Raw genomic sequence first — 55,172 nt, 5'->3', positions numbered from 1 at the left:
CGACGATCCGCAGGATCCGAACTACCCGCGCTGCCAGGCCGCGATGAAAGTCCTGCAAAGCAGCACTGACGCCAAGGGTCGCCCGTTCACGGTGCACAAAATGCCGATTCCGGGGCCGCTCTATGCGACCGAAGAAGAGTGTGCCGGGGTCGATCCGGTGGACGGCACGCAGGAGCGCAATCCGTCTGTGCGCCTGGCCGGTTCCTACGTGAACTTCCTGATCGTCAACGGCGGCATCATCGCGCCGAGCTTCGACGATCCGATGGATGCCCCGGCGAAAGAGATTCTGCAGAAGCTGTTCCCGCAGCACGAAGTGGTGATGGTGCCGGGCCGCGAACTGTTACTGGGTGGCGGCAATATTCACTGCCTTACCCAGCAGCAACCCGCGCCGCACAAAGAGTGAGTTGAGTCGTAACACCTTGAGTTGATTAATAAATCGGCCGGGTAATGATTAGCTCGCTACGCATCAACTGAGGCCCGCAGCCCGACAGGACGGCGGGCTTCTTTGTATCCGCTTGTCGACAACTGAGAAACATTGGCATAGCTCTTGTATTCATCACCCGTGCGCTAGGGAGGGAGGAGAACTTCAACAGTTCTGTCATAAACCTTGGATAACGTAGCCGCTCACGAACGGGGAGAGAGCGCTGAAATGAACGCCGAAGTGAACGTAGTCAGCGAGCGGACGTCGCATCCCATGGCCGTTAACGGCGAAGCGCTCCAGATTGTCGCGCACTGGTTAAAGTCCAATGGAACGCGTCAGATCAGGGAACCTGATCCGCGCCGGATGATGATCGAGCGTTACCCCGCTGACCTGTTCAGCGAGGCCGAACTGGACGCGTTGTGGGCTGTGATGGAAGGATAAGTAGAACAACAGGGATTGGTAAAAGCGCTGCCGGGATGGCGGCGCTTTTTTATGCACGATTATTTTGTACACACCCATTCAATGTGGGAGCGAGCCTGCTCGCGAATGCGGTGGATCAGGTTACGACGATGTCGACTGACCCGACGCTTTCGCGAGCAGGCTCGCTCCCACAAGGATGTGTGTGAAATCAGAAGCTGTAGGTGCCGGTCATTACGACGCTACGTGGCGCACCCGGTTGAATCTGATACTGGCTGGTCGCCGACGCGTAATACTCGCGATCGGTGATGTTGTTCAGTGCCGCGCGCAAATCCCAATCCTTGAAGCGGTAACCGACCAGTGCATCCCAACGACCGTAACCTGGCAGCACGGTGGTGTTGGCGTTATCGGCATAACGTTGGCCGACCAGGGTCAGACCGGTTTCACCGTACCAGCCCATCTCCGGTTTCCAGGTCAGGAACAGACTGCCGTTGTGCTTGGCAACGTTGTTGATGCGTTTGCCTTCCAGGCCGTTGTTGTCCTTCTCGATCTTCGCGTCCTGCATACCAACGCCACCGCGCATGTACCAGTTGCCGACGAGGTTACCTGTGGCCGTCAACTCAATCCCGCGCGAACGTTGCAAACCGGACATCACCGTCAGGGTCGGGTCGTTTGGATCGGTGGTGCGGCGGTTGTAGAGTTCCAGGTCATAGATCGCCAGCGTGGTGCTCAAACGGTCATCGAACCAGTCACTCTTCACGCCGATTTCTTTCTGCTTGGTCAGCTCGGGACTGAGATCGTTGGTGTTACCGGCCGCTCCCGGGGTGATGCCGATCAAGCCGCCGCCCACTGGTGAAAACGTCTTCGACCACGAGGCGTAGAACGAATGGTTCTGCAACGGCGTCCAGACCAGGCCGACGCGCGGGCTGGTGCTGTGGCTGTCGCGGTCTTCGGAGATGTTGCGCAGCTTGTTGGTCGACTCGATATCGAAGGTGTCGTACCGCAGACCGGCGAGCACTTGCCATTGGTCGTTCAGGCGCAGTTGATCTTGTACGTACACTGCGCGACTTTCGACTTCGGTGTGGCTGCTGCTGGAGAGCTGCATGCTGCCGGTGTGGCGCAGATCGCGGTTCGGGTTATAGAGATCGAGCGATGGCACCGGCTGCGCGCCCGGGGTTCTGCCGGTGGCGGCGTTATACAGTGTCGGATCGCGGCGCTGGCTGCCGATCTCGATGCCGGTCAGCAGGCGATGTTCAAGGCCGAAGGTATCGAATCCACCCTCGAGTTCAACGTTGTTATAGACGTTGCGGGTGGTCAGGTCCTGCTGCCAGTGCTGGCGCGTGACCTTGTTGGTCGTCGGCGTGTAACCGGTGAGGTAGGTGTTGTCGAAATCGCTGTCGAGCTTGAACACGCCAAGGGTCTGGCGCAGTTGCCAGTTGTCGTTGATTTCGTAAGTGAGTTTCGAACGCAGCGATTGCGACTTGTCGTCGATGAAATCGTGATCGTTGCCGTAGGTGGTGTCACGACCGACATCCGCCGGGCGCCCGTTGACGCCGGGGATGCCGCGATCCGGGGTGCGGTTGTAGCGGCTGTATTCGTACTGCACCAGCCAGTTCAGATCCGGCGTCAGTTGCCAGCTCATCGACGGAGCGAACAATTGGCGATTGCCGCTGACACCGTCGCGGAAGCTGTTTTCATCCATGTTGCCCATGTTCAGGCGCAGGCTGATGTTTTCGCTCGGGTCGGTGCTGAGGTCAGCGTAAAGACTGCGCAAATCTTCGCTGCCAGCCTGAGCTTCGATGGTCGAGCGCCGGCCGAACTCGGGCATTTTGCTTACGCGGTTGATGATCCCGCCCTGACTACCACGGCCGTAAAGCACAGCGGCTGGGCCTTTGAGCACTTCGACGCGTTCGATGTTGTGCAGGTCGCGCTTGTACTGGCTGTCGTCGCGGATGCCGTCCAGATAGAAATCATTGCTCGCGTCGAAGCCACGGATGCGCAAGCTGTCGAAGCGGGTGTCGGCGCTGCTGCTGACGTTGGGCATGCCGCTCAAGGCGTCGCCGATATCATTGGTGCCGTAGTTGGCGACGTTTGAGGTCTTGATCGAATCGATCGCCTGGGGCACATAACGTACGGGCGTCGAGGTACGAGTCGCGGTGCTGCTCAGCTTCACGCGCGGGTCATCGGCTTGCGCTTCGGCGCTGATCGCGGTGGCGGGGAGCTCGGTCGCGGCGTAGGCAAAACCGCTGGACAGAAAAGCAGAAAGCCCAAGGGTGACGGGCGTAAGACGGAACGGGGCAGGCATTGAAAAGCGCATCCGAAAGGGTGGAAGAATTCGATCGCGCGAATGGTAATGCTTTGCATTTACTTCCGTTAATTATTCCTTATAAGTTCCTTTGTCTGATTGTTTCAATTTGTGTCCTCTTCTACACAAACCGAATGAACGCCCATTCGACCGATTCACGAAACAGACTGAGAGCCATTCCGGCGTTTTTTCGCAAGGGTGCGAGGACTAATCTGCCGCCATCGATTTTCCTGACTTTCTGCCGGAGCGGTTCCCATGATTCTTCATTACATCTACGACCCGTTGTGCGGCTGGTGTTATGGCGCCAAGCCGCTGGTGGAAGCGGCGCAGGCAGTGTTGCAAGTGATCGCCCATGCAGGGGGAATGATGAGTGGCGCCAATCGCCAACGTGTTTCTCCGCAACTGCGCAATTACGTCATGCCCCACGACCGACGCATTGCCGAGTACACCGGCCAGCCTTTTGGCGAGGCTTATTTCGAAGGTTTGCTGCGTGATCACTCAGCGGTGTTCGATTCAACGCCACCGATTGCTGCGGTCATGGCGGCTGAAGCTATCGACGGCGGCGGTCTGCGCCTGCTGGGGCGGTTGCAGACGGCGCACTATGTAGAAGGGCGACGCATTGCCGATTCAGCCGTGCTGTTGGCATTGGCGATGGAGATGGGTTATGCGCAGGACGATTTCCACATTGCGCTGGAGTCGGTTGATAGCGAGGGGCATATAAAAGCCAGTCGCCAGTTTCTGGGCCAATTGGGCGGCCAGGGTTTTCCGACTCTGGCTCTGGAGCAGAACGGGACATTCCAGTTGGTCGACATCAGTCCGTGGCTGGGCAAGCCGCAGGCATTTGCCGATTGGTTGAAACAGGCAATCGTCCTCGATGAGCCAGGCGCAGTCTCTGCACTGTGTGCGATTGACGGCTGTGCGTGATACGCACTGGATTCACTGGCTGCAGGCATTTAACAGCAAGGAGTCAGCGCAAAAATTACGTTTCTTAGACGTTTTTTGCCTATTTAAAGACGATTCTTGAAATTGACACATCGTTCAGGGCGCGGCTACGATTCGGCCCAACGCCTGTGGCCAACCGCCATGACTCAAAATAAGGAGCAGGCCCGCCATGACATTGTCGTGGGCGGGTCTTTTTGTTTCGGGGTGAATAAAAGAGTGCAAAAGCGCCGTTTCCGCCGTTCGACACAGCGCGTTTCAACCCGTAATAAGGAAAACAAAATGTTGAACAAGCGAATCAGTCTGATCGCACTGGGGATGTTGAGCGCCACTCAGGCCATGGCTAACGACCAGGCCGAGTCCAAGGGTTTTGTTGAAGACAGCAGCCTCAAAGTGCTGCTGCGCAATGCCTACATCAATCGTGATTACAAAGACGGCAACAAAGACAAGGCCGAGTGGGGCCAGGCGGCCATCGGTACGTTCTCGTCCGGCTTCACCCAAGGCACCGTGGGTGTCGGCGTCGACGCTTTCGGTCTGTACGCACTGCGTCTGGACGGCGGCAAGGGCCGCAGCGGCGCCGGTGGTATCGATTTCTTCAAGCAAGAAAATGACGGTCGCGCGAACCATGACATAGCGAAGGGCGGTGCAGCGGTGAAGTTCCGCTTCTCCAACACCGTGTTGACCTACGGCGACCAGATGCCGGCCCTGCCGGTGCTGAGCTACGACAACTCCCGCCTGCTGCCGGAAAGTTACACCGGTACTTTGATTACTTCCCGTGAGATCAAAGGCCTGGAACTGAACGCCGGTCGTTTCACCGCCGAATCGCGCAAGAGCGACGAAGGCCGTGACAGCGGTGGTCTGAAGTCGATCAACGTGTTGGGCGGTAGCTACCAGTTCACCGAGAACTTCAAAGGCGCGCTGTACGCTTCCGACGTCGAAGACGTATTGAAGAAACAATACGTGAACGCCAACTACGTGTTGCCGTTCAACAAGGATCAGTCGCTGACCCTGGACTTCAACGGCTATCGCACCAAGCTGGACAACTCTTATGTCCGCGAAAACGGTGTAACCGGCGACGACAACAAGATCTGGAGTCTGGCCGCAACCTTCGCTACCGGTCCGCACTCGTTCACCGTGGCGCACCAGCGTTCCACCGGCGACAGCAACCTCGGTTACGCCTACGGCGGTTACCAGAAAGATCAAGGTCGCGTCGGTGACGGCGGTAACTCCATCTACCTGGCCAACTCCTACTGGTCCGACTTCAACGCTGAAGACGAGCGCAGCTGGCAGTTGGGCTACGGCCTCGACTTCGGTGCATTTGGCGTACCGGGCCTGAGCTACAACTTCGCTTACGTGCGTGGCGACAACATCACCACTTCCACCAGCGAAGGCGGTACCGAGCGCGAGATCTTCAACCAGTTCAAATACGTCGTGCAGTCTGGCCCGGCCAAAGACCTGAGCGTGAAACTGCGCAGCTCGATTCTGCGTGTTTCGCAGAAGTCCAGCGAGTACAACGTCAGCGGTAACGAACTGCGCGTGTTCGTGGATTACCCGATCAACATCTTCTGATGCCTGATCAAGTGTAAGAAACATGAGAAAAACCCCGACTGGTTCGGGGTTTTTTTTCGACGGTTTTTCGATGAAAACCGCAATAAACCCGTGTTTTTGTCATGTAAAAGTTGTTTTTGAGTGACTGCAAACGCCGTTTCAAGCAGGGCTTTAAATGCCTGAAATTCTTTCTCATGGACGCAAATTCTCCACCTAATAGATTAGGCCGCTCAACGCAGCGGAGAATTTGGTAATGATCGTTTTGAACAGAGAAGTGGGCGAATCGCTACGGCGCGACAAATATGTCAACGTCCAGGGTGGTGACTTCAATCTCTACGGTCATTTTGCCGACTTCGTCAGACTGACCAAAAGTTGGGAAAACATGGAGCCTGACAGTTACTACGGTCAGGCCGAAGCCGGCATGCGTTACCGTCGTTACAGCGACTTTGAGTACAACCCGAAAACCCGCGAGCTCAAGCAACTCGAGCATCGCGCCTACGTACAGTCGAAAGAGAACAACGCCTATGTTGGTGGCCTGGTACGACACTTTCAGGACTTCTCCGATGAAGTGATTACTTCGCCGGTGGTGCGCAGCCTGATCGACACCGATTTCGAAGTGTACAAAAGCGTACTGCCGGAGGAGCTGCACGATGAAGTCTGGCAGTGCCAGATCCATCAGATCCGCATCGAGATCAAGCCCGGCAAGCAACTTGAAATAACCCCTGAAGGCATTCACTGCGACGGTTACCCGTTCAGCGGTGTGCACTTCTGGGGCCGCAACAACGTCGAGGGTGCGGAGAGTCGTCTGTACGACATCCACGAGCATCAACTGGCGTCGACCACTTACCAGGAAATTCTCGACACCACTTACTTCCTCGATCGCGATATGCGCCACTACGTGACCCCGGCCCGCAACACGCACACCCATGCGATGGCGTACCGGCAGATTTTGGCGATCTCTTTCTCGCGGCCCGGGACCGCTTTCGACATTGTTCGCTAATCAGATCACCCCAATCGACGGCGTCGAGTGCTCGACGCCGGTGGTGCTGCGACGCGCCACCGCCAAGGACGCGCAGCGCATGGAGCGCTTCTTCCGCCAGTTCGACGAAGTGTCGTTCTGCGAGTGGCAGGACGCCAAGTGCCTGCGCGGCGTGCTGATCCAGAAAACCACCACGGCCTATCTGGCCTTCGACGTCGAAGGCGAAATCGTTGGCGCGGTGCTCGGCGGCATGCTCGGCAGCCGCGGCACGATCAATCATCTGGCGGTCAGCCCGCGCTATCGCAGCCAGGGCGTCGGTCAACGACTGGTTGAAGCGGCGTCGTCCGATATGAAACGGGTCGGCGTGTTGCGGATGTTTCTGTTCGTCGACGATGCTAACCTCGCGGGCAAGCGATTCTGGACTGCCCAGGGTTTTTGCGAACCCCACGGCGAGCGGACATTTGAGAGGGATCTATGAATGAAACGTCCGGCAGTGCGCCGCTGATGGCTACCCATCAACCGTCGCGCACGTTTGCCGAAGCCAGCCCGGTAGTCGCTGGCTACTTCACGGTGTCATTCGTCTTCGGTCTGATGGCCGTCAATGCCGGGCTGCCGATGTGGCTGCCAGTGGCAATGTGCTTGTTCGTCTACGCCGGCGCTTCGCAATTCGCCGCGCTGGCGCTGATCTCCAGCGGCGCGTCGCTGACCACCATTGTGCTGACCACGTTCCTGATCAACGCGCGCCACATGCTGATGTCGGTTTACATGGCCAAGGCCCTGCGGGCGCTGGGGCTCAGCCGCATGGAGCGCTGGGCTTATGCCGGTGGCCTGACGGACGAATCCTTCGCGTTCCACAGCGTCAAACTCGGCACCGGCGCGCCGGTCAACGTGCGCTACCTGATCGGTTTCAACCTGTTCTGCCACACCTCGTGGGTGCTCGGTGGTTTGCTCGGCGCGGTCTGCGCGCAGTACGCGGCGCACCTGATCAAATATCAGCTCGACTATGCCCTGACGGCAATGATGCTCTACGTGCTGGTGTCGCTCTGCAACACCCGCAACAAACTCATCGCCGCTGCAGCCGCTGTGCTGTGCATGGGCGCACTGAGCCTGGTCGGCAGTTCGCCGTTTAATGTGTTTATCGCCACGTTTGTGGGCTGCGGAGTGGGTGTATGCCTGACCAAACGTTCCTGATTCTGGTGGTCGCGCTGATGATGGCCGTGACTTTCCTGCCACGCGCGCTGCCACTGCAAGTCAACACCGAGCACTGGCCGCCGTTTGTTGCGCGGGCGCTGGAATACCTGCCGGTGGCGATCGTCGCTGCGATCAGCCTGACACCCTTGTTGATCAAGGATCAGCACATACAGCTCGATCGCCCGGAATTCTATGCCGCGATTCCGACGTTGTTATGTGCGTATTTCAGCAAAAACCTCTTTCTCAGTGTGGCGGTTGGGACGGCTGCGTACATTGCGCTCGGCTCGTTCATGTAGCGACAAGTCGACGACATCGTTGAGTGCCTGGTTCGACAACTCCGGATTGTTCACCGCCAGACGCACTTCGAGAAAATCCTCGAACCCGGGGAAAATCGTCAGGCCGTTCTTCTGCGCGGCTTCACGCGAGACCATGCCGACTGCGTCCATCTGCGTGATCAACGACAAGGTCAGGGTTTCGCTGCAGGAATAGACCATGCGCTGACCGTTCTCGTGATTGCCCAGCCCCGCGTCGAGAAAACGCAAAAAGCTGTGGGAATACGGACAATCTTCCGCAGGACGTACCTGAAACTTGTTGCCCAGCAACGTCAGTGGATCGTTTTCCTGCCCGCAATGGGCACCGACCACCTGCACCTGTACATCCGGCAGGACGATACTCGGCATGCCCGGCCGTTGCGGGCCGATCAGCACCGCGAGGTCGAAGTCCTCATTCCTCAGCTTGCTGAGGTTTTCCATCGACTCGGCGTAACTGAATTCCATCTGATAATCGGGAAACACCTCGATCAGACGGCCGATCATTCGCCGGTTGAAGTCAGCCGACAACGTGTTGTTCAACGCAACCTTCAACGTGCGCTGGCCCGGCACTTTCAGTGCCTCGACCTTCTCTTCCATCTGTCGCGTAGCAATCAGCACTTTGTCCATGTAAGGAGTGAGCTCAGTGCCCTGCGGCGTCAGCGTCAGCCCCTTGTTGGAACGTCGAAACAAGCGGAAACCGAACTGCTCTTCGACCTTGTTCAACTGCGCGGCCAAGGCCTGCACAGTCAGGCACGAATGCTCGGCTGCGGCCGACAACGAGCCGGTCTGCACGATGCGCATGAGGTTGCGTAAGGTTCTGCTATCCATGGGTAATGCCCTCTAAAGTGGGCTGGGTATTGTTGTTTACGAGACTGCCGGTCAGGCGCCATATGCTGGCTATATTCCTGTACCTGAGCATAGTTGTCGCGGGTTTAGTAGCGAATTGATGTCCTCGCCGATGGCTGGAGGCTGACACAGGATCGGGGTTTTTGGTGAGGTGGGGGTGATGAAGGTCAAAAAAAGTGCCCGGATTGAAGGATCCGGGTACTTTTTTTCGTTTGGAATCTAGGAGCTATGGCGATTTTTCCCACCCTCGTTCGGCAGCAATCCTTCCCGATACCAGAAGCGTCCGATTGCAAACGAGGATGTAGCTGATTTACCCCACCGCCAAAAAACGGCGAAATATGGACTTGTTACTTCGAGGGTTTTGTTAAGGCCGAATCCATTGGAATTAAGCATATTTCCGCCTAGCCAAGGCGCGACTGGGTGGGCACCAATGAATTTGCCAGGAAAGCGCGCTACTCCCAATCAAACCAATTGGAGAGCCCTTGGCTTACCGGACATACGCGATATCGAAGTGAGGTTATTGGATTCGAATGCTCGAGAAATTCCTGGTGCTACAAGTTTGGAATTGGCTTGGGAGCAGGTTGCGTTGGGGTTTGGGTTGTCGGAAGGCAAGAGTTATTCCGTTATACAAACGCCTTACGTCGCAGTCACTGTCAGACGCGAATATCTATTACATATCGTGGAAAAAAGGCCCAATGCGCGAGAGCGATTCACTGAGTTTGCGTTGGATACCGTTCAGAATCCGTTGGAAATCTGGCAAATTTCCTACGATGACGGTTCGATACGACTGGCATTTATCGGCGCGTACAACACGAAATATCAGATGCTTGTGGTGATCCACGCTGACTATGGACACGCTCTCTGGAATTTCATGAACTGCGACAAGAAAGCCTTGAATAAGCATCGCCACGGGATGCTGGTGTATCAGCGTTTCCAAAGCGCTAAACAAAAAAAGCAGCCTGAAGAGGCTGCTTTTTCTGAGGTAGGCGCTTGATATTGTGCTCCCTCAAGCAGGGGAGAAGAGGTCTCACCCGAGCGCTGATATTCAGGTCATCAACGGGGTTCCTAACGCCGACTATTGCCACCTGAAGGCAGTCGGTTTCGCGCTCTTGGGGCCGATTCTCTGTCAGGCGTATTGGCAAGTCAAACGGAAAATAGCTAGTAGGTGTCCGCATATGAAGAACTTTATTGGCTTGGTTCATATGTGTACTAATCTTGATGTATCACATAACGAGTTGGTAACGATCTGATGCCTACTTCACCTCCAGCCCTCACCCCACGCGAACAACTCGACGCGCCCGAAGCTGGCCGCGTCGCGCTGAAGTTCTTCTTCAACCTCATGGAGCGCTGGGGCTGCAGCGCCGAGCAGCAACGCACATTACTTGGCGGCGTCGGCAACACAACTTTCTATAAATACAAACATTTGCCGAACATACGTCTGCCAAACGACACCCTTGAGCGCATCTCGTACCTGATGGGTATTCACAAGGCGCTGAGCATCCTCTTCAGCAATAGTCGCGAGCGCGCCTATAAGTGGGTCAGCAGCCCGAACACGGCGGCGCCGTTCAATGGCCAAACGGCGTTGGATTACATGCTTGTCGGGCGCGTGGTCGACATCGCCGACGTGCGCCGCTACCTCGATGGGGTGCGCGGTTGAAGGTGCCCGGGCTGGTTGAAGTGCAATGGCCGCGAGCCTATCGGATCGTCAACAGCAGCTTCCCGCCGATTGCGTTGTTCGAAGACGTGCTCGATCCCGAAGACCTGGAAGTTGCCTACGCGCTGGAAGCGCTGACCAACGATCGCCTGATCGAACAGGCCGGCGTACTCGCTCGCGTGCGCCCCGAAGACCGACTCTCCGGCCCTGGTTCAACCCCGGTGATGGCAGCGTTTACCCACATCGGCAAAAGCAGCCGCTTCACTGATGGCACCTTCGGCGTCTACTACGCTGCGAGCAGCCAGGCCGCCGCCATCGCCGAAACCTGTTATCACCAGGAACGTTTCCTCGCAGCCACCAACGAAGCGGATCTTGAGTTGACCATGCGTACCTACGTCAATCGCGTGGTTAAACCGCTGCACGACGTTCGTCATGACTTCCCCGACTTACATCAACCCGATCCAGACGCCTATGGCCCGTCCCAAGCGTTTGCCCGACAACTGCGCGAGTCTGAATCCTGGGGGCTGCTCTACAACAGCGTCCGCCTGCCGGGCCACGAATGTGTCGCCGCGTTTCGGCCTCCGGCGGTTTCGATTCCGAAGCAGGGCAAGCATCTGCGTTATGTGTGGAGTGCGAGCCAGCGCCGGATTTCGTTTGTGTTTGAGATCAGTCAGGTTTGAAACGCAAAAAGCCCTCGCATCAACGAGGGCTTCATGTGGGTGATTTACATCAACGGCTTGTTCGGCGGCGAATCCATCACTTTCACGACATCATCGATCAGCGCCTTGCTTAACTCCTGCAAATACTGCGAGGCATAAGCGTGAAGGTCAGGGTCGCGCGAAACTGTGGAGTCAGCGCTCAGTAGCTTGGAGATGTGAAGCAAGTGTGAGGCGTGCGAGAGAGCGGCTATTACTGGAACACCCCGATTGGTGCGGAACAGCGCTTGATTGGCCTGGAAGGAAAAGTGTGTGAGGCCAGGGGTTTTCAAATCGAGGTAGTTGGTCATTTCGCTTCACCTGCCGTAAGGAAGTGTTGTGAGGTGACCGTTTCTGCAGCTCTGTGAATTGCTGATGGATCAATGGCATTCATTTGTGAACTCCCTGTATCAAATGAGAGCCGCCATTTTCGTTCTCAGGCGAAAGGGTGGCAGCTATGCGCAGGCTGAGAAACCGGAGATACAGGAACCCGGCAGACCCGAAGGTCTCCCACGCACAGCCGCCATTACACGTAGATGCGAGCACAAAAAAGCGCCGGCAATCGTGATTTGGGGCGCTGGTGCGCCTGTATCTTACGCGGGTTCTCAGGCCCGGTCGCTGAATTGGCAGCGACGAATTGAACGGTAGCTTGAGGAAGAGCCGATGCACAATCGTGGCCCGTAGTGGCTTTGCTTGGCTTCTCGTTACAACAAATTTCGCAGGATTTCGCGCCATGCGTTTTGTCGGTCACGACTTGTCCTTAGCCTTTTCTAAGCAACAAAACGAGGAGATCAGCGATGGTCGATGAACTGGAGCAATTCCAGCAGGATTTACTGGAGTCTGTACGTCAGATGAAGGCCGGTGAGGCCGAGCGTGTAATGCAGATGCTGCTCTCTGCGGCGGAGGAACAAAGCGTCGAGGCATCAAGCACTCTTGGACTGGGAAACTGGGCTGCCATTGAGTCAGCCGGTTCAGTGAGCTGAGAAACGCTGCTCGTGCAATCACACCTTTTTATGGGCACGCCATAATTATTGCCAGTTCATAATTTGGCATAAAAGCGGAAATTCGGGCGTTTTGGGTAAAAGCCGTGCTTTGGGGGAGAAGGGCGTCTGGCGATTAGATCTACGTGTGTAGAGCAGAGGCGCTATTTCTACTGAAGCTGAAACGCGGCTAAAGATATAAACGCCCAGAAACAACAAAGCCCCTGCATTTCTGCAGGGGCTTCGTTTTGTATGGTGCCGGCACCAGGAGTCGAACCCGGGACCTACTGATTACAAGTCAGTTGCTCTACCAACTGAGCTATACCGGCGTGTGGGCGACGATTATAGCGATTGGGAAGATCCTGTAAACCCCTGAATTCAGACTATTTTTGCATTCGGCTGAATCAAGCCCTGCGAAGCACGTTTCGCAGCTTTTGCACGGCCTTCACGGTGCGGCTGTTTTGCAGGGCCGCCAGTTGCGCTTCGGCCTGTTCGGCGCGTTGCAGAGCGTTGGCCAGTTGTTGGGCGGTGTCGACTTCGCTGGCGCTGATCGGGTGGGCGAAGGCGTGGCCTTTGCACAGTTGGAAGTTGTCGAGGTTGCACGGCGGAATGTCGAAAGCCGGTTTCAGCTGCATGTATTCGTCGGCGAGGAACCAGGTGTTGAGGCCGTCGAACAGGATCGCTTGATAACCCCCCTCGGTGACCAGCGGTTCCCAGGTGTGGTCGCGCTCCCATGGTGTTTCGATGACGATGATCCAGGGGCGGAAACGAGTGAAGTCCATGCCACGCAGGACGCTTTCTTCGTGGCCTTCGACGTCGATTTTCAAAAAATGGATTGGCCGATCAGCGGCGTATTGTTCGCAGATCGACGTCAGTGTACGGGCCTTTACGGTGAGGCTACGCACGTCCATGCCTTGGTCTTTGTGTTGCCGGGCGATGGCCGGATCGGCAGTCGACAGGCCGGTATCGGGGATGGCGTAGAACGTCATTTCGCCGGGCTGATCGCTGGCGATGCATTGCACAGTGGCGTCGCGTGGGCGTTGCTGGCAAAGAGCGTCGTAGTAGTTTTGCATCGGCTCGACGTTCACACCTTGCCAGCCATGATCGTAGAAAGCTTTGGTGACTGAGTCGTGATTCGGGTCGTTGGCTCCGACATCGATATAGAAGCCGTGCTCGACCTGCTTGAGCGCACGCCACAGGCGAACGTCTTCGAAATTCTGTGCGTAAGAGATAAACGTCACGGTCGCTTCCTTTCGGTCTGATTGTTCTTGTTCGGGGGCGCTGATGGCCTTGTATAACAAGGCAGGGAGGAGGCCGCAATGATTCGGTCGAAGAACCCTTTATTCGGCGGTTATGTCGTTTTGATTGGCGGCTTATGCACAACTGAGAGGCATGAGTAGGCGATTAACCGAGGTTTTGTGAACCCATTCTCATTTTGTTCGCAAATCCCTGTTTTACAGGTTTTTTATTTATATGAACAAAAATGACCAGCTCGATTAATGCCTCGAAACAGGCGTAGATATTGGATCCACGGTAAATCCATCAACAGAGTTATCCACAGGCCGTAACGTTTTAAGCGCGTTCGGCGAGCAGCATTAAGTTACGCGGTGTGAGTGAGGAGTCGCAAAAGCGGCCGAGGCGTACGACGTATTCCTGTTCGACGAGGAAAAGTGCTCGATCCAGGTTCAGCCAAAGCTCCAGTGGCCGTCGGAACAATCCGCGCAGTAATTCGAGGTTGCGAACTTCCGCCAACCGTCGCCAACCGGCTGATTCGAGTGCGGACCAATCTGGCGTGCCGATTGTGGATAACTCTTTCAATGCCGCCAAATCCCGGCAGTAATCGGCGAAGGGTTTGTCCAGCCAAGCGCTGGGCAGGGACGGGGTTGGCAGGTATTCGTCGACGCCGCGCACTTGCCGTTGCAACAGGTCGAAGGCCAGGCGCCGGGCCATGGAGGTGTCGCGCTGACGTCGGACGCGTGCACCGGCGGTGACGGTTTCGCTCATTGGCAGTGCCAGATCTTCGAGCGAGAGCTGTAGGTCCGATCGCAAGCCCGCGCAGGACAATGCCTGGTATTCGCTGCGATTGATCCGGTTGTAGCAGCACGGGGCAATGGCCATCTGCTGACATCCGGCAGCGCTCGCCAGTTGCATCAGGCGCACATGCAGATCGCCGCAGGCGTGGAGGGCGACGGGTGTGTGAGTCGCGCTCAACACGGCAGAGGCATTCGCCGCCAGTACATCCTGTTCCACATGCAAAGCGTGCAGATGATGACGTTGACTTAACGCCTGACCGCTGGCTACCAATAAAGGATCGTATTCAACGCAAGTCAGCTGCTGTCCCTCACTCAACAAACGTCGACCCAAGTGCCCCTTGCCTGAACACCAGTCCAGCCAGTACGTCGGCTGCGAAGCAAAGGACAAACGACTGGCAAACGCCTCGATCTGCTGCCACTTGCGTCCCGGCACATCGACATTCAGCCGATGCCCCGCAGCTTCCAGCGCATGCCCCGGCAACTCGCCAACCGCACTCAACTCAGCCGACAACGCCGCCAATGAAGCAAACGGCTCCGGCGCATCGACAAGATCAGCAGGTTGGTTATGAGCGTTTTCCGCGTCTTCCAGCGACCGTCCGCGTAGCCACAAGGCCAGCTCCGGGTAGGACGCTTCCCAAGCAAGCGAAAGATGATTGAACGGTCGAGGTTTCCACAGCGCCTGATGCGTTGTCAGAAATGCATCCAGCGCCGTGAAGCGGGCGAGTAAGTCCTCGCCCGTCAGCACGTGGGAAGCATCAACGCCCTTGGCAGGCATCGACGCGCAGCCAGCGCTCCAGCAGCTTGAAGCCGCGCACCAGCACGTAGGACATCAGCAGATAGAACACGCCCGCAGCGAAGAAGATCTCCACCGGCAGGTAGGTGCGGGCAATGATCGTGCGGGCCATGCCGGTCAGTTCCAACAGGGTCACGGTGCTCGCCAGCGCGCTGGCCTTGAGCATCAGGATCACTTCGTTGCTGTAGGCCGGCAGGCCGATGCGCGCTGCACGCGGCAGCATGATGTAGAGCATTGCCTTGGGTTTGGACATGCCCAGCGCCCGCGCCGCTTCGATCTCGCCGGGCGGAATCGCCTGGATTGCGCCGCGCAGGATCTCGGCGATGTACGCCGCGGTGTGCAGGGTCATGGTCGCGGTGGTGCACCAGAACGGATCGCGCAGGTATGGCCACAGCGCGCTGCTACGCACGGCATCGAACTGCGCCAGGCCGTAGTAGACGAGGAACAGTTGCACCAGCAACGGCGTGCCACGGAAAAAGAAGATGTAGGCGTAGGGCAAAGCGCGCACGTACCACAGCTTCGAAGAGCGGGCGATGCCCAGTGGAATGGCCAGCAGCAGGCCGGCAATCACGGCAATCGCCACCAGCTCCAGGGTCAGAGTCGCGCCCTGTGCCAGTTTCGGCAGCCACTTGATGATCACTTCCCAGTTCATGAAGCGCTCCTCGCAAAGCCGCGAGCGGCGCGTTTTTCCAGGAAGTGCATGCCGGTCATCGCCAGCACCGTGAGGCCCAGATACATGACCGCCGCCACCAGATAGAAGGTGAACGGCTGTTTCGAGACGGTCACGCCGATCTGCGCGTGACGCATGATTTCTTCCAGGCCGATCACCGACACCAGCGCGGTGTCTTTCATCAGGATCATGAACAGGTTACCCAGGCCCGGCAGGGCGATACGCCACATCTGCGGCATGATCAGCCTGGTGAAGATCCGCCATTTCGACAGGCCCAGCGCCACACCGGCTTCACGGTGGCCCTTGGGAATGGCGAGGATTGCGCCGCGGAAGACTTCCGTGGCATAGGCGCCGAAGCACAGACCCAGCGCAATGACGCCGGCGGCGAAAGCGCTGAGTTGCAGGTCGGGGTTACCGAAAAACTCACCGAGGCTGCGCATCAGGTTGACCGTACCGAAGTAGATCAACAGCACCCAGAGCAATTCCGGGACACCACGCACCAAGGTCGAATAAGTACCGCCAAGCCATTGCAGTGGCTTGTACGGGGAAGTCTTGGCCAAGGCGCCGAGCAGGCCGAGTACCAGTCCCAGGCACAGGGCCGTCAGCGCCAGTTTGACGGTCATCAGCGCACCGGCAGCGAGGGCCGGGCCGAATCCGTAGAGGTCGATAATCATGGGTTTCTGTTCAAATTGCGGCAGGCAAAGTCGGGAGCCGGCGCCGTTGAATGACGGCGCCAGTCCCACAGGTCAGGATCAATAGATGCTGAACGGGAAGTACTTGTCGTTGATCTTCTTGTAGGTGCCGTCGGCGACGATTTCCTTCAGGGCGGCGTTCAGCTTCTCACGCAGCGGGTCGCCTTTGCGCACAGCGATGCCGATCTTGTCGCTTTCTACAACAGCATCGCCTTTGAACTCGTAGTTCTTGCCGGCGTCGCTTTTCAGCCAGTCATAGTTGGCGTACTTGTCGGCGAGGATGGCGTCGACACGACCGGAAGTCAGGTCGAGGTAGGCGTTTTCCTGGGTGTCGTAGAGGCTGACCTTGATGTCGTCGGCGTAGGTGTCTTCCAGCCAGGTGCCGGCCAGGGTCGCACGCTGGGTACCGATGGTCTTGCCCTTGAGCGAGTCCTTGTCGGTTTTGAAGTCGACGTTTTTCGGCGCGATGAACTGCAGCTTGTTCGAGTAGTACGGCTCGGTGAAGTCCACCGCTTGCTTGCGTTCGTCGGTGATCGACAGCGAGGAGATCAGGAAGTCGAACTTCTTCGCGTTCAGGGCCGGGATGATGCCGTCCCAGTCGGAAGTGACCACGGTGCATTCGACTTTCATCTTCGCGCAGAGGGCGTCGCCGATGTCTTTGTCGAAGCCGACCACGTTGCCGCTGGCGTCTTTGTTGTTGAACGGCGGGTACGCCGCCTCGATGCCCATCTTCAGGGTCTCGGCCATGGCACCGGCGCTGAACGCGAGGGTGACGGCGGCGGCCAGGAAGACCTTTTTAAAATTCTGCATGCATGTTGCTCCGTTAGCGGTTGCTGGACATGAATTGTTTGCAGCGCGCCGAAAGCGGGTTTTCGAACACCTGCTGAGGCGATCCTTGCTCTTCTATAAGGCCCTGATGAAGGAACACCACTTCGCTGGAGACCTGACGGGCGAAGCCCATTTCGTGGGTCACGAGCAGCATGGTGCGACCTTCTTCGGCCAATGCGCGGATGACACTAAGTACTTCCTGAACCATTTCCGGGTCAAGGGCCGAGGTGGGCTCGTCGAACAGGATCACCTTCGGCTGCATTGCCAGCGTGCGGGCAATCGCCGCGCGCTGTTGCTGACCGCCGGACAATTGCGCCGGGTAAGCGTGGCGCTTGTCGGCGATGCCGACCTTGGCCAGCAGCGCTTCGGCGACTTCGATGGCCTCGGCCTTGCTCTGGCCGAGCACGCGACGCGGTGCCTCGATGATGTTGTCGAGGATGCTCATGTGCGGCCACAGATTAAAGTTTTGAAACACAAAACCAATCTCGGAGCGCAGGCGGTTGATCTGTTTGCCGTCGGCGGCAACCAGTTCGCCATTTTTGGCGGATTTGAGCTTGAGTTCTTCACCGGCCACCAGAATCTGGCCCTGGTGCGGGTTTTCCAACAGGTTGATGCAACGCAGGAACGTGGACTTGCCGGAACCGGAGGAACCGAGGATCGAGATCACATCGCCGTCGCGGGCGGTCAGCGAGATGCCTTTGAGCACCTCAAGCTGTCCGTAGCGTTTGTGCAAGTTGCGGATTTCAAGCGCGGGCGTGGCCTCAGCCATGTGCGTTCCTCATATATGTTGCGCTCCTGCTGTTGGATGGCCTTCCTGGCGAGGCGGCCAAGCTAGCATAGCGTTTCAATGGCAGCCAACAGCGCTACGAGCGGTTAACGGGTGGCGTGTGGCAGGTTGTCGCATCGGCACAGCAGACTGTCGCCCCATCAACAACCGAACGGGTGTTTGATCGTGCAAACCCGTGGGTGTCGCGTAAAAAAAGGCGCGATGTTGCCAGCTTTGGCGGGGTGTTGGAAGCGCTATCCGGCCGAACGTTCCTGATTCGCCCTTTTATTGTGCATCCCACACTTTTTCAGTGTGTTTCTGGTGCGCTGTTTCGTTTGAAAAGTGAGTCGCAGGGTAACGCTCTGGCGGATTGCCATTAAATCCAAGGACTTGCGATGACTGTCCGGTCGCGCGCAAAGCCGCGGCACAGAAGAGTTTGAAACATTTTGGCGCAAAACTTGCGTGCAGAATAAGGAACGCCCCGTTGGTTTCTTTTTACGAGAAAGAAAATGCCAGACGGGCCGGACGCAATCGCTTTCCTCGCAAAGGTAGTTTCGATGAGCAGTACCCCAAGCTCCAATGGCCTCGAACAGGGGCTCAAACCGCGTCATGTGACCATGTTGTCGATCGCCGGTGTAATCGGCGCCGGTCTGTTCGTTGGCTCCGGCCATGCCATCGCTGCCGCCGGCCCTGCCGTGCTGCTGGCTTACGCCGCCGCCGGTACCCTGGTGGTGTTGGTGATGCGCATGCTCGGCGAAATGGCTGTTGCCTCGCCGGATACTGGTTCGTTTTCGACCTACGCCGACCGTGCCATCGGGCATTGGGCCGGTTTCACCATCGGCTGGCTGTACTGGTGGTTCTGGGTGTTGGTGATTCCGCTGGAAGCCAACGCCGCCGCGACCATTCTCCATGCATGGTTCCCGAGCGTAGGGATCTGGGCGTTTGCACTGGTCATTACCCTGCTGCTGACCGTCACCAACCTGTTCAGTGTGAAGAATTACGGCGAGTTCGAATTCTGGTTCGCGCTGATCAAGGTGCTGGCGATCATCGGCTTCATCATCCTCGGCCTGGCGGCGATCTTCGGCTTCCTGCCGAATAGTCAGGTTAGCGGTGTGTCGCACCTGTTCGACAGCGGCGGCTTCCTGCCAAACGGCATGGGCGCGGTGCTGGGCGCAATCCTGACTACCATGTTCTCCTTTATGGGTACCGAGATCGTCACCATCGCGGCCGCGGAATCGAAGAACCCGGGCAAGCAAATCTCCAAGGCTACCAACTCGGTGATCTGGCGGATCGGCCTGTTCTACCTCGTATCGATCTTCATCGTTGTGGCCCTGGTGCCTTGGAACGATCCTACGCTGGCCAACCTCGGTTCCTACCAGACCGTGCTTGAACGCATGGGCATCCCTAACGCGAAAATGATCGTCGACATCGTGGTACTGGTCGCGGTGACCAGCTGCCTGAACTCGGCGCTGTACACCTCGTCGCGCATGCTCTTCTCCCTCGGCAAACGTGGCGATGCACCGGCCATGTCGACTCGCACCAACAAAAGCGGCACGCCTTACTGGGCGGTGATGCTGTCCACCGGCGCGGCATTCCTCTGCACCTTCGCCAACTACGTGGCCCCGGCGGCGGTGTTCGAGTTCCTGCTGGCCAGCTCCGGCGCCATCGCACTGCTGGTGTACCTGGTGATCGCCTTCTCGCAACTGCGCATGCGCAAACAGCGCATGGCCCGTGGCGAGAAAATCGTCTTCAGCATGTGGCTGTTCCCGGGCCTGACCTACGCGGTAATCATCTTCATCGTCGCGGCCCTGACCATCATGCTGTTCCAGGAAGCGCACCGCGTGGAAATCCTCGCGACTGGCTTGCTAAGTCTGATGGTGGTGGCTGCCGGCCTGCTGGTGGCACGCCGTCGCAAGCTGGAAAAACGTGGCGCGGTGGTGTTGAGCTGATCCGTAACGCGTAATGCAAAACGGCCGCTGTCAGTGATGACGAGCGGCCGTTTTGTTTGTGAGCGGGGTTTATTCGCTCTTGTCTTCCTGGGTGTCCACCGACTTGCCGTAAGCATCCAGCGCCACCCCGAAATCGGTGATGAACTGTGGTTCGCTCAGCCAGGCCTGGGCGGTTTCGATGTCCATGCCGTCGGCCCACATGCGGTAGTCGATCAGCATGTCAGCGGCCAGGTGGGTGGCGGCCATGCCTTCGTTATCGGCGTTTTCCATGTCCAGCAGTTCTGGATGATCAACGATGATGAACGCCAGTTCGCGCAGCAGCGTCAGCAGCATCTCGTTGCGGCTGACGGCTTCGGCGTCGCGCATTTTGCTGAACATCGCCAGGGTGTAATCCGGGATCGGCTCGGCGAGATGGCCGAGGTCGTCGTCCTGGTCCAGCGGCTTACGGCCGACCATACGGATGTGCTTGGCTTTGGCCTTGGCGCGTTTGGCGCGTTTCTGTTGTTTGTTCAGGGATGCCATGGGAACTCAGTTCTTCTGTTGGGTTTGTGCGGCGATCGCGTCGGACGCCGCCACATAGTCGGCCTGGAAGGCCGGGGATTCGATCCACGCCAGCGCGCCGGCCTCGTCGGTTTCCTGCGACCACTGGCGATACTCAATCAGCGCGGCGAGGATGAAGTCCATCGCGCCTTCTTCGCCTTCCTGCTCGTAGACCAGTTCCAGCAGCGGGTCTTCGAGGAACGCGGTGCACAGGGCTTGCTGGCTGATCTTCTCGGCGTCGATCATTTTCTTGAACAGTTCGGTCAGGTCCACCGACTCGAAGTCGATGCGGTCATCGTTCGGGTCGAGTTCGACCGGCGCCTCGGCGCGTTTGCTGCGGTTCTGCTTGGCCTTGGTCTTGGCCCGGGCGGCGCGTTTTTGCTGCTTGTTGGCGGAGGCCATGGTGTGTTCCGTCGTGCGTTGAAAGGGTTCAGCTGCGCGGCACTGGCCGCCCGGGTGTGTCGGGGGCCAACTCGCCGGTTTGCAGCCAGGTCAGAGCGATGGGCCATAGTGTGGCTTGGTACGCGCTGCGAAAAAAGGCGAAATGTCCGACTTGTTGTTCGCCGATGTCCTGCGGCTCGATGCGCAGGTGAGTTTTTGCAGCGTTTGCGAAGTAACCGAGCAGGCGTTCGATGGCCGGGATTGTGCCGTAAGGGTCGTCGCTGATGCTGATGGCCAGGGTTTGCGCGCGGACATTGGCGAAGGGCAGGGTGCCGTGCTTTTTTATCAGTGCGCGACCGCTGGGTCGCCGTTCGTAACGCGCGGCAGGCGTGCTCCAGTCGCGCACAACGCCCGTTGGCGTGTCCTCCAGCCAACCGAGGCGTTTGCCGGGGAAGAAGCCGCAGAGCAGCGTCAGCAACGGCATCACCACATGCCATTTGCCGAACATGCGCCAGCGCTGTTCGGGGGCGTAATCGCGCCAGTAGGCAAACTGTGCGCCGACGGTGACCAGCCGTCGGATAACCCGACCGGACTCGCCCAGCCCCGCCGCGCAGCCGCCGAAGCTATGGCCGACTACATCGATGGGCTGACCGGGAAATTCCCGTTGCGCGCGTTTGAGCATCGCTTCGAAATCCAGCGCGCCCCAATCTGTCCAGGAGGCGTTCAAGCCTTTGATCGAAGTGGATCGTGATTCGCCGATGCCACGGTAGTCGTAGGTCATGACGTCGAAGCCATTGGCGAACAGGTAAGCCGCGAAGCGCGAGTAGTGGCGACAGCGAACAGATGTAGCAGCGTTGATGATGACGACTGGGCGCTTGGCTTCGGGCGGGGAATGGCACCAAGTGAAACCGCCCAGTACAACGCCGTCGGCGGCAGCTTCCTTGAAAGGATCACCTTGCGTTGCAGCCAAAGTCGGCGACCTTGACTGCACATCCTGCGTTGTGGGCATGTCCTGACAGCTCATGACGCTCGACCTTGGCGGGTAAGCTGCCAACGATAGTCTCCGTGACGCCCGACAACAACGCGCAGGTTTTATTCAGTGAATTGAGTGAGCATGCGCTCTTCGATCAAGGCCTGTTCACGATTGAGTTCTGCGCGTAGTTCTTCTTCACTCGGCAGGATCGTCTTGTAACTGCTGGCGAACAGTTGTTCATTGCCATTGAGCATCGAGTAGCGCGCCACCGAATCGTTGCTCTCGGCAGACAGAATGATGCCCACAGTCGGCTTGTCGCCCTCGCTGCGCATGAGCTCGTCGTACATGCGCACATACATGTCCATCTGCCCGACATCGCGGGCACTGAGCTTGCCGCGTTTAAGGTCAATGATCACAAAGCATTTGAGCAGGTAGTTGTAGAACACCAGATCGATGTACAGATCGACGCCGTCGGTACTAATGCGTTGTTGGCGGGCGACAAAGGAAAAGCCTTTGCCCAGTTCGAGCAGAAAGCCCTGCAGGTGGTCGATAAGGGCTTGCTCGAGACTGCTTTCCCGGACTTTTCCTGCTGACGGCAGACCGAGGAATTCAAGCATGACCGGGTCGCGAATGAATTCACGCGGATTGCATTTCATGGCGTCGATGTTGGTGGTGGCTTCTTCGATCACATCGGCTTTGTCTCGACTCATGAGGAGTCGTTCGTAGTAAAGCGTAAGGATCTGGCGATCGAGGGCGCGGCTTGACCAGTTCAGGTTGGCGCATTCGTCCATGTACCAAAGGCGTGCCTTTTCATTGGTTACCCCCAAAAGCCGACGATAGTGGGTCCAGCTCAATTCGTGACGCAGTGCGTCACGAATTGGAAACGCCTGATAAAAGAGGCGCATATAGCGCAGATTGGAAGCGTCAAACCCCTTCCCGAACTGCGCCGTCAGATCCTTCGCCAACAAGACCAGCAGCTGTTTTCCATAGCCCGCACGCTGGGCACCCTGCTGTTCAAACTCGACAATATGCCTGCCGATCTGCCAGCAGGTCTGCACTTGAATCGTGTCCACCGCACGCAGCACTTTTTGCCGCGCCTGACGAATCAACTCGCCAAGCTCCCCCAGCAATGAATCGATTTTCGGGTCTTGCGTGTCAGCAGGTTTTCGCGGGCTCATCGGCTCTTCCACATCGCTGGAAACAGGTCTCAAAGCATGCCAAGAGTCGCCGCGCAGGTATGTCGGGCGAGCCGGTGATAGGGGAAGGAAGAAGGGTTTGATGTTGCAGGACGTTGCCGTTGAAAGATGCGTCAGAGAGTAATGGTCTGTAGTCCATTTCGTACACGCGCCAAGTTCCAAACAATCTAAAACCCGCCCCGGTACGCAAAATCTAAAAGAAGTAACGGTTGGGTTCTATAAGAACCCGGGAGTCGTGATCGTGAAACGCGTTCTTTCATTCATGCTGCCCATCGCCGCAGTCGCTGCATTGCTGTTTCCGGTGATGTTGCAGGCAGCCAGTCTTGAGCCCATCGACAGTGCCGGGGTGCAAGTTCAGCAGCAACAACAGAACGGCGTCACTTATCTGGCCGGCGGGATCGGTGAGGATGAGGCGAAGGCCATTCAACAAAGCAGCGGTTACAACCTGCACATGACGTTCGCTGTGGGCGCGCAAGACGAGTACACCGCTGATGTCGATGTAACGATTGAAACGTCTTCAGGGCAAACCGTACTTACGCTTAACCAGACGGGCCCGCTGGTGTACGTGCAATTGCCACCTGGTAAGTACACGGTGGTGGCCACGCGTAAAGGTGAAGCGCGCCACGACGTGACCGATGTTGGCAGCGGCACCCCGCGCAATCTGGTGTTCCACTGGAATGACGCTGGATAGCGATAGGTGTGATGGCAGAGTTGAGGCGCGGGTACAATCCCGCGCCTCATCTTTTGTGACGTAGGGAAGCGCTGGTTTGAAAGGGATTTTGCGTGCTGTTGGTGTAGCCGGCCTGGTTTTGCAGTTGGCTGGTTGCGGAACGTTTATCGGGCGTTTGAATGATGGTTTGTCCGATGCCCAGTATTACCGAGGAGTGGATGGCAATCTTCATCTGCTGGGTGTCCGTGGTGGCGGCAGCGATGGCATGCCGGCGGCGATCGTCTGTTACATGATGATTGTCTGCCCGCTCATCACCGTCGTATCCCTGCCAGTGGATGCCGCGCTGGACACGGTGCTGCTGCCTGTCGATTACATCAATACGCTTTAGGTTTTCTTTGCGCGGCGTTTGCGATTCGCTGGGTTCGACGGCTTCTGCACTTTGCGGTAGATCCACACGCCGAACACCGCAATTGCCAGCAGCAACACCATGACGACGCCTTGCCGCACAAATTCAAACCAGAACCGCCGGGGTTGCTCGGCCAAGGTGTAGGTGCTGCGCGGGCCACGGTTGGTGGTGGTGATGGAGCCGCTGATCCAGCTGTCGATCAGCATCCAGATTGATGCACCGATGGCGAAGGCAATCAGGACGACAAAGAGCACGGTCAGCCAGTAACTCGTGCGGCTCGGACGATAGGGTGGCGGATGAGGCAGGGGGACGCGGGTTCGTTTCTGGTTCATCGCGGGGATGACCCTCTTCCGTAAGGGGTCGCCAAAATAGCGCGTATTCAGCTGACTGAAACAGTACTCACCCAATCGCAGGCATAAAAAAACCCTGAATCTTGCGATTCAGGGTTTTCGGTATTTGGTGCCCAGAGACGGAATCGAACCGCCGACACGGGGATTTTCAATCCCCTGCTCTACCGACTGAGCTATCTGGGCAACGGGGCGCATTAAAAGGGTTTTTCGGATTTACGTCAACGACTTTTTTAAAATTTCTTAAATTAATTCCGTCGCTTACGATCCGGCCCCCGATTCTGCCGGGTTTACTCAGCAGGCGGAACGTAGCCTTCGGCCTTGGCGTATTCCTCGCCGGAGAAGTACTTGTCCATTTCGCCCTGAAGATATTTGCGGTCTTCGGCGTTCATCATGTTCAGACGTTTTTCGTTGATCAGCAGGGTTTGGTGTTTCTGCCAGTCAGCCCAGGCCTTGGCCGAGACGTGGTCAAAAATATCCTGACCTTTGGCGCCCGGGAAAGGAGCGCGTTCCAGCGCGGGCAGTTCTTCTTTGTACTTGCGGCACATTACGGTGCGGGTCATGGCGACTCTCCTGCATTCAAGACGGCGGCCGCGCGTTCGAGCAAGGTTTTGACCGGGGCGGCGAGGCCCAGGCGCGGCGGGGTGGCGAGGTTATACCAGAGCCAGTCGGCCTCGGCCACGTGATGGCTGGCCTCCTGCACCTGCACCAGCCAGGGTTCGATGGACAGCTGGAAGTGGCTGAACGTGTGCACGAGGCTCGGCAGCGCCTGCTGCTCGCCCATGGTCAGCGAGTGCTGATCGGCAAGATGTTGCAGGTCATCGAGGTCGTCGAGTTCCGGCAGGCTCCACAGACCGCCCCACAAACCGCTGGAAGGGCGACGGTAAAGCAGAATCGCGCCTTCGCCGTTGGCGAGCATCGGCATCATCGTGCGCTTCTGCGGGATGGCTTTGCGCGGCTTGGGAATCGGGTAGCGGGTTTCGAGGCCGAGCATATGCGCTTCGCAGCCACGTTCCAGCGGACACAGCAGGCAGCTCGGCTTGCTGCGGGTGCAGAGTGTTGCGCCAAGATCCATCATCGCCTGGGTGTAGGCGTTGACCCGATCATGCGGCGTAAAGCGCTCAGCGGTGGCCCACAGCTGTTTGGCGACCTTCGGCTCGCCGGGGTAGCCCTCTTGCGCGGTAAAGCGCGCCAGCACGCGTTTGACGTTGCCGTCGAGGATCGGCGCGCGCAGGCCCATGCTGATGCTGGCGATGGCGCCAGCAGTGGACAGGCCAATGCCCGGCAGATCGGTGAGCTTTTCGACGTCACGCGGAAACTCGCCGCCGTACTGGCTGACGACGATCTTCGCGGTCTTCTGCAGATTGCGTGCACGGGTGTAGTAACCCAAGCCCGTCCACAGGTGCAGCACTTCGTCTTCCGGCGCCTCGGCCAGCGCTTCGACCGTCGGCAGCGCGGCCATGAAACGGTCGAAGTAATTGAGCACGGTGCTGACCTGGGTCTGCTGCAACATGATCTCCGACACCCACACCCGATACGGGTTGATGTCCTGCTGCCAGGGTAAATCGTGGCGGCCGTGGCGGTCGAACCAATCCAGCACCGCCGTGGAAAACTGCTCCGCTCTCATCGCTTGAACAGCCCCTTCAATGCGTTTTTCAGTTCCGGGCTGACTTTGTCGCCCAGTTTTTCATCGATCTTTTCACTGAGTTTGTCACCGGCCATTTTGGTCGCGACCTGACCGAGGCGGTCATTGTCGACGCGGCAGGCCTTGGCGCCCAGTTCCAGCGGGCCACGGCAGCGCAGTGGCCACTCGATGCCGACAAATTTTTCGCCGACCTGACAGGCTGGATCCGACATGGCGCTGGTGTCGCCTTCGACGATGATGCCGACGCGGTAATCCATGCCGAGTACGCGCAAATCGATGTCGCCATCACCGTTAACGGTCATGCCGGGGATGCGCACTTTCAGGTCCGGGTTGCTGGCGATGCCGTTACGGAAGGTCAGGTTGCCCTTGAGTTCCTGGAACGGCGTGTCTTTGCCCCGTGGCTCGCCGCTGAGGGTTTTGCGGTTGAGCGTGGCGATGCCTTTGCACAATTGCTGTTCAAGGTTGGCGTTGAGCAGCACGCCGTTGTTGATCACGAAACTAGCGTTGCCGTTCAGCGTGTCGACCAGCGCCTGCTGGCTGTTGCCGCTGCCGGTCACGTTGCTGGTGAGGGTCACCAGACCTTTGACGGGCGGGTTCTTGCCTTGGCTTTCGAGGATTTTTTCCACCGGGACCCGGTTGAGCCTGGTCTGCAGATTCAGCACCGGTGCGCTTGGGCGCACATCGAGGGTGCCGTTGGCTGCAAAACCACCGTTGTACAACTCACCACTCAGGTTGCTCAGGGTCAGCAAGCCGCCCTGGCCGGTGGCCTTGAGCGCTGCGTTCTGGATCGGCAGTTTGTCGAGGGTCAACTGGCCGAAGGTCAGATCGGCGTCCACGTCGAGTTTGGCCAGGCGTTCAACCGGCAGCAGACGCTCGGTGCTCCAGGCGGTTTTGCTCGGTTTGTCCGGCAGCGGCGTGGAGCCGGCACCGGCCATCGCATCGGCTTCGGTGCTGGCGACTTCGGCCTGACGCACTTGCGTGGCGCTGTTGGCTTGCGCCGATTTCGGTGGCAGGTAGCGGTCGACGTTGAACGTGTCAGCCTTGAGGATCGCCCGCAGCGACTGCTTGGCGAAATCTTCGACGGCGATACGGCCGCTGAAGCTGCTGTCGTCCAGTTTCAGGTTGATATTGTCGAACGCGATGCTGGTTGGCGTGGCTGCCACGCGGCTGACCAGTTCGACTTTGCTCAGGCTGCCTTCGGCCATGGCCGGCAGTTTCTGGCCAATGCTGTCGACGAATTTCGCCAGATCGAACTGGGCGATGGAGATGCCGCCGGTGATCTGTGGAGTCTTGTCGAGGTCGTTGGCTTTCAGCTCGCCCAAGGCGCGCAACTGGTTGGCGGAGATCTTGATGCCCGTCCATTCGGCGACGTTCGCCGCTTTATCCAGGGATAACTGGCCCTGAGCTGCGAATGTCATGGTTTTGCCTTGCAGCGGATCGCCGGCCAGTTCGCCGGACAGCTTCATGTCTTCGAACCTGTAGCGTTGCAGTGCGCGCTCGATGCGCAACTCGCCAGTGAGCTCGGTACGCACGCGCAGGACAGGCTGGTTGGTGCCGAGGAATGCCGTGGCCTTCACCGGAATATTCGTCGAATCGTGTACCGGCCCCGTGCTCAGCTGGATGCTTTCGGCGCTGAACTGCTTGCCGGTCTGCTCGTCATTGTATTCAACGCGCGCGTTGTTGACGGTCAGGCTGTCGATGTCGAGGCGAATTGGCTGCGGCGGTTTTTCCGGTTGGGCAGGCGCCTCTGCAGTGGTTGCGCTGGCAGGTGCCGGGCTGTCGGCAGGGGCGGCAGCTGGCGGCACCTTGCCGATGTCTTCCCAGTTGCCGTGGCCGTTCTTGTCGCGTTTGAGGCGCAGATTCAGGCCTTCAACACGCACGTCGCTCATTTGCACTTCGCGGCGCAACAGCGGCAGCACGCGCACGGACAGGCCGAGCATCTGCAGATCGGCATACGGTTCGGTCGGATTGATCAGGGTGGCGACGCTGGCCTCGTGCAATTCCAGGCCGAGCCATGGGAACAGGCTCCAGCCGATGTCGCCATTGAGCGTCAACTCGATGTGGGCCTTGTCGCGGGCTATCTGGCGAATCTCGTCTTTGTAATCGTTGGGATCGAAGAGGTGGGTCAGGGCAAAACCTGCCGCCACAATGATCAGCAACAATCCAAGAAGTACCAGACCCAGGATTTTGCCGAACGCTTTCATGGGCGAGTCCTTGTAGTTAGTCGAATTCGTAATTTAGCCGGGGAGTATAGCGCTGCAACTGCCCGGTTCGCTGTGACGTCATGTTTCCAGTACCTCCAGCGGGACGTGTAACTTCGCTGCGATTGCCTGGGCTTCAGGATGCCCGGCAGGTGCCAGCAGGCGCAGTTCAGCCCCCGCTTGCGACGCCATTTTCTGTGCTTGGTTCACCAGTCGTTCCGCGACTCCGCGGCGGCGGGTAACTTTTCGTACGCATAAATGGGACAAGTACCAAACGTCTTGGTGCCTCTGCAGGCACGCGGCGCCAAGCAGGCGGTCGTTGAAGCGTCCGGCAATGAAACGCCCCTCAGCGAGGGCGCTGTCGATCAGATCATTTTCACCGGAAAACGGCGCAAACAGCCCGTCCGGCGCGTCGCGATAAATCTTCCGCAAATCCTCCTGGTCCTGATAATTGGCGGCGTTCAGCGCTTGTACGACGATCGGCATGGCGTTTTCCTGAGTGATACGAGATCAGACGACAGAAAAAAGGTGATATCAGTTTGGTTTTTCTGTCACGTGCAAATGGTAACCTTCGCCCGTTCGTCCGTCCTTCTGCGACTTAACGTCGCGCCTTCAAGGAGCTTCATCCAAAAAAACGGTCATGCCTGCGTGCATAAAGGCCGGGGGTGAACAGTGGCTGGCGAACCATACTAATAATTGGGGGATACACAATGAGCACGAGCATCACGGCGGACGGCCTCAAAGCCGATCAGCCCGCGTTCCTGTCCAAGGAACGCATCATCGCCAAGCCCGGTTTCAACCGTTGGCTAGTCCCACCGGCCGCTCTGGCCATCCACCTGTGCATCGGCATGGCCTATGGCTTCTCGGTGTTCTGGTTGCCGCTGTCCAAGGCGCTAGGCGTAACCGCTCCGGTGGCTTGCGCACCGGACATGAGCTTCATCGCACAAGTGTTCTCGTCGCAATGCGACTGGCCGATCTCGATGCTTGGCTGGATCTACACGCTGTTCTTCATCTTCCTCGGCTGCTCGGCAGCGATCTGGGGCGGCTGGCTGGAACACGCCGGGCCACGCAAGGCTGGCGTTGTCTCGGCACTGTGCTGGTGCGGCGGTCTGCTGATCTCGGCGCTGGGTATTTATACTCACCAGATCTGGCTGATGTGGATCGGCTCCGGCGTGATCGGCGGTATCGGTCTCGGCCTGGGCTATATCTCGCCGGTTTCGACCCTGATCAAGTGGTTCCCGGACAAGCGCGGCATGGCCACTGGCATGGCAATCATGGGCTTCGGTGGCGGCGCGATGGTCGGTGCACCACTGGCAACCGCGCTGATGAGCCACTTCGCTTCGCCGACCGGTGTCGGCGTCTGGCAGAGCTTCGTGGCCATGGCCGCGATCTACTTCGTGTTCATGATCGGTGGTGCTCTGGCTTACCGCGTTCCGCCAACCGGCTGGAAGCCTGAAGGCTGGACCGCTCCGGCGAAGAAAGCCTCGAACTCGATGATCACCCACCGTCACGTGCACGTGAATGTGGCGTGGAAAACTCCGCAATTCCGTCTGGTATGGCTGGTGCTGTGCCTGAACGTATCTGCGGGTATCGGCATTCTGGGCATGGCTTCGCCGCTGCTTCAGGAAGTGTTCGGCGGCAAATTGCTGGGTGTTGATGTGCCGTTTGGCCAGCTCGACGCCGGTCAACTGGCTTCGATCGCCGCGATTGCCGCCGGTTTCACCGGTCTGCTGAGCCTGTTCAACATCGGTGGCCGCTTTTTCTGGGCTTCGTTTTCGGACTACCTGGGCCGCAAAAACACTTACTTCGTGTTCTTCGCTCTGGGTTTTGCCCTGTACGCGCTGATTCCGAACATGGGCCATCTGGGTAACGTTGCGCTGTTCGTGGCGGCGTTCTGCATCATCCTGTCGATGTACGGCGGTGGTTTTGCGACCGTTCCGGCGTATCTGGCCGACCTGTTCGGTACGCAGATGGTCGGTGCGATCCACGGTCGTCTGTTGACTGCCTGGGCTGCGGCTGGCGTGCTCGGTCCGGTGCTGGTGAACTACCTGCGTGAATATCAGCTGAGCATCGGCGTTGAACGCGCTGCCGCTTACGACATCACCCTGTACATCCTCGCCGGCCTGCTGGTGCTGGGCTTCCTGTGCAACCTGATGGTCCGTCCGGTGGCTGACAAATACTTCATGACTGACGCTGAACTGGCCGCCGAACAGGCGCTGGGTCACGACAAAGGTGCTGACGCCAGCACCGTTCTGGAGTGGAAAGCCGCACCGGGCAGCAAGCCGCTGGCAATCGCTGCGTGGCTGGTGGTAGGTATTCCGTTGGCGTGGGGTGTGTGGGTGACCCTGCAGAAGACGGCGGTATTGTTTCACTAAGGTGTTAGCTGCATAAACACCGAACCTGTGGGAGCGAGCCTGCTCGCGAAGACGGAGTGTCAGTCGACATAAATGTTGGCTGACCCACCGCATTCGCGAGCAGGCTCGCTCCTACATTTGTTTTTGGGGTGCCTGTAATGGCTTGTATGGACATGTCTACCTGCGACAGCCGGGCGTTCTATCCGTCAGCCATCTCACCTCTCGTGTTTCTGTTTGCTTCCTGCGTGCCTATAATGGCTGCCTTTTTCGCCCAATGATTTTGCGGAGCTGGTGATGGCCGAACGTAAGGCGTCTGTCGAGCGCGACACTCTGGAAACCCAGATCAAAGCCTCGATCAACCTTGATGGCACCGGAAAGGCCCGATTCGATATCGGTGTACCTTTTCTTGAGCACATGCTGGATCAGATCGCCCGTCACGGGTTGATCGACCTGGATATCGAATGCAAGGGCGATCTGCATATCGACGACCACCATACGGTGGAAGACGTCGGTATCACCCTCGGCCAGGCATTTGCCAAAGCCATTGGCGATAAAAAAGGCATCCGTCGCTACGGCCATGCCTACGTACCGCTCGATGAAGCGCTGTCGCGCGTGGTGATCGACTTCTCCGGTCGTCCGGGCCTGCAGATGCACGTGCCGTACACCCGCGCCACCGTGGGCGGCTTCGACGTTGATCTGTTCCAGGAATTTTTCCAGGGCTTCGTCAACCACGCACTGGTCAGCCTGCACATCGACAACCTGCGTGGCACCAACACCCACCACCAGATCGAAACCGTGTTCAAGGCTTTCGGCCGCGCGCTGCGCATGGCCGTCGAGCTGGATGAGCGCATGGCCGGGCAAATGCCATCGACCAAAGGCGTTCTCTAATGCAGACGGTTGCAGTTATCGACTACGGCATGGGCAACCTGCACTCGGTGGCCAAGGCCCTCGAGCACGTCGGCGCCGGTAAAGTGCTGATCACCAGTGATGCGGCGGTGATTCGCGAAGCTGACCGCGTGGTGTTCCCCGGTGTTGGCGCGATTCGCGATTGCATGGCGGAGATCCGTCGCCTCGGCTTCGATTCACTGGTGCGTGAAGTCAGCCAGGATCGTCCGTTCCTCGGCATTTGTGTCGGCATGCAGGCCTTGCTCGATACCAGCGAAGAGAACGACGGTGTCGACTGCATCGGCCTGTTCCCGGGCGCGGTGAAGTTCTTCGGCAAAGACCTGCATGAAGACGGCGAACACTTGAAAGTCCCGCACATGGGCTGGAACGAAGTGAAGCAGAAGGTCAGCCACCCGCTGTGGCATGACATTCCGGACATGGCGCGTTTCTACTTCGTGCACAGCTACTACATTGCTGCCGCCAATGCGCGGCAAGTGGTGGGTGGCGGTCACTACGGTGTCGATTTTGCTGCAGCGTTGGCCGATGGCTCGCGTTTCGCCGTGCAGTTCCACCCGGAGAAGAGCCATACCCATGGCCTGCAATTGCTGCAGAACTTCGCCGCTTGGGACGGTCGCTGGTAAATGGCCGTCAAAAAGAAACCGCCGATCCTGACCCTCACTCCCGAACAGGAGAGTGAGGCCAATCACAAGATCAAACGCTTCATGGAGGATCGTTTCGAACTCGACCTCGGATCGTTCGAAGCGGCGGAAATTCTTGAGCTGTTTACCCGCGAAATTGCTCCGCACTATTACAACAGGGCGATTTTCGATGTGCAGACCCACCTCAAAGAGCGGTTTGAAAGCATCGAAAGCGACCTGTGGGCGCTCGAGAAAAACTGATTTCCGAGCCAAGCTGAACATTCAAATTTGAAGGTTTGCCAGATGCTGATTATTCCCGCTATCGATCTTAAAGACGGTGCCTGCGTACGTCTGCGCCAGGGCCGCATGGAAGATTCCACGGTGTTCTCCGATGACCCGGTGAGCATGGCTGCCAAGTGGGTGGAGGGCGGTTGCCGCCGTCTGCATCTGGTCGATCTGAACGGCGCATTCGAAGGCCAGCCGGTCAACGGCGAAGTGGTTACCGCGATCGCCAAGCGCTACCCGACCCTGCCAATCCAGATCGGCGGCGGCATCCGATCGCTGGAAACCATCGAGCACTACGTCAAGGCCGGCGTGAGCTACGTGATCATCGGCACCAAAGCCGTTAAAGATCCGGCGTTCGTTGCTGAAGCCTGCCGTGCGTTCCCGGGCAAGATCATTGTCGGGCTGGATGCCAAGGACGGTTTCGTCGCCACCGACGGCTGGGCTGAAATCAGCACTGTGCAGGTCATCGATCTGGCCAAGCAGTTTGAAGCCGACGGCGTGTCCTCGATCGTTTATACCGACATCGCCAAAGACGGCATGATGCAGGGCTGCAACGTACCGTTCACCGCTGCGCTCGCCGCTGCCACAAAGATCCCGGTGATCGCTTCCGGCGGCATCCACAATCTGGGTGACATCAAGTCGCTGCTCGACGCCAAAGCGCCAGGCATCATCGGCGCCATCACCGGCCGGGCGATTTACGAAGGCACCCTCGACGTCGCCGAAGCGCAAGCTTTCTGCGATTCGTACCAAGGCTGAGGACTGACCATGGCGCTGGCCAAACGCATCATCCCTTGCCTGGACGTGGACAACGGCCGGGTCGTCAAAGGTGTGAAGTTCGAAAACATTCGCGACGCCGGTGATCCGGTGGAAATCGCCCGTCGTTACGACGAGCAGGGTGCCGACGAGATTACTTTTCTCGACATCACCGCCAGCGTCGATGGCCGCGACACCACGCTGCATACTGTCGAGCGCATGGCCAGCCAGGTGTTCATTCCCCTGACCGTGGGCGGTGGCGTACGGACCGTGCAGGACATCCGCAACCTGCTGAATGCCGGTGCGGACAAGGTCTCGATCAATACCGCAGCGGTGTTCAACCCGGAATTCGTCGGTGAAGCTGCGCAGCATTTCGGCTCGCAGTGCATCGTTGTCGCCATTGACGCGAAGAAGGTCTCCGGCCCGGGCGAAACCCCGCGCTGGGAAATTTTCACCCACGGCGGGCGCAAGCCAACCGGCCTCGACGCGGTCGAGTGGGCGAAGAAGATGGAAGGCCTCGGTGCCGGCGAGATCCTGCTGACCAGCATGGATCAGGACGGCATGAAAAACGGTTTCGACCTCGGCGTCACCCGCGCGATCAGCGATGCGCTGGGTATTCCGGTGATCGCCTCCGGTGGCGTCGGCAATCTGCAGCATCTGGCCGACGGCATCCTCGAAGGCCACGCCAGCGCGGTACTGGCGGCGAGTATTTTCCACTTCGGCGAATACACCGTGCAGGAAGCCAAGGCCTACATGGCCAAACGCGGCATAGTGATGCGTTAAGCGTCAAATTCCATACAGGCCAGTGGACACCATGGCGCACCCAAGGCACTCTTGGGCACGCCATGGATTCCGGTAGCCCGACATGATCAAACGCCTGCTTCTTGTTCTCGCCAGTGCTTCTTTGTTGCTGGTCAACACGGCCCGTGCCGAGGACAGTCCCGACACCGATCTGGTGCTCCTTACCGAAAACTTCCCGCCGTACAACATGGCGAAGAATGGCAAGAATTTCGCCCAGGGCGAGAACATCAACGGTATCGCCACCGACATCGTGCGTGAGATGTTCCGGCGCTCCGGCCTTACTTACAGCCTGACCCTGCGTTTTCCCTGGGAGCGCGTATACAAGCTGGCGCTGGAAAATCCCGGTTACGGGGCCTTTGTGATGGCACGTCTGCCGGATCGCGAGAAGCTTTTCAAATGGGTCGGGCCGATCGGTCCGGACGACTGGATCATGTTGGCCAAGGCTGACAGCAAGATCACCCTCGAAACCCTCAATGACGCGCGCAAGTACAAGATCGGCGCCTACAAGGGCGATGCCATTGCCGAGACGCTGACCAAGCAAGGTTTGAAGCCAGTGGTCGTGCTGCGCGATCAGGACAATGCGAAGAAGTTGGTCAACGGTCAAATCGACCTGTGGGCGACGGGGGATCCTGCCGGGCGTTATCTGGCGCGGCAGGATGGTGTGACAGGGCTCAAGACCGTGCTGCGCTTCAACAGCGCCGAGTTGTATCTGGCACTGAACAAAGACGTTTCCGACGAAGTCGTCGCCAAGCTTCAGGCTGCGCTGGAGCAGATGCGCAAGGACGGTGTCATTGAAGAGATCATGGGGCGTTATTTGTAGTCGTCGGTAACTCTGTCTGCACTGGCGCCGCTGGGATTTCGTTAGCTGTGACAGACGCCTCAACTGGGTCTGGCGCGGGCGCTTCCTCCGCAGACAAGGCTGGCGCAGCCGGCTCCTGTGGCGTGTACGTGCTGAAGTGCAAGCTGTTAGCGTCGGTGTAACTGATGACGCTGGTCACGTGCGTACCGTCCGCGCGCAAGAGCGCGTAGTCACTTTGCATCAGATAGACCGCCAGCGAACTGTTTTTGGCCATGGCTGCGGCTATTTCAATCGGCGTCCGGTTGAGCCAGTCATTCGAGTGAACTTCGCACTGGGTAAAATCATTATTCAAGCGCGCCGAAAACAGGAAGGGCCGGGTCACGCTGCTTTTCCATTGAGCGCCAAACTCGATCGAGGTGAGATTGCTGAATGTGCGCAGGTCTTCTGGGCTCTGGGCCCGGGGAGCGGTCCAGCGTATCAACCGGTTTTCGTTTTCCCCGTTATAACGATGGCATACGAGTTGATACTGATCCGTGCGTTGCAGAACATAGAACGGTGATTCGCGCAGTTGCTCGCGTCGGGACAGGAGCGGATCTTTTACCGCGAACCACGGAAGTCTGGCGGTATGCGTGGATTTCTCAAGCACTGGCAAAGAGGCGGGTGACGCACCTTCAAGGACAGGCGCGGCGGGTCGGGGATTGAATTGCAGCGGGATCTGAATCCGTAGCGAATACACCTGGAAGCTGGCGGGCCTGGAATGACTGTTCCAGCCGACAAAGGTGCCAGGTGCCAGAACAATCTCATTGGATGAAGCAGATGGCGGAATGGCGCTCCAGGTGCCGATGCGTTGTAGTGCCCCGCTGTCTTTGTCGTTCCACACCGGCTCGCTGAGGCCCGAGCCGCTGACAAGGTCGGCGCGGACACAGCGAACGGCGTTGAATGACGGTTTCTCATAGCCGTCGGAGCATACCGATCCCAGTGCGACGTAACCTTCGGGAGGAACGGGGCGCCAGATCGCCCCCTCCCTGTGCGAGCCTGATCCGGCGCTTTTCCAGATCAGTTCGTAGTCTGCGGGCGGGCGCAGCGCTTTGCCTCTGCTGGAATCGGTGCTGGGCGACGGTGCCTCGCAAACCACCGCTACCACGTGCCTGCCGGTGATGTTGCTATGGTCATCACTGGCGACGTCGCCCAATGGAAAATAGCCGGGGAGTACATCGGCGGCAGGGGTGGGGCGCCAGAAGGCGGCCGGTTTCGCCCGTGAACCGCGGGTGTCCCAGACGCGGAGAAACTCCGTCGTGAAGTTGATCAGCAGGTTATCGTGTCGAATGGGTTCCGTTGGGCTGATTGGCGAAGGGGGAGCGTCGTGAGTCGTCATGGTAATTCCTGATAGTCGAAAGGCGACTCGAGGGAGTCGCGACCTGTTGCAGGTCTCACTATCCGGATGTTCGGTGGGCGTCTGGCGGTAACTATGTATTTACAGTCGTGACAATCGGTTACCTGTACACGCCATCTTTGCCATGACCTGCCATGGCGCGATTGCTGCGCACGCTGATCATCTGTTTGATGTCGATCCACTCGATGCCTTGCGCTTTGAGTTTGGGCAACTCGCGCTCCAGCACTGCCAGCGTTTGTGGGTAGGGATGGCCGATCATCACCGCCGAACCTTGCTTGCGGGCCAGGCTGATCGCCGTCTGCAACTGCGTGAAGATGGCTGCCTCGGTACGCTCGTCATCCAGAAACACATCCCGTGAAACACTCGCCAGATTAATCTTCTGTGCCTGCTGCGCCGCAACAGTCTGCGCGCTCGTACGGCTGTCGACGAAGAATTTGTGACGGCGCTGCAACTCGCCCATCAACCACGCCATCGCGATGGGTTGCGCGGTCATGCGGCTGCCCATGTGATTGTTGATACCGGCGGTGTACGGCACCATTTTGAACGCAGCGTTGAGGCGTTTTTCCAGCTCTTCGATCGGCAATTCCGGGTGCCATGCGAACGGCCCGGTGGCCGGATCCATCGGCATGTGCAGGATGACGATCTTGCCGGCGCGATGGGCATCGCGGGCAAATTCGGTGGCGTGGGGAGTATCCGGCATGATCGCCGCAGTCACCGGGCCGGGCAGGGCCAGCACGCGGCGATCCCGGGGCAGGTTCTGCCCCAGGTCATCGATGATCAGTGTCAGGTAAGCTTTGTGTGGCTTTGGGCTGGCGGGCTCTGCGTGAGCAGCACCCGCCAGACAGCACAACAGAACGAAGACGAAACGCAGCGACATCCTCAACGGCCGGACGTGATGCTCAGCCCTTTGAGCAGGCTCAGGGCCTGGGCCAATTGGTAATCGTCATCCTGCGGCATCGCCTTGGCCTTGCTGCCGGAGCCGGTCGGCTTGTCTGCGCCGCCGTTGCCGTTGCCCAGGTGACCTTGCAGGTCGGCTTCCTTGAAGTAATCGCCATCGGCCTCGTTGGTGATCTTGGCCTTGCGCACTTCGATGTCCGGCACGATGCCCTGCGCCTGAATCGAGCGGCCGTTCGGCGTGAAGTACAGCGCTGTGGTGATCTTCAGTGCGCGGTCATTGTTCAGCGGCAACACGGTTTGCACCGAGCCCTTGCCGAAACTGGTGGTGCCCATGACCACCGCGCGTTTCTGATCCTGCAGGGCACCGGCGACGATTTCCGACGCCGAGGCGCTGCCACCGTTGATCAGCACGACCATTGGCACCGCTTCGCTTTCGTCTTTACCGGTGGCAGAGAAGCGCAGTTCGGAGTTGGCGATGCGGCCTTTGGTGTAGACGATCAGGCCTTTGGTGATGAAGTGGTCGACCACTTCCACCGCTGCCTGCAACACGCCGCCCGGGTTGTTACGCAGGTCGAGAATGATGCCGTTAAGCTTCTTGCCGTTGTCCTTGCGCAGCTTGGCCAGGGCCTTGGAGACCTCTTCGCCGGTCTTGACCTGGAACTGGGTGATACGGATGTACGCATAGCCGGTTTCCAGCAGCTGCGCCTTGACGCTCTTCACCTGGATCACTGCACGTGCAAGGGTCACGTCGAACGGGGTGCCGCCGTCGCGTACCAGGGTCAGGGTGATTTTCTGGCCGATCTTGCCGCGCATTTTGTCCACGGCTTCGGTCATGGTCTGGCCGCGGGTCGGCTGGCCGTTGATCTTGACGATGAAGTCACCAGCCTGGATGCCGGCCTTCGACGCCGGGGTGTCATCGATTGGCGAGACGACTTTGATGAAACCGTCTTCGGCGCCGACTTCGATGCCCAGGCCGCCGAACTCACCGCTGGTGCTTTCCTGCAGCTCGGTGAAATCTTCAGGGCCAAGATAAGCCGAGTGCGGATCGAGGTTGCTGAGCATGCCCTTGATCGCGTTTTCCAGCAGAGTCTTGTCGTCCACCGGTTCGACGTAAGCGGCTTTGATCCGGTCCATGACCTCGGCAAAGGTGCGCAACTCTTCCAGCGGCAGCGGCGCCTTGGAAGTTGCGGCAGTGCCTGCCGGAGCGACAGCCGGAGCCGGTTGAGCGGCGAACGCCAGAGGCGCGCCGATCACCAGAGCGATCGTCAGGGCCAGCGAGGTAAGACGGGACAAATGCAGCATGTCGAACGAACTCCTAATGTTGGTGACTCAACGCCTATCCTTGCGCGCGGCACCATTGCGCCGGGTCACTCGGGTGACCCTGCTGACGAATTGCGAAATACAGCGCAGGTGTGTCCTGGCCGCCACTGTTACCGACAGTGGAGATGGACTCACCGGCTTTTACCACGTCACCGGCCGACTTGAGCAGCGTCTGGTTGTGACCGTAAAGACTCAAAAAGCCGTTGCCGTGATCGAGGATCACCAGCAGCCCGGCACCGCGCAGCCAGTCGGCGAACACCACGCGACCACCGTGTACGGCATGCACCTGGCTGCCGGCTGAGGCGCTGATCATCACGCCGTCCCACTTGGTGCGGGCGTCGTCGCCACGGGATTCGCCGAAGCGTGCCAATAGTCGACCATCAACCGGCCACGGAAGTTTTCCCCGGGTTGCAGCAAAAGGACCACCGAAGGTCTCGCCGCTGCTGGAGACCAGCGCGCCGGGAGTGGATCTGGCGGGTTTTCGTGGGGCGTCGCTGTTTTCAGCCTGCGCCTCACGCAAGCGCTTTTTTTCCGCTTCCTGCTGGGCGATCAGCGCTTTCTGCCGCGCTTCTTCTGCCTCACGGGCCTGGCGGGCCAGGGTTTCTTCAATGGTTTTAAGGACTTTAGACAGGTCTGCCTGATCTTGCTCGCGAGCGGCGAGTTTCTGGTCGCGGGCCTTCACGTCATCGTTAAGCTTGGCGAGCACCTGCTGGCGTTCCTTGCGGACATTTTCCAGTTCGTCGCGCTGGGTATCGAGGCTGCTTTTCTGCACCAGCAATTGCGCCTGCTGGGCGGCAATGTCTTTTTCGACATTGGCCAGTTGGCGCAGGGTTTCGTTGAAGTTCTTCAGCTGTTCCAGGCGGGCCTGGCTCAGGTAATCGTAATAGGTGAGGGTGCGGGCGAATTTCTCGGGATTCTGCTGGTTGAGCAGCAGCTTGAGGTATTCCTGCCGACCGTTCTGATAGGCCGCGCGGGCCTGAATGGCGATCAGTCGCTGCTGTTCAGTGCGCGCGCTCTGGAGTTTTTTTTTCTCTGCATCGAGCCGCTGCAGCTCGGATTCGCTTTTCTGCAGCTCTTTCTGCAGCGCATCGACCTGCTTCTGCAACTTGCCCAGCTCGGTTTCAGTGCCCTTGAGCTCCTTCTGTACGCCGGACTTCTCTTCCTGGACCTTGCTCAGCAGCTTTTTCAGCTCGGCAATGTCCTGACGCGTGGCGTCCAACTGTTGTTGGGTTTGCGTGCGCTCGTCAGCGAAAGCCGGTTGGAGCAGGCAGGTCAGAGCAAGGGCGATCAGGACGCGAAGCATAGGGGCGGGCGGCACCAGGGTAAGGGACGGCCTAGTATGCCCGCCCGAGGCTGCAAAAAAAACGCCCAATTGGGACTGTGTGATAACTGGCTGAAGATACAGCTAAAAATAATCTCTGAAACCACCATAAACCACTGTGGGAGCAGGCCTGCCAGCGATGGCGTCTGCACATTCAACATAGTCGTTGGCTGTCAGATTGCTATCGCTGGCAGGCCAGCTCCCACAGGTATTGCGGTGTTTCGGTTATTCGGGTCAGACCAGAATCGAAGTGCCGGTCATTTCCTTCGGTTTTTCCAGACCCAGCAGCTTCAGCATGGTCGGTGCCACGTCCGCCAGTACGCCGCCTTCGCGGACCTTGAGGTCACGCTTGCCGACATAAATGAACGGCACCGGCTCGGTGGTGTGAGCGGTGTGCGCCTGACCAGTGGATTCGTCGGCCATTTGCTCGACGTTGCCGTGGTCGGCGGTGATCAGTGCTTCGCCGCCAACCTTCTCCAGCGCCTCGACGATGCGACCGACGCAGGTGTCGAGGCATTCCACAGCCTTCACTGCAGCGTCGAACACGCCGCTGTGGCCGACCATGTCGCCGTTGGCGTAGTTGACCACGATCACGTCGTAACGCTGGTTTTCGATGGCGTCGACGATGCGGTCGGTGACCTCGGGGGCGCTCATTTCCGGCTGCAGATCGTAGGTAGCTACTTTCGGCGACGGAATCAGGATGCGCTCTTCGCCGGGGAACGGTTCTTCACGACCACCGGAGAAGAAGAAGGTCACGTGTGCGTATTTCTCGGTTTCAGCGATGCGCAGTTGGGTTTTGCCGTTCTTCGCCAGGTAATCGCCGAGGACGTTTTCCAGGCTGCCCGGGGCGAACGCCGACGGTGCAGGAATGCTCGCTGCGTATTGGGTCAACATGACGAAACCGGCCAGTTTTGGCTGGCGTGCGCGTTCGAAGTCCTTGAAATCGTCTTCGACGAACACGCGAGTCAGTTCGCGGGCACGGTCGGCGCGGAAGTTCATGAACACCACGGCGTCGCCGTCTTCGACTTTTACCGGCTCACCGATGGTCGTGGCTTTGACGAATTCGTCGCTCTCACCACGCGCATAAGCAGCTTCCAGGCCTTCCTGGGCCGAGGCGGCGTGGAATTCGCTGTTGCCGTCGACGATCAGGTTGTACGCCTGAGCGACACGATCCCAGCGGTTGTCACGGTCCATGGCGAAGTAGCGGCCGATGATGCTGGCGATGCGGCCTTTGCCGAGTGCCTGGAACGTCGCATCGAGCAGCTCGATCGACGACGCAGCGCTTTTTGGCGGCGTGTCACGGCCATCGAGGAAAGCGTGCAGGTAGATTTTTTCGGCGCCGCGCTTGAAGGCCAGTTCGGCCATGGCGATCAGGTGGTCCTGGTGGCTGTGCACGCCGCCATCCGACAGCAGGCCCATGAAGTGCACGGCTTTACCGGCAGCCACGGCTTTATCCACAGCGGCGCAGATCGTCGGGTTCTCGAAGAACTCGCCGTCGCGGATCGCTTTGGTCACGCGGGTGAAGTCCTGATACACCACGCGGCCGGCGCCTAGGTTCATGTGGCCGACTTCGGAGTTGCCCATCTGGCCGTCCGGCAGGCCGACGTCCATGCCGCTGCCCGAGATCAAGCCGTTCGGCACGGTGGCCCACAAGCGATCGAGAACAGGCTTCTTCGCCGCAAAAACGGCATTGGATTCGGGGCTGTCGCTGTGACCGAAGCCGTCGAGAATCATCAGGACCAAAGGTTTAGGCGTGGTAGTCATGGAATCCACTCGTGGCTAATAAAGAAGAGGGCGATGGAAAAGGGAGTTGGAGTTTAAAGCTAAGTTCCGACCGCGTCACCGCCGGACGGGGTTTGGCCGACCATAGTGGCTGTGTATACTGGCCGACATTTTAACGCCCTGGAACCTCCTTCGATGGTTGCTCACCTGATTGAATTTGCCACTAACCACTACATTCTTGTCGGTATCTTCGTCGTACTGCTGGCTCTGCTGCTGGCGCACACGATGCAGGGCGGCGGTAAAAGCCTGAGCACCGGCGAGCTGACCGCACTGGTCAATAAAGATGCAGGCGTGGTGGTGGACATCCGTCCGGCCAAGGATTTCGCTGCTGGCCACATCGTTGGCGCGGTGAACATTCCCCAGGACAAACTGGCTGCGCGCGTCGCAGAGCTGGAGAAACACAAGGCCAAGACCATCATCCTGGTCGACGCCCTGGGCCAGACCGCCGGCACCCACGCCCGCGAGCTGATGAAATCCGGCTTCACCGCCGCCAAGCTGTCCGGCGGGATCTCCAGCTGGAAAGGCGACAACCTGCCGCTGGTGAAGTGAGATGAGCGAAGTCATCGTCTACTCCAGCGATTACTGCCCTTATTGCGTGCGAGCCAAGCAGTTGCTCGTGAACAAAGGCGTGGCCTTCGAAGAGATCAAGGTCGATGGCAAGCCGCAGATTCGTGCTGCCATGAGCCAGAAGGCCGGGCGTACGTCCGTGCCGCAGATCTGGATCGGCGACAAGCACATCGGCGGTTGTGACGATTTGTATGCCCTGGAGCGCGCCGGCAAGCTCGACGCGCTGCTCAAGGCCTGAACGGCTGCACCCACGTACAGCACTCCCTAAAAGACCCAAGATCGATAAGGATCTGAGATGACTGACCAACAGAACACTGCAGCCAGCGAAGAAGAAACCGCACCGCAATTCTCCTTGCAGCGCATCTACGTACGCGACCTGTCCTTTGAAGCCCCGAAAAGCCCGGCGATCTTCCGCCAGCAGTGGGATCCGGCGGTCGCTCTGGATCTGAACACTCGCCAGAAAGCACTGGAAGGTGATTTCTACGAAGTCGTGCTGACCCTGTCCGTCACCGTGAAAAACGGTGAAGAAGTTGCGTTCATCGCTGAAGTGCAACAGGCCGGTATCTTCCTGATCAAGAACCTGGACGCGGCTTCGATGAGCCACACCCTGGGTGCGTTCTGCCCGAACATCCTGTTCCCGTACGCGCGCGAAACCCTGGACAGCCTGGTGACCCGTGGTTCGTTCCCGGCACTGATGCTGGCTCCGGTGAACTTCGATGCTCTGTACGCGCAAGAGCTGCAGCGCATGCAGGAAAGCGGCGAGACGCCAACCGTTCAATAAGACGGTTCAGCAACACCCCATGTGGGAGCGAGCCTGCTCGCGAAGAGGGCGTGTCAGATGACAGTTTTGTCGACTGATACACCGCTTTCGCGAGCAGGCTCGCTCCCACATTTGTTTTGCGGTGTTACTTGAAGTCGTTCTGGCGCCAGGCTTCGTACACGGCCACCGCTACGGTGTTGGACAGGTTCAGGCTGCGACAGCCCTCGCGCATCGGCAGGCGCAGGCGTTGTTCCGATGGCAGAGCGTCGAGCACTTCCGGCGGCAGGCCACGGCTTTCCGGGCCGAAGATGAACGCATCGCCAGGAACAAACGCGGCATCATGAAATGGTCGCGAGCCTTTGGTGGTGAACGCAAACAGTCGTGGGTTGCCCAGGCTTTCCAGGCAGCTGGCCAGGTCCGCGTGACGTTGCAGCGTGGCATATTCGTGGTAGTCGAGACCGGCGCGGCGCAGGCGCTTGTCGTCCATCTCGAAGCCCAGCGGTTCGATCAAATGCAGGTGGCAGCCGCTGTTGGCGCACAGCCTGATAACGTTGCCGGTATTCGGCGGAATTTCTGGTTGAAAAAGGATGACGTGAAACATGCACGGCTCCGAAGGTAAAGATGAGCGGCATTCTACGCCGCCTGTGGACAACCGTTCGAAACTATTCCCGCGCGTGATCGGTTCGCTGGCGATTGTCGGACTGATGATTGGCTTGATGATCGGCCGCCTGACCACGCCGGATCCGAGTGTGTTGCAGGGGGTCGAGGTCAGCGAAAGCGGGCTGGTGCTCTGGTTCAACAACGAACCGAAGCTGCACGGTGAGATCATCGATGGCACGCTGGCGCTGCTGTTTCAGGCCGAAGGTCGGGCGCAGAAGGGCCAGCTCAAGCTCAACGGCAAAGACGTGAACTGGCGTACGCGAGCGAGTGACGGTGGGTTGTTGTTGACGGTGCTCGCAGCGCGGCCGCTGCAGGGGGACTGGGCCGGCAGCAAGGTCGACGAGCGTTGGCGGCTGGAAATCCGTCTGCGCGAGCGCTAGCTGGGCGTTACGTTTACAGCTGTCCGCTCCGACGCGCTTTAGCGTTCTTTCCCACAGAACCTATCCACCTTTCCGATCTTCACCCAAGTCCTGCGCACGCTATCGTTCGCCCCTTCAATCGGCAGGATGCCGACACCCAGCGTCTGTTGCACCACGACAGCGCCGACTTTTCAAGGATGAAAATATGCCAGTAAAACCACCTCGCGGTGGCAGCATCCGCTTGGATACGGATGTTCAAACGCTCCCGAATCGAAGTTCGGACAAAGAAGTCACACAGACGGACAATCCCGTCCGCGATGGCACGGCCTCTTGGGTTCGCCTCGATGATCCGAGACTGCGCAGCAGCTCACCTGGCGGCGATGCAGGCCCGGATACGATCCTGCCGGCGCCGGTGATCGATGTTCGTCCGGCACTGCTCCCTGCTGCAATCCCTCCCGTCATAGACCGGTCGCTGAGGACATACCGGATAACGTCAGCGACCGTGCTGCCTGACGCTGATGGCGAAGGCTTCAGAATGCACAAAAATCGCCGTTATGTGGATGTACCTGACAGTGGCCTTGTTCTCGTCGGGGTGGATCCGGACACGGGATGGTATCGCGCTCGACTTCCCAACGAGTTACTCCCCTCCGGCCCATGGATGTTGCACGACATCGAGAGCGGCATCTGGCATCCGCACAGCGACTTCAGCACACGCACCAGTCCCCTGACCGCCGCAAGTCTGGAAACCTTTCGTACCGGGCTGGATGTCAGCGGCGCAGAACCAGGCAGCGATGGCGTGATACGTCACGCTGGCAAGCTCTATGTGGTTATCCATGAACAGGCGTATCAGGTGATGCAGGATCTTGATGCGTCCCGCCCGGAATACAAGGTTTGGCGCCTGGTCAATCCCAAGGATCCCGTCGCTACTGACAGCGCGAACCTTTACCGCGCCAGCCTTGGCGGCGAAACCCGGGCGATCACCCGGAGCGAGCAGAACACCTGGGTTGCCATTCTCACAGGTTTGCGCGGTGGGATGGACGGCGGTGCCGGTGCATCGGCAACCGCCAACCCGTTCAACTTTCATCGCCCCTGGCTCACCGGTGCGGGAGCCTCAGGGGGGCAACCACCGATCCTTGTTGCGACCACGCGGGCGCAGGTCAAACGCTATTTTGCTGACGCGACGGATCAACATGCCGATGATTTCATTGCGCGATTTGGTGAAGCGGACGTGGCAGAAGTGGAACTCAAGCGGCTTCAGCTTGAGTTTCCTCAATTGAACCGTGAAATCACTGCCTGGGAGACGGCCTATAAAGGCAAGGACAGTGCAGAGCGCAGTCGCCGACTGGCCATAGGTGGCAAGATGCGCCGGTTGTTCAAGTGGCAGGGAGAGAACTCTGAAAAAGTTTACCGTGACGGGCGGCTGCTCGGTTTCAAGCTTGAACTCGACCTGGGTGGTCGAGGAAATCTGGCGCTACCAGGTTTTTCGATTCCACTCAGATCCGTAGTCTCTCTTGGCCTGGAGGGAAGTCCCTCGCGAAGTCTGGGAGATTTATTCTCGATGCTCTCCCATATTGAATCCCTCGAAGTACGGAGATTCAGGGGCAAGAGCAATGAACTGCTAGCTGAAATCGATAAACTCCCGGCGTTGAAAGTCCTGGCGATGCAGGAATCCACACTCTGGTTGCCGTCGATCAATCTTGAACATTTCACGCGACTGACCCGTTTGCACGAGTTGAGCCTGACGCACTGCAGTCTCTGGCCGAGTCTTTCGGTGCGCGGTATGACCGAATTGCGAGTCTTGCGCGCACGCTCCTGTGGTTTACTCAGTCCGCCTGTCGGCCTGGGTGATATGCCCGCGGCGTCACGGCTACAGGTGCTTGACCTGTACCATAATCCTGAACTGACAGATGCGCCTGATGTGAGCCACATGTCCGGGTTGCGAGAATTGAATCTTGCCAATACTTACATATCCTCGCCGCCGCTCGGGCTTGGTCTGCCTGGCGGTCCGTCGCGACTTGAGGTACTGAATTTATCGGAAAGCCGGCTTGCTGCGGCGCCCTCACTGCAGGGAATGACAGCGTTGCGGGAGGTCGATCTCAGCAGTACTCCTATAAGAGGCTTCCCGGACGGCGTCACATCCGAGATTCCCAGGACACGTTTGGATCTGTCCTATACCTGGATCAAATCGATACCCGAAACCGTTGAGCTGAGAAAAGGTTTTGACCTGAGTGGCAGCCCCATTACCGCCCCCGCTTCTTTGCGGCGACTGCTAGCTGCGCGTCGGCAGACAGGCACCGATATCTGGCTGGGACAAATCCAGGCTGATCTGGGGATCGATCATTGGATGCATCAGGTTCCCCAGACGCAAAGCGCTGGAAAAGTTGCCCTGTGGGATTCATTTGTCATGCAAGCGAACTCGACGATGATCGAACAAATCAGAAACCTGGTTCGCACGCCGGAATTTCAGGTTGAGCGCCTGCTTTTGCAGCGCCGGGTCTGGTCGTTTATTGAAAGCTTCCAAAAGGCTAGCCTTGGTGAGCGAGGAAGTTTGCTGGATATTGCGGCGACTGAACCCAGCCCCGGAAGAATGCTGGAAAGGCTGGAAGAGGAAATAACGAGGTTTGACCCTACGTGGCAAAACCAGCCCCCACATCATGTGCCCAAGCGGCCGCGGTTCGAGTGAGGTCGGGAGGCGTTGCGATGTAAAAGCGGGAATCCCTGACCTGCCTGTATCAGGGTTCCCAAAACGGGGTGGACCTCGCTTGCAGCGGCGATCCGGTGTAAAGAGGGAACCCCCGGCCTGCCTGTACCAAGGATCCCAAAACGGTGGGCTCGTCGCGTTGCGGTATGAGCCCGATGTAAAGAGGGGATTCCCCGGCCTGCCTGTACCAAGGTCCCCGAAAGGGTGGGTGAATCGAATCACCTGTGAGAGGTATTGCAGGGGGCGTGCCAGGTTTTAATTCGTTGAAACAAAAAAGCGTATGAGAAACACGAAAGCCCCGGAATTCGGGGCTTTCGTGTTTTTGATGTTGAGATTTTTCAGCGTTTTTTACTTGTGATTTGAGCTTCAGGTTGTGCCCGGTTGCGGTTCAACGTGCATTAAGGTGGTGCACGCCGGCCCCAAAAGCATCGCGAGCAGGCCCACTACTACAGTTGGAATGCATTCCTCTGTAGGCGTGAGCCTGCTCGCGATTGGATCTTCCTGTCAGCAAAGAACCCAGGGGTTAACCTTCATCCCCCTCATCATCATCTCCACCATCAACCTTCATCCCCAATTCCTTGATCTTGCGCGTCAGGGTGTTACGCCCCCAACCCAACAAAACGGCGGCATCGCGACGACGGCCGGCGGTATGTTTCAAAGCCGTCTCGATCATGATCCGCTCGAACGCCGGCACCGCACTGTCGAGCAGGCTCGACTGGCCACGCGCCAACGCCTGATCGGCCCACTGACGCAGTGCCTGCTCCCAGTTGGTCACCGGCGCCGAGTCCTGCGGCAGGCTCAACAGCTCCGGCGGCAAGTCGCTGATGTGCACTTCGCGGCCGGATGCCATCACCGTGATCCAGCGGCAGGTGTTCTCCAGCTGACGCACGTTGCCTGGCCATGGCAGGTTTTTCAGGTATTCCTCGGTCTCGCTCTTCAGCAGTTTCGGCTCGACGGCCAGTTCCTGCGCCGCGCGGCTGAGGAAGTGCTTGGCCAGGGTCGGGATGTCTTCACGACGATCCGACAGGCGCGGGATGTGGATACGGATCACGTTGAGACGGTGGAACAAGTCCTCACGGAATTTACCGGCGTGCACCAGGGTTTCCAGGTTCTGGTGGGTCGCGGCGATGATCCGTACGTCGACCTTGACCGGCACATGCCCGCCGACGCGATAGAACTCGCCATCCGCCAGCACCCGCAACAGGCGCGTCTGGGTATCGGCCGGCATGTCGCCGATTTCATCGAGGAACAGCGTACCGCCGTCAGCCTGTTCGAAGCGGCCGCGACGCAGATTGGCTGCGCCGGTGAACGCGCCTTTCTCGTGGCCGAACAGCTCGGACTCCATCAGATCCTTGGGGATCGCTGCCATGTTCAGCGCAATGAACGGCGAGGCCGCGCGCGGGCTGTGGCGGTGCAGGGCGTGGGCGACCAGTTCTTTACCGGTGCCGGATTCACCGTTGATCAGCACGGTGATGTTGGAGTGACTCAAGCGGCCGATGGCGCGAAACACTTCCTGCATCGCCGGCGCTTCACCGATGATTTCCGGGGTGCGGGTCAGTGCCGGCACGACTTCCAGGCCTTGCTGTTCCTGCGCATGTTGATTGGCGCGTTTGACCAGTGAAACCGCCTCGTCAACGTCGAACGGCTTCGGCAGGTATTCGAACGCGCCGCCCTGATAGGAGGCGACAGCGCTGTCCAGATCGGAGTGAGCGGTCATGATGATCACCGGCAGCCGTGGGTGCTGCTCGCGAATCCGCGCCAGCAGGTCCAGGCCACTGGCACCCGGCATGCGAATGTCGGAAATGATCACGTCGGGCTGCTGACGGGCCAGGCGACTCATCACGCCATCGGCGCTGTCGAAGCTCTGCGTGGTCATGCCTTCCTGCTGCAAGGCTTTTTCCAGAACCCAACGGATAGAACGGTCGTCATCGACGATCCATACGGTTTCACTACGGCTCATGTCGATGTGGCTCCTTGTTCCAGTGGCAGAAAGATCGAGAACGTGGTGTGGCCTGGATGGCTGTCACACTCGATCAGACCCTGGTGCTGGCTGATGATGTTCTGGGTAATGGCCAGGCCCAGCCCGGTACCGTCCGGGCGACCGCTGACCATGGGAAAGAAAATGGTTTCCTGGAGTTCCGCAGGGATCCCCGGCCCGTTGTCGATGATCTCGATCTTGGTTACCAGGCGATGGCGGACGTGGCCGATAGTGAACTGGCGCATGGTCCGCGTACGCAGGCTGATACGGCCCAGGCGCAGCTCGTTCTGGCTGCTGATCGCCTGCATCGCGTTACGCACGATGTTCAATACGGCCTGGATCATTTGCTCGCGGTCAATCAGTACGTCGGGAATGCTTGGGTCGTAATCACGCACCAAGGTGATGCAGCCTTGGCTTTCCGCTTCGACCAACTGGCAGACGCGCTCGAGCACTTCGTGGACGTTGCACATCGCCAGCGACGGCAGTTTGTTCGAGCCGAGCATGCGGTCGACCAGATTGCGCAGGCGGTCGGCCTCTTCAATGATCACGTTGGTGTAATCGCGCAGGCTGTCTTCCGGCAGCTCGCGGGCCAGCAGTTGCGCGGCGCCACGGATGCCGCCGAGGGGATTCTTGATCTCGTGGGCGAGGCCGCGCACCAGCATCTTGCTGGTTTCCTGTTTGGATAGCTGAGCCTCTTCCTTGGTGATTCGCAGCAAGCGGTCACGCGGATGGACTTCCAGCAGAAGCATGGTCGCGCCGTTGCTGAGGATTGGCGTCACCGCATAATCCACGGTCAACGTCTGACCGGTGAGCGCAGTGAGCATCGCTTCGCGCTTGGTGAACGGATGCGCCTGTTCGACCGCCTGACGCAGGGAGTTCAGCGCCTCGGTGGATTCGGTGAACAGTTCGCTGATGAACTGCCCATGGCTGCGCTGCCCGCTGATGGCAAGCAGCATTTCCGCCGCCGGGTTCATGTACTCGAGGCGCAATTCAGCGTCGAGCAGGATCGTGGCGGTGGTCAGGTTGTCGAGCAGCAAACGGTGGATTGCGTCGCTAATGGTCATCGGAGCCTCTTTTGGGGGCGGAGCGTGCGCAACAAGCAAGCATCGGTATCGGGAAAATGCAAAAACCAAACCAAGGCTCCGAAAAGAAGCGTTTAACCCGTGAAACAGGCGTTTGACGCTCGTTTGCGTGGCACAGGGCCAGCTTTCACGGGTAGTTTCGAACCAAAATGGGTTGGAATGTGAGTAGGGTGCAAGCTATTGCACCAATATAGTGCGCAAAGCTGAACAGCGTTAGAAGAAACGCAGGAAGGGGTTTTTCGGCTCGGGCGGTTTGTCTTTCAACGGGCATTCCGGGCGGACGCCGTAATCGTCGGTGGTGCAGGGTTTGACCTGGCGTTTTTGTGCGAGGGAGATGCGCAGCATGTGGAAGGGCTGGTTGGCGGTGCGTTCGACGGTGCGGCCTTCGGCGTCGAGGATTTCCACGGACAGGTTGTGGCTGCCACGGTCGATGTTGCTCAACGGGAACACCGGGCTCAATCCCGGTTCGCCGGTGGGCTGGCCGTCCAGCAGCAGGCGATAGCGATGACCTTTTTGCAGGCTGGGTTCGCTGGTGACGCTGACGATGATTTCCCCTGCACTGCTGCGAATCGTGGCATCGGGTTCGGGCACCAGAATGCGCAGCATGTCGTAGTGGAACAGCGGTTGTTCCGGAGGTTTTTTTGCCGTGGTGATTGGTGCGCTGGCCGTCGGGTTTGCGGACATGCGATTGCTGGTCGCAATAGGTACGCGCTTTGCGTTGCCGCGCGGCTGATCGGTAAACACGCGATTGCCTTGGGCGTCGGTGTAGGTGAAGACCTCTGCCGAAGCTTGCAGCGTCATCAGTGCCGACAGGACGAACAACCACGCGCGGATCATGGCTTGTGCACTCGCTGCACGCTGAGGGCTACTGGCGGACTTTGCTGGATGATTGTCTGCCCATCAATCACCTGTACCGCAAGACGATGCTCGCCGCGATCTACGTTTACCAGTTGCAGGATTGGCACGTTGCTCGGCTGACCGTAAGGCTCATCGTCCAATACCAGCCTTAATTGATGCGGTGCTTGCAGGCGCGGCTTGATCAGCACATTGACGGTGAAGGTGCCGTTGTTGGCGCGCAGGGCTTCTTCGGTCGGCAGGCCGGCCAGTTCGAGAATGTCGTAGGCATTGCGCGCAGGTTGACGGTTGTCGGCTTCCACCGCGGGTGGCGCACTGGGTGCTTGCGGCTCGACACGATTGAGCGGCGGCAACTCCACCGTTTGCGCCTGCACGCCGTCCGGCGAGTGATCGCTGTAGACCGTGTTGCCGTTGGCATCGGTGTACTTGTAGATCTGCGCGGCGGCGGGCAGGGCGATCACCAGCAGTATGTAAAGAAAGGTGCGACCCATGAAATCGACCGGGATTGAAAACGATGGGGTGCAGCATAGGACAGTCGCGGCAGTTGGCCCAACCCGGCACACATCCGGTGATCATTCAGACGTCACAAATCCCCTGTGGGAGCGAGCCTGCTCGCGAATGCGGTGCGTCATTGACAGTGATAGTGACTGATGCGAAGCCTTCGCGAGCAGGCTCGCTCCCACAGGGATTTGTGTTGCGCCATAAATCGCGGGCAATAAAAAAGGCCTCCCGAAGGAGGCCTCTTTTTGTCACGCCGCGTAGCGCAGCGCTACCGGATCAGCAGCTGTAGTACAGCTCATATTCCAGTGGGTGTACGAAGGTACGCACCTTGATTTCTTCTTCGGATTTCAGCGCGATGTAAGCGTCGATGAAGTCGTCGGAGAACACGCCGCCCTTGGTCAGGAACGCACGGCCTTTATCCAGTTCTTCCAGAGCTTCTTTCAGGCTGCCGCAAACTTGTGGGATCTCTTTCGCCTCTTCAGGCGGCAGGTCGTACAGGTTTTTGTCAGCGGCATCGCCTGGGTGGATCTTATTCTGGATACCGTCCAGGCCGGCCATCAGCAGTGCGGCGAAAGCCAGGTACGGGTTAGCAGCCGGATCCGGGAAACGTGCTTCGATACGACGGCCGCGTGGGCTGTTGACGTAAGGAATACGGATCGAGGCGGAACGGTTGCGAGCCGAGTAGGCCAGCATGACCGGAGCTTCGAAACCTGGCACCAGACGCTTGTAGGAGTTGGTGGCCGGGTTGGTGAAGCCGTTCAGTGCTTTACCGTGCTTGATGATACCGCCGATGAAGTACAGGGCGGTTTCGGACAGGCCGGCATAGCCTTCGCCAGCGAAGGTGTTCTTGCCGTCTTTGGCGATGGACATGTGGACGTGCATGCCCGAGCCGTTGTCGCCGTACAGTGGCTTCGGCATGAAGGTCGCGGTGCGGCCGTATGCGTCGGCAACGTTGTGAACAACGTATTTCAGAGTCTGAACTTCGTCAGCTTTCTTCACCAGGGTGTTGAACTTGACACCGATTTCGTTCTGACCGGCAGTCGCCACTTCGTGGTGGTGAACTTCAACGGTCTGGCCCATCTCTTCCAGTGCGTTGCACATGGCAGTACGGATTTCGTGGTCGTGGTCGAACGGCGGAACCGGGAAGTAGCCCCCTTTGACGCCTGGACGGTGACCCTTGTTACCGCCTTCGATGTCCTGGTCGGACATCCACGAACCTTGTTCGGAGTAGATTTTGAACATCGAACCGGAGATGTCCGACTTGAACTTCACTTCGTCGAAGATGAAGAATTCAGGTTCTGGACCGGCGAAGACGGTGTCACCGATACCGGTGGTCTTCAGGTATTCCTCGGCGCGGTGAGCAATGGCGCGTGGGTCACGATCGTAACCTTGCATGGTCGACGGTTCGATGATGTCGCAGACCAGGATCAGGGTCGCGTCTTCGGTGAACGGGTCGAGAACGGCAGTTTCGTCGTCCGGCAGCAGGATCATGTCGGAGGCTTCGATGCCTTTCCAGCCAGCGATGGAGGAACCGTCGAACATCTTGCCGACTTCGAAGAAGTCGTCTTCCAGCGCATCGCGAGCCGGCATGGTCACGTGGTGCTGAGTGCCTTTGGTGTCCGTGAAGCGCAGATCAATCCACTTGACGTCATGATCTTTGATGAGTTGAACCGACTTCGACATAGTGTCCTCCGGGTGAATTAGGGCGGGTAGTGGATGCCCTTAATAGTGGTGATGCCGGCGCGAATACTCTGCCAAGGCAACCTGCCTCACAAGGGAGCAAATTGCATGCCAGTGCCCCAGCATGGGTTTTTTGCCCCAAATTCACGCTTATCTTGCTGCAAGGCGCCTCAAAACGGAAATTCTCGCCCTTTAATGTAGCGTCACAATCTGTAAATGACCCGTTTTGGTGCGCACAAAACCTTCTGCACATTAACTGGTTAAACCTTGAGCAATTTCCGCTATAATCCGCGCCCCCCTTTTTCGGCTGGCCGTTCGCGCGCTGTTTTCATGAAACTAATCGTAAAAGTCTTCCCCGAGATCACCATCAAAAGCCGACCTGTCCGGACGAAGTTCATCCGCCAGCTGGCCAAGAACATCCGCACCGTGCTCCGTGACCTGGACCCGGCCGTGGTGGTGAATGGTGTGTGGGACAATCTCGAGCTGGAAACCCGCGTTACCGACCCCAAAGCCTTGAAAGAGATGGGTGAGCGTCTGACCTGCATGCCGGGCATCGCGCACTTTCTGCAGATCGACGAGTACCCGCTGGGCGACTTCGACGACATCACCGAGAAGTGCAAACAGCACTACGGCGATGCGCTGGCCGGGAAGATTTTCTCGGTGCGCTGCAAGCGCGCGGGCAAGCATACGTTCAGCTCGATGGACGTCGAAAAATATGTCGGCAGCAAGCTGCGCCGTGAGTGCGGTGCTGCCGGTATCGACCTGAAAGCGCCGGAAATCGAAGTCCGTATCGAAGTTCGCGACAAACGGTTGTTTGTCATCCACAGTCAGCACAACGGCATCGGCGGCTATCCGCTTGGCGCGTTGGAGCAGACGCTGGTCTTGATGTCGGGCGGCTTTGATTCGACGGTTGCGGCTTACCAGATCATTCGTCGCGGTCTGATGACGCACTTCTGCTTCTTCAATCTGGGCGGTCGTGCCCACGAATTGGGCGTGATGGAAGTCGCGCATTTCATCTGGAAGAAGTACGGCAGCTCGCAACGCGTGCTATTTGTCAGTGTTCCGTTCGAAGAAGTCCTGGGCGAAATTCTCGGCAAAGTCGATAACAGTCATATGGGCGTCGTATTGAAGCGTATGATGTTGCGCGCGGCTTCCAACATTGCTGACCGCCTGCACATCGAAGCGCTGGTCACCGGCGAGGCGATCTCCCAGGTGTCGAGCCAGACCCTGCCGAACCTGTCGGTGATTGACTGCGTGACCGACAAACTGGTCCTGCGTCCGCTGATCGTGGCGCACAAGCAGGACATCATCGACACGGCCAACGAGATCGGCACCGCCGATTTCGCCCGGCACATGCCGGAGTACTGCGGGGTCATTTCGGTTAATCCGAAGACTGCTGCCAAACGCGGTCGCGTTGAGCACGAAGAGAAAGAATTCGACATGGCGGTGCTCGAGCGTGCGCTCGAAAACGCCAAACTGGTGCCGATCGATCGGGTGATCGACGAATTGGGCCAGGACGTACAGATTGAAGAAGTCAGCGAAGCACTGGCCGGTCAGATCGTGATCGACATCCGTCACCCGGATGCCGCCGAGGATGAGCCGCTGGAAATCGCTGGCGTAGAAGTACAGACGATGCCGTTCTACGCAGTGAACGCTCGTTTCAAGGAGCTGGATCCGACTCGCCAGTACCTGCTGTATTGCGACAAAGGCGTGATGAGTCGCCTGCATGCTCACCATTTGCTCAGTGAGGGGCATGCCAATGTGCGCGTTTATCGACCGAGCTAAGTGCCCGGGGCTGTTTGCCTGTGGCCTGCGTCACCGGCCCCCCGACACCGCCGTCAAGCTGTAACGGCCATGCCGGACACTACTGCTAATCGCTGCCAAGACTTGTCAGCAAACCGAATCCTCTGATCGAGATACACAAGTGATCGAAAATCTACGCAACATCGCCATCATTGCCCACGTTGACCATGGTAAAACCACCCTGGTAGACAAACTCCTGCGTCAATCCGGCACTCTGGAGCGCAACGAGCTCAACGACGAGCGCGTGATGGACTCCAACGACCAGGAAAAAGAGCGCGGTATTACCATTCTGGCGAAAAACACCGCCATCAACTGGAACGGCTACCACATCAACATCGTGGACACCCCGGGCCACGCCGACTTCGGCGGCGAAGTTGAGCGCGTAATGTCGATGGTTGACTCCGTTCTGCTGCTGGTTGACGCTCAAGACGGCCCTATGCCGCAAACCCGTTTCGTGACCAAGAAGGCTTTCGAAGCCGGCCTGCGTCCAATCGTGGTGATCAACAAGGTTGACCGTCCAGGCGCGCGTCCGGACTGGGTTCTGGACCAGATCTTCGACCTGTTCGACAACCTCGGTGCGACCGAAGAACAACTGGACTTCCAGGTTGTTTACGCCTCGGCC

The 55,172-nt window shown here is 58.6% G+C and carries 58 protein-coding genes and 2 tRNA genes (2 of these 60 cut by a window edge); 29 read left to right on the top strand and 31 right to left on the bottom strand.

Annotation, left to right across the window (positions count from 1 at the left end; genetic code table 11):
• Together aguA and BK670_RS08660 are read left to right on the top strand one after the other, a co-directional pair.
• On the top strand, positions 1-403 hold the 3' portion of the coding sequence (gene aguA, locus BK670_RS08665) for an agmatine deiminase (RefSeq protein WP_123449426.1). Its footprint begins 704 nt before the window's first position; the window shows 403 of its 1,107 coding nt (coding positions 705-1,107); its start codon lies off the left edge, out of view; the stop codon is at positions 401-403.
• Positions 404-649: 246 nt separating this feature from the next.
• Positions 650-862 (top strand): hypothetical protein, encoded by a 213-nt coding sequence (locus BK670_RS08660; RefSeq protein WP_123449425.1) that lies wholly within the window; start codon positions 650-652, stop codon positions 860-862.
• A gap of 187 nt (positions 863-1,049) precedes the next feature.
• Here the strand turns inward: BK670_RS08660 and BK670_RS08650 are convergent, their stop codons facing one another.
• Positions 1,050-3,143: a TonB-dependent receptor gene (locus BK670_RS08650; RefSeq protein WP_123449423.1), complete on the bottom strand. Its 2,094-nt coding sequence runs from the start codon at positions 3,141-3,143 to the stop codon at positions 1,050-1,052.
• 255 nt (positions 3,144-3,398) lie between these two features.
• Here BK670_RS08650 and BK670_RS08645 point away from each other — a divergent pair, with 255 nt between their 5' ends.
• The 6 genes from BK670_RS08645 to BK670_RS08620 all read left to right on the top strand — a co-directional run bounded on the left by BK670_RS08645 (position 3,399) and on the right by BK670_RS08620 (position 8,096).
• Positions 3,399-4,067 (top strand): DsbA family protein, encoded by a 669-nt coding sequence (locus BK670_RS08645; RefSeq protein WP_123449422.1) that lies wholly within the window; start codon positions 3,399-3,401, stop codon positions 4,065-4,067.
• Between the two features lie 297 nt (positions 4,068-4,364).
• Positions 4,365-5,651, top strand: coding sequence for an OprD family porin (locus BK670_RS08640; protein ID WP_123449421.1), 1,287 nt, complete (start codon positions 4,365-4,367; stop codon positions 5,649-5,651).
• Between the two features lie 232 nt (positions 5,652-5,883).
• The gene (locus BK670_RS08635; RefSeq protein ID WP_123449420.1) at positions 5,884-6,630 is read left to right on the top strand and encodes a 2OG-Fe dioxygenase family protein; all 747 of its coding nucleotides are present in this window, start codon (positions 5,884-5,886) and stop codon (positions 6,628-6,630) included.
• Between the two features lie 79 nt (positions 6,631-6,709).
• A complete protein-coding gene (locus BK670_RS08630; RefSeq protein WP_003220700.1) occupies positions 6,710-7,087 on the top strand; it encodes a GNAT family N-acetyltransferase in 378 nt (125 codons plus the stop codon).
• Positions 7,084-7,800, top strand: a complete 717-nt coding sequence (locus BK670_RS08625) for an AzlC family ABC transporter permease (RefSeq protein ID WP_123449419.1) — start codon at positions 7,084-7,086, stop codon at positions 7,798-7,800. Before BK670_RS08630 ends, BK670_RS08625 begins: the two co-directional genes overlap by 4 nt.
• Positions 7,779-8,096 (top strand): AzlD domain-containing protein, encoded by a 318-nt coding sequence (locus BK670_RS08620; protein WP_007952614.1) that lies wholly within the window; start codon positions 7,779-7,781, stop codon positions 8,094-8,096. Before BK670_RS08625 ends, BK670_RS08620 begins: the two co-directional genes overlap by 22 nt.
• Here the strand turns inward: BK670_RS08620 and BK670_RS08615 are convergent.
• The gene (locus BK670_RS08615) at positions 8,013-8,939 is read right to left on the bottom strand and encodes a LysR family transcriptional regulator (RefSeq protein ID WP_123449418.1); all 927 of its coding nucleotides are present in this window, start codon (positions 8,937-8,939) and stop codon (positions 8,013-8,015) included. The two genes, BK670_RS08620 and BK670_RS08615, sit on opposite strands and share 84 nt — an antisense overlap.
• Before the next feature lie 448 nt (positions 8,940-9,387).
• Between BK670_RS08615 and BK670_RS08610 the strand changes: the two genes are divergently transcribed.
• The 3 genes from BK670_RS08610 to BK670_RS08600 all read left to right on the top strand — a co-directional run bounded on the left by BK670_RS08610 (position 9,388) and on the right by BK670_RS08600 (position 11,291).
• A complete protein-coding gene (locus tag BK670_RS08610) occupies positions 9,388-9,951 on the top strand; it encodes a PBECR2 nuclease fold domain-containing protein (RefSeq protein ID WP_185036748.1) in 564 nt (187 codons plus the stop codon).
• A 255-nt stretch (positions 9,952-10,206) separates the two neighbouring features.
• On the top strand, positions 10,207-10,614 hold the full coding sequence (locus BK670_RS08605) for an MbcA/ParS/Xre antitoxin family protein (protein ID WP_123449417.1): 408 nt from the start codon (positions 10,207-10,209) through the stop codon (positions 10,612-10,614).
• The gene (locus BK670_RS08600) at positions 10,611-11,291 is read left to right on the top strand and encodes an RES family NAD+ phosphorylase (RefSeq protein WP_123449416.1); all 681 of its coding nucleotides are present in this window, start codon (positions 10,611-10,613) and stop codon (positions 11,289-11,291) included. Before BK670_RS08605 ends, BK670_RS08600 begins: the two co-directional genes overlap by 4 nt.
• Positions 11,292-11,335: 44 nt before the next feature.
• Here BK670_RS08600 and BK670_RS08595 read toward each other — a convergent pair whose 3' ends face one another.
• Positions 11,336-11,617 carry a DUF3077 domain-containing protein gene (locus tag BK670_RS08595; RefSeq protein ID WP_123449415.1) on the bottom strand — a complete coding sequence of 94 codons (282 nt, stop codon included), beginning with the start codon at positions 11,615-11,617 and terminating at the stop codon, positions 11,336-11,338.
• Positions 11,618-12,103: 486 nt separating this feature from the next.
• Between BK670_RS08595 and BK670_RS30195 the strand changes: the two genes are divergently transcribed.
• Positions 12,104-12,289, top strand: a complete 186-nt coding sequence (locus BK670_RS30195) for a hypothetical protein (protein WP_404942473.1) — start codon at positions 12,104-12,106, stop codon at positions 12,287-12,289.
• 250 nt (positions 12,290-12,539) lie between these two features.
• Here the strand turns inward: BK670_RS30195 and BK670_RS08580 are convergent.
• From BK670_RS08580 to BK670_RS08550, 7 genes are all read right to left on the bottom strand, one after another.
• Positions 12,540-12,615, bottom strand: a tRNA-Thr gene (locus BK670_RS08580).
• A 75-nt stretch (positions 12,616-12,690) separates the two neighbouring features.
• Positions 12,691-13,527 (bottom strand): FkbM family methyltransferase, encoded by an 837-nt coding sequence (locus BK670_RS08575; protein ID WP_123449413.1) that lies wholly within the window; start codon positions 13,525-13,527, stop codon positions 12,691-12,693.
• 331 nt (positions 13,528-13,858) lie between these two features.
• Positions 13,859-15,094 (bottom strand): methyltransferase, encoded by a 1,236-nt coding sequence (locus BK670_RS08570; protein ID WP_123449412.1) that lies wholly within the window; start codon positions 15,092-15,094, stop codon positions 13,859-13,861.
• Positions 15,075-15,764 carry an ABC transporter permease gene (locus BK670_RS08565; RefSeq protein WP_123449411.1) on the bottom strand — a complete coding sequence of 230 codons (690 nt, stop codon included), beginning with the start codon at positions 15,762-15,764 and terminating at the stop codon, positions 15,075-15,077. Before BK670_RS08565 ends, BK670_RS08570 begins: the two co-directional genes overlap by 20 nt.
• Complete coding sequence (locus tag BK670_RS08560) at positions 15,761-16,456, bottom strand: ABC transporter permease (RefSeq protein WP_025110951.1); 696 nt, start codon at positions 16,454-16,456, stop codon at positions 15,761-15,763. Before BK670_RS08560 ends, BK670_RS08565 begins: the two co-directional genes overlap by 4 nt.
• Positions 16,457-16,534: 78 nt before the next feature.
• Positions 16,535-17,284: an ABC transporter substrate-binding protein gene (locus BK670_RS08555; protein ID WP_123449410.1), complete on the bottom strand. Its 750-nt coding sequence runs from the start codon at positions 17,282-17,284 to the stop codon at positions 16,535-16,537.
• 13 nt (positions 17,285-17,297) lie between these two features.
• On the bottom strand, positions 17,298-18,071 hold the full coding sequence (locus BK670_RS08550) for an ABC transporter ATP-binding protein (RefSeq protein WP_108224284.1): 774 nt from the start codon (positions 18,069-18,071) through the stop codon (positions 17,298-17,300).
• Positions 18,072-18,625: 554 nt separating this feature from the next.
• On the opposite strand from BK670_RS08550, the gene gabP reads away from it, so the two are divergent.
• The gene (gene gabP, locus BK670_RS08545; RefSeq protein WP_123449409.1) at positions 18,626-20,017 is read left to right on the top strand and encodes a GABA permease; all 1,392 of its coding nucleotides are present in this window, start codon (positions 18,626-18,628) and stop codon (positions 20,015-20,017) included.
• Between the two features lie 69 nt (positions 20,018-20,086).
• Here gabP and BK670_RS08540 read toward each other — a convergent pair whose 3' ends face one another.
• From BK670_RS08540 to BK670_RS08525, 4 genes are all read right to left on the bottom strand, one after another.
• Entirely contained in the window at positions 20,087-20,539 is a 453-nt protein-coding gene (locus BK670_RS08540) for a hypothetical protein (protein ID WP_123449408.1), read from the bottom strand.
• A 6-nt stretch (positions 20,540-20,545) separates the two neighbouring features.
• Positions 20,546-20,959, bottom strand: coding sequence for a hypothetical protein (locus tag BK670_RS08535; protein WP_123449407.1), 414 nt, complete (start codon positions 20,957-20,959; stop codon positions 20,546-20,548).
• A gap of 28 nt (positions 20,960-20,987) precedes the next feature.
• Complete coding sequence (locus BK670_RS08530; protein ID WP_123449406.1) at positions 20,988-21,962, bottom strand: alpha/beta hydrolase family protein; 975 nt, start codon at positions 21,960-21,962, stop codon at positions 20,988-20,990.
• A 68-nt stretch (positions 21,963-22,030) separates the two neighbouring features.
• Positions 22,031-23,089: a PDDEXK nuclease domain-containing protein gene (locus BK670_RS08525; RefSeq protein WP_123449405.1), complete on the bottom strand. Its 1,059-nt coding sequence runs from the start codon at positions 23,087-23,089 to the stop codon at positions 22,031-22,033.
• Between the two features lie 259 nt (positions 23,090-23,348).
• On the opposite strand from BK670_RS08525, the gene BK670_RS08520 reads away from it, so the two are divergent.
• Positions 23,349-23,798 carry a carboxypeptidase regulatory-like domain-containing protein gene (locus tag BK670_RS08520; RefSeq protein ID WP_123449563.1) on the top strand — a complete coding sequence of 150 codons (450 nt, stop codon included), beginning with the start codon at positions 23,349-23,351 and terminating at the stop codon, positions 23,796-23,798.
• A gap of 76 nt (positions 23,799-23,874) precedes the next feature.
• Positions 23,875-24,165 (top strand): YceK/YidQ family lipoprotein, encoded by a 291-nt coding sequence (locus BK670_RS08515; RefSeq protein WP_110720657.1) that lies wholly within the window; start codon positions 23,875-23,877, stop codon positions 24,163-24,165.
• Here BK670_RS08515 and BK670_RS08510 read toward each other — a convergent pair.
• From BK670_RS08510 to BK670_RS08485, 6 genes are all read right to left on the bottom strand, one after another.
• The gene (locus BK670_RS08510) at positions 24,162-24,515 is read right to left on the bottom strand and encodes a hypothetical protein (RefSeq protein ID WP_123449404.1); all 354 of its coding nucleotides are present in this window, start codon (positions 24,513-24,515) and stop codon (positions 24,162-24,164) included. The genes BK670_RS08515 and BK670_RS08510 overlap by 4 nt on opposite strands.
• Positions 24,516-24,640: 125 nt before the next feature.
• Positions 24,641-24,716 (bottom strand) — tRNA-Phe (locus BK670_RS08505).
• A 104-nt stretch (positions 24,717-24,820) separates the two neighbouring features.
• Positions 24,821-25,093 carry an oxidative damage protection protein gene (locus BK670_RS08500; RefSeq protein ID WP_016772129.1) on the bottom strand — a complete coding sequence of 91 codons (273 nt, stop codon included), beginning with the start codon at positions 25,091-25,093 and terminating at the stop codon, positions 24,821-24,823.
• Positions 25,090-26,157, bottom strand: a complete 1,068-nt coding sequence (mutY, locus tag BK670_RS08495; RefSeq protein ID WP_123449403.1) for an A/G-specific adenine glycosylase — start codon at positions 26,155-26,157, stop codon at positions 25,090-25,092. The genes BK670_RS08500 and mutY overlap by 4 nt, the downstream gene beginning before the upstream one ends.
• Positions 26,154-28,379 (bottom strand): AsmA family protein, encoded by a 2,226-nt coding sequence (locus BK670_RS08490; protein ID WP_123449402.1) that lies wholly within the window; start codon positions 28,377-28,379, stop codon positions 26,154-26,156. The genes mutY and BK670_RS08490 overlap by 4 nt, the downstream gene beginning before the upstream one ends.
• 78 nt (positions 28,380-28,457) lie before the next feature.
• A complete protein-coding gene (locus BK670_RS08485) occupies positions 28,458-28,862 on the bottom strand; it encodes an acetyl-CoA sensor PanZ family protein (protein ID WP_123449401.1) in 405 nt (134 codons plus the stop codon).
• A gap of 224 nt (positions 28,863-29,086) precedes the next feature.
• Between BK670_RS08485 and BK670_RS08480 the strand changes: the two genes are divergently transcribed.
• The 7 genes from BK670_RS08480 (at position 29,087) to BK670_RS08450 (ending at position 34,912) form a co-directional block, all read left to right on the top strand.
• Entirely contained in the window at positions 29,087-30,751 is a 1,665-nt protein-coding gene (locus BK670_RS08480) for an OFA family MFS transporter (RefSeq protein ID WP_123449400.1), read from the top strand.
• A gap of 273 nt (positions 30,752-31,024) precedes the next feature.
• The gene (gene hisB / locus BK670_RS08475) at positions 31,025-31,618 is read left to right on the top strand and encodes an imidazoleglycerol-phosphate dehydratase HisB (protein WP_007909204.1); all 594 of its coding nucleotides are present in this window, start codon (positions 31,025-31,027) and stop codon (positions 31,616-31,618) included.
• Positions 31,618-32,256 carry an imidazole glycerol phosphate synthase subunit HisH gene (gene hisH, locus BK670_RS08470; RefSeq protein ID WP_007909206.1) on the top strand — a complete coding sequence of 213 codons (639 nt, stop codon included), beginning with the start codon at positions 31,618-31,620 and terminating at the stop codon, positions 32,254-32,256. The genes hisB and hisH overlap by 1 nt, the downstream gene beginning before the upstream one ends.
• Positions 32,257-32,514 carry a DUF2164 domain-containing protein gene (locus tag BK670_RS08465; RefSeq protein ID WP_008005317.1) on the top strand — a complete coding sequence of 86 codons (258 nt, stop codon included), beginning with the start codon at positions 32,257-32,259 and terminating at the stop codon, positions 32,512-32,514. It begins immediately after the preceding gene.
• Positions 32,515-32,556: 42 nt separating this feature from the next.
• Complete coding sequence (gene hisA, locus BK670_RS08460) at positions 32,557-33,294, top strand: 1-(5-phosphoribosyl)-5-[(5-phosphoribosylamino)methylideneamino]imidazole-4-carboxamide isomerase (RefSeq protein WP_003220753.1); 738 nt, start codon at positions 32,557-32,559, stop codon at positions 33,292-33,294.
• Positions 33,295-33,303: 9 nt separating this feature from the next.
• Positions 33,304-34,074, top strand: coding sequence for an imidazole glycerol phosphate synthase subunit HisF (hisF, locus tag BK670_RS08455; RefSeq protein ID WP_007909211.1), 771 nt, complete (start codon positions 33,304-33,306; stop codon positions 34,072-34,074).
• Positions 34,075-34,156: 82 nt separating this feature from the next.
• Positions 34,157-34,912, top strand: a complete 756-nt coding sequence (locus BK670_RS08450; RefSeq protein WP_123449399.1) for a substrate-binding periplasmic protein — start codon at positions 34,157-34,159, stop codon at positions 34,910-34,912.
• On the opposite strand, the gene BK670_RS08445 is transcribed toward BK670_RS08450, so the two are convergent.
• The 5 genes from BK670_RS08445 to gpmI form a co-directional block, all read right to left on the bottom strand.
• A complete protein-coding gene (locus tag BK670_RS08445) occupies positions 34,893-36,266 on the bottom strand; it encodes a Vps62-related protein (RefSeq protein ID WP_123449398.1) in 1,374 nt (457 codons plus the stop codon). The two genes, BK670_RS08450 and BK670_RS08445, sit on opposite strands and share 20 nt — an antisense overlap.
• A 118-nt stretch (positions 36,267-36,384) precedes the next feature.
• Complete coding sequence (locus BK670_RS08440; protein WP_123449397.1) at positions 36,385-37,161, bottom strand: divergent polysaccharide deacetylase family protein; 777 nt, start codon at positions 37,159-37,161, stop codon at positions 36,385-36,387.
• 2 nt (positions 37,162-37,163) lie between these two features.
• A complete protein-coding gene (locus BK670_RS08435; RefSeq protein ID WP_123449396.1) occupies positions 37,164-38,483 on the bottom strand; it encodes a S41 family peptidase in 1,320 nt (439 codons plus the stop codon).
• A gap of 34 nt (positions 38,484-38,517) precedes the next feature.
• The gene (locus BK670_RS08430) at positions 38,518-39,804 is read right to left on the bottom strand and encodes a murein hydrolase activator EnvC family protein (protein WP_123449395.1); all 1,287 of its coding nucleotides are present in this window, start codon (positions 39,802-39,804) and stop codon (positions 38,518-38,520) included.
• A gap of 252 nt (positions 39,805-40,056) precedes the next feature.
• Entirely contained in the window at positions 40,057-41,586 is a 1,530-nt protein-coding gene (gene gpmI / locus BK670_RS08425; protein ID WP_123449394.1) for a 2,3-bisphosphoglycerate-independent phosphoglycerate mutase, read from the bottom strand.
• Positions 41,587-41,739: 153 nt separating this feature from the next.
• Between gpmI and BK670_RS08420 the strand changes: the two genes are divergently transcribed.
• From BK670_RS08420 to secB, 3 genes are read left to right on the top strand one after another with little or no spacing between them, the layout of a single operon-like run.
• The gene (locus BK670_RS08420; protein WP_016986346.1) at positions 41,740-42,153 is read left to right on the top strand and encodes a rhodanese-like domain-containing protein; all 414 of its coding nucleotides are present in this window, start codon (positions 41,740-41,742) and stop codon (positions 42,151-42,153) included.
• Between the two features lies 1 nt (position 42,154).
• Positions 42,155-42,409, top strand: coding sequence for a glutaredoxin 3 (gene grxC, locus BK670_RS08415; RefSeq protein WP_064585543.1), 255 nt, complete (start codon positions 42,155-42,157; stop codon positions 42,407-42,409).
• Positions 42,410-42,466: 57 nt separating this feature from the next.
• Positions 42,467-42,952 (top strand): protein-export chaperone SecB, encoded by a 486-nt coding sequence (secB, locus tag BK670_RS08410; RefSeq protein ID WP_007909233.1) that lies wholly within the window; start codon positions 42,467-42,469, stop codon positions 42,950-42,952.
• 124 nt (positions 42,953-43,076) lie between these two features.
• Here secB and BK670_RS08400 read toward each other — a convergent pair whose 3' ends face one another.
• Entirely contained in the window at positions 43,077-43,532 is a 456-nt protein-coding gene (locus BK670_RS08400; protein ID WP_123449393.1) for a tRNA (cytidine(34)-2'-O)-methyltransferase, read from the bottom strand.
• Here BK670_RS08400 and BK670_RS08395 point away from each other — a divergent pair.
• Both BK670_RS08395 and BK670_RS08390 read left to right on the top strand, forming a co-directional pair.
• A complete protein-coding gene (locus BK670_RS08395; protein ID WP_123449392.1) occupies positions 43,531-43,971 on the top strand; it encodes a hypothetical protein in 441 nt (146 codons plus the stop codon). The two genes, BK670_RS08400 and BK670_RS08395, sit on opposite strands and share 2 nt — an antisense overlap.
• A 184-nt stretch (positions 43,972-44,155) precedes the next feature.
• The gene (locus BK670_RS08390; protein ID WP_123449391.1) at positions 44,156-46,633 is read left to right on the top strand and encodes a leucine-rich repeat domain-containing protein; all 2,478 of its coding nucleotides are present in this window, start codon (positions 44,156-44,158) and stop codon (positions 46,631-46,633) included.
• 541 nt (positions 46,634-47,174) lie between these two features.
• Here the strand turns inward: BK670_RS08390 and ntrC are convergent.
• The 5 genes from ntrC to glnA form a co-directional block, all read right to left on the bottom strand.
• Entirely contained in the window at positions 47,175-48,611 is a 1,437-nt protein-coding gene (ntrC, locus tag BK670_RS08385; RefSeq protein ID WP_007961729.1) for a nitrogen regulation protein NR(I), read from the bottom strand.
• A complete protein-coding gene (gene glnL, locus BK670_RS08380; RefSeq protein ID WP_007909240.1) occupies positions 48,608-49,693 on the bottom strand; it encodes a nitrogen regulation protein NR(II) in 1,086 nt (361 codons plus the stop codon). The genes ntrC and glnL overlap by 4 nt, the downstream gene beginning before the upstream one ends.
• 231 nt (positions 49,694-49,924) lie before the next feature.
• Positions 49,925-50,548, bottom strand: a complete 624-nt coding sequence (locus BK670_RS08375) for a DUF4124 domain-containing protein (RefSeq protein WP_123449390.1) — start codon at positions 50,546-50,548, stop codon at positions 49,925-49,927.
• On the bottom strand, positions 50,545-51,057 hold the full coding sequence (locus tag BK670_RS08370; RefSeq protein ID WP_123449389.1) for a DUF4124 domain-containing protein: 513 nt from the start codon (positions 51,055-51,057) through the stop codon (positions 50,545-50,547). Before BK670_RS08370 ends, BK670_RS08375 begins: the two co-directional genes overlap by 4 nt.
• Positions 51,058-51,343: 286 nt before the next feature.
• On the bottom strand, positions 51,344-52,750 hold the full coding sequence (gene glnA, locus BK670_RS08365; RefSeq protein ID WP_064117048.1) for a glutamate--ammonia ligase: 1,407 nt from the start codon (positions 52,748-52,750) through the stop codon (positions 51,344-51,346).
• Positions 52,751-53,077: 327 nt separating this feature from the next.
• Here glnA and thiI point away from each other — a divergent pair, with 327 nt between their 5' ends.
• Positions 53,078-54,532 carry a tRNA uracil 4-sulfurtransferase ThiI gene (gene thiI, locus BK670_RS08355; protein WP_123449387.1) on the top strand — a complete coding sequence of 485 codons (1,455 nt, stop codon included), beginning with the start codon at positions 53,078-53,080 and terminating at the stop codon, positions 54,530-54,532.
• A gap of 139 nt (positions 54,533-54,671) precedes the next feature.
• Positions 54,672-55,172 carry the start of a translational GTPase TypA gene (gene typA / locus BK670_RS08350; protein WP_123449386.1) on the top strand. It continues 1,320 nt past the right edge of the window, so the window shows 501 of its 1,821 coding nt (coding positions 1-501); its start codon is at positions 54,672-54,674; the stop codon falls past the right edge of the window.

This window comes from Pseudomonas fluorescens (assembly GCF_003732425.1).
Classification (GTDB): domain Bacteria; phylum Pseudomonadota; class Gammaproteobacteria; order Pseudomonadales; family Pseudomonadaceae; genus Aquipseudomonas; species Aquipseudomonas fluorescens_BE.
The sequence above is the reverse complement of the archived record's forward strand: the minus strand, read 5'-3'. Positions and strand labels throughout refer to the sequence as shown.

Excerpts from the sequence above, each read along its gene's own strand:
- BK670_RS08660 (WP_123449425.1), top strand. The coding sequence starts at position 650 with ATGAACGCCGAAGTGAACGTAGTCAGCGAGCGGACGTCGCATCCCATG.
- BK670_RS08650 (WP_123449423.1), bottom strand. The coding sequence starts at position 3,143 with ATGCCTGCCCCGTTCCGTCTTACGCCCGTCACCCTTGGGCTTTCTGCT.
- BK670_RS08645 (WP_123449422.1), top strand. The coding sequence starts at position 3,399 with ATGATTCTTCATTACATCTACGACCCGTTGTGCGGCTGGTGTTATGGC.
- BK670_RS08640 (WP_123449421.1), top strand. The coding sequence starts at position 4,365 with ATGTTGAACAAGCGAATCAGTCTGATCGCACTGGGGATGTTGAGCGCC.
- BK670_RS08635 (WP_123449420.1), top strand. The coding sequence starts at position 5,884 with ATGATCGTTTTGAACAGAGAAGTGGGCGAATCGCTACGGCGCGACAAA.
- BK670_RS08630 (WP_003220700.1), top strand. The coding sequence starts at position 6,710 with ATGGAGCGCTTCTTCCGCCAGTTCGACGAAGTGTCGTTCTGCGAGTGG.
- BK670_RS08625 (WP_123449419.1), top strand. The coding sequence starts at position 7,084 with ATGAATGAAACGTCCGGCAGTGCGCCGCTGATGGCTACCCATCAACCG.
- BK670_RS08620 (WP_007952614.1), top strand. The coding sequence starts at position 7,779 with ATGCCTGACCAAACGTTCCTGATTCTGGTGGTCGCGCTGATGATGGCC.
- BK670_RS08615 (WP_123449418.1), bottom strand. The coding sequence starts at position 8,939 with ATGGATAGCAGAACCTTACGCAACCTCATGCGCATCGTGCAGACCGGC.
- BK670_RS08610 (WP_185036748.1), top strand. The coding sequence starts at position 9,388 with ATGAATTTGCCAGGAAAGCGCGCTACTCCCAATCAAACCAATTGGAGA.
- BK670_RS08605 (WP_123449417.1), top strand. The coding sequence starts at position 10,207 with ATGCCTACTTCACCTCCAGCCCTCACCCCACGCGAACAACTCGACGCG.
- BK670_RS08595 (WP_123449415.1), bottom strand. The coding sequence starts at position 11,617 with ATGACCAACTACCTCGATTTGAAAACCCCTGGCCTCACACACTTTTCC.
- BK670_RS30195 (WP_404942473.1), top strand. The coding sequence starts at position 12,104 with ATGGTCGATGAACTGGAGCAATTCCAGCAGGATTTACTGGAGTCTGTA.
- BK670_RS08570 (WP_123449412.1), bottom strand. The coding sequence starts at position 15,094 with ATGCCTGCCAAGGGCGTTGATGCTTCCCACGTGCTGACGGGCGAGGAC.
- BK670_RS08565 (WP_123449411.1), bottom strand. The coding sequence starts at position 15,764 with ATGAACTGGGAAGTGATCATCAAGTGGCTGCCGAAACTGGCACAGGGC.
- BK670_RS08560 (WP_025110951.1), bottom strand. The coding sequence starts at position 16,456 with ATGATTATCGACCTCTACGGATTCGGCCCGGCCCTCGCTGCCGGTGCG.
- BK670_RS08555 (WP_123449410.1), bottom strand. The coding sequence starts at position 17,284 with ATGCAGAATTTTAAAAAGGTCTTCCTGGCCGCCGCCGTCACCCTCGCG.
- BK670_RS08550 (WP_108224284.1), bottom strand. The coding sequence starts at position 18,071 with ATGGCTGAGGCCACGCCCGCGCTTGAAATCCGCAACTTGCACAAACGC.
- gabP (WP_123449409.1), top strand. The coding sequence starts at position 18,626 with ATGAGCAGTACCCCAAGCTCCAATGGCCTCGAACAGGGGCTCAAACCG.
- BK670_RS08540 (WP_123449408.1), bottom strand. The coding sequence starts at position 20,539 with ATGGCATCCCTGAACAAACAACAGAAACGCGCCAAACGCGCCAAGGCC.
- BK670_RS08535 (WP_123449407.1), bottom strand. The coding sequence starts at position 20,959 with ATGGCCTCCGCCAACAAGCAGCAAAAACGCGCCGCCCGGGCCAAGACC.
- BK670_RS08530 (WP_123449406.1), bottom strand. The coding sequence starts at position 21,962 with ATGAGCTGTCAGGACATGCCCACAACGCAGGATGTGCAGTCAAGGTCG.
- BK670_RS08525 (WP_123449405.1), bottom strand. The coding sequence starts at position 23,089 with ATGAGCCCGCGAAAACCTGCTGACACGCAAGACCCGAAAATCGATTCA.
- BK670_RS08510 (WP_123449404.1), bottom strand. The coding sequence starts at position 24,515 with ATGAACCAGAAACGAACCCGCGTCCCCCTGCCTCATCCGCCACCCTAT.
- BK670_RS08500 (WP_016772129.1), bottom strand. The coding sequence starts at position 25,093 with ATGACCCGCACCGTAATGTGCCGCAAGTACAAAGAAGAACTGCCCGCG.
- mutY (WP_123449403.1), bottom strand. The coding sequence starts at position 26,157 with ATGAGAGCGGAGCAGTTTTCCACGGCGGTGCTGGATTGGTTCGACCGC.
- BK670_RS08490 (WP_123449402.1), bottom strand. The coding sequence starts at position 28,379 with ATGAAAGCGTTCGGCAAAATCCTGGGTCTGGTACTTCTTGGATTGTTG.
- BK670_RS08485 (WP_123449401.1), bottom strand. The coding sequence starts at position 28,862 with ATGCCGATCGTCGTACAAGCGCTGAACGCCGCCAATTATCAGGACCAG.
- BK670_RS08480 (WP_123449400.1), top strand. The coding sequence starts at position 29,087 with ATGAGCACGAGCATCACGGCGGACGGCCTCAAAGCCGATCAGCCCGCG.
- hisB (WP_007909204.1), top strand. The coding sequence starts at position 31,025 with ATGGCCGAACGTAAGGCGTCTGTCGAGCGCGACACTCTGGAAACCCAG.
- hisH (WP_007909206.1), top strand. The coding sequence starts at position 31,618 with ATGCAGACGGTTGCAGTTATCGACTACGGCATGGGCAACCTGCACTCG.
- BK670_RS08465 (WP_008005317.1), top strand. The coding sequence starts at position 32,257 with ATGGCCGTCAAAAAGAAACCGCCGATCCTGACCCTCACTCCCGAACAG.
- hisA (WP_003220753.1), top strand. The coding sequence starts at position 32,557 with ATGCTGATTATTCCCGCTATCGATCTTAAAGACGGTGCCTGCGTACGT.
- hisF (WP_007909211.1), top strand. The coding sequence starts at position 33,304 with ATGGCGCTGGCCAAACGCATCATCCCTTGCCTGGACGTGGACAACGGC.
- BK670_RS08450 (WP_123449399.1), top strand. The coding sequence starts at position 34,157 with ATGATCAAACGCCTGCTTCTTGTTCTCGCCAGTGCTTCTTTGTTGCTG.
- BK670_RS08445 (WP_123449398.1), bottom strand. The coding sequence starts at position 36,266 with ATGACGACTCACGACGCTCCCCCTTCGCCAATCAGCCCAACGGAACCC.
- BK670_RS08440 (WP_123449397.1), bottom strand. The coding sequence starts at position 37,161 with ATGTCGCTGCGTTTCGTCTTCGTTCTGTTGTGCTGTCTGGCGGGTGCT.
- BK670_RS08435 (WP_123449396.1), bottom strand. The coding sequence starts at position 38,483 with ATGCTGCATTTGTCCCGTCTTACCTCGCTGGCCCTGACGATCGCTCTG.
- BK670_RS08430 (WP_123449395.1), bottom strand. The coding sequence starts at position 39,804 with ATGCTTCGCGTCCTGATCGCCCTTGCTCTGACCTGCCTGCTCCAACCG.
- gpmI (WP_123449394.1), bottom strand. The coding sequence starts at position 41,586 with ATGACTACCACGCCTAAACCTTTGGTCCTGATGATTCTCGACGGCTTC.
- BK670_RS08420 (WP_016986346.1), top strand. The coding sequence starts at position 41,740 with ATGGTTGCTCACCTGATTGAATTTGCCACTAACCACTACATTCTTGTC.
- grxC (WP_064585543.1), top strand. The coding sequence starts at position 42,155 with ATGAGCGAAGTCATCGTCTACTCCAGCGATTACTGCCCTTATTGCGTG.
- secB (WP_007909233.1), top strand. The coding sequence starts at position 42,467 with ATGACTGACCAACAGAACACTGCAGCCAGCGAAGAAGAAACCGCACCG.
- BK670_RS08395 (WP_123449392.1), top strand. The coding sequence starts at position 43,531 with ATGCACGGCTCCGAAGGTAAAGATGAGCGGCATTCTACGCCGCCTGTG.
- BK670_RS08400 (WP_123449393.1), bottom strand. The coding sequence starts at position 43,532 with ATGTTTCACGTCATCCTTTTTCAACCAGAAATTCCGCCGAATACCGGC.
- BK670_RS08390 (WP_123449391.1), top strand. The coding sequence starts at position 44,156 with ATGCCAGTAAAACCACCTCGCGGTGGCAGCATCCGCTTGGATACGGAT.
- ntrC (WP_007961729.1), bottom strand. The coding sequence starts at position 48,611 with ATGAGCCGTAGTGAAACCGTATGGATCGTCGATGACGACCGTTCTATC.
- glnL (WP_007909240.1), bottom strand. The coding sequence starts at position 49,693 with ATGACCATTAGCGACGCAATCCACCGTTTGCTGCTCGACAACCTGACC.
- BK670_RS08375 (WP_123449390.1), bottom strand. The coding sequence starts at position 50,548 with ATGATCCGCGCGTGGTTGTTCGTCCTGTCGGCACTGATGACGCTGCAA.
- BK670_RS08370 (WP_123449389.1), bottom strand. The coding sequence starts at position 51,057 with ATGGGTCGCACCTTTCTTTACATACTGCTGGTGATCGCCCTGCCCGCC.
- glnA (WP_064117048.1), bottom strand. The coding sequence starts at position 52,750 with ATGTCGAAGTCGGTTCAACTCATCAAAGATCATGACGTCAAGTGGATT.
- thiI (WP_123449387.1), top strand. The coding sequence starts at position 53,078 with ATGAAACTAATCGTAAAAGTCTTCCCCGAGATCACCATCAAAAGCCGA.